Annotated in this window: 55 protein-coding genes (1 of these 55 cut by a window edge); 19 read left to right on the top strand and 36 right to left on the bottom strand. The window is 71.0% G+C overall.

Going from position 1 to position 56,572, the window contains the following annotated elements; genetic code table 11:
- Positions 1–291: the beginning of an EscU/YscU/HrcU family type III secretion system export apparatus switch protein gene (locus ACZ6TV_RS38485; RefSeq protein WP_465303425.1), read on the bottom strand. 789 nt of this gene lie to the left of the window's left edge; 291 of the gene's 1,080 nt are visible here — the first part of the coding sequence; it begins with the start codon at positions 289–291; its stop codon lies off the left edge, out of view.
- A gap of 9 nt (positions 292–300) precedes the next feature.
- Positions 301–1,545, bottom strand: a complete 1,245-nt coding sequence (locus ACZ6TV_RS38480; protein WP_465303423.1) for an EAL and HDOD domain-containing protein — start codon at positions 1,543–1,545, stop codon at positions 301–303.
- 104 nt (positions 1,546–1,649) lie between these two features.
- Between ACZ6TV_RS38480 and flhA the strand changes: the two genes are divergently transcribed.
- The 3 genes from flhA to ACZ6TV_RS38465 all read left to right on the top strand — a co-directional run bounded on the left by flhA (position 1,650) and on the right by ACZ6TV_RS38465 (position 5,734).
- Positions 1,650–3,695: a flagellar biosynthesis protein FlhA gene (flhA, locus tag ACZ6TV_RS38475; protein WP_465303421.1), complete on the top strand. Its 2,046-nt coding sequence runs from the start codon at positions 1,650–1,652 to the stop codon at positions 3,693–3,695.
- Between the two features lie 814 nt (positions 3,696–4,509).
- A complete protein-coding gene (locus tag ACZ6TV_RS38470) occupies positions 4,510–5,427 on the top strand; it encodes a hypothetical protein (protein WP_465303419.1) in 918 nt (305 codons plus the stop codon).
- Positions 5,428–5,437: 10 nt separating this feature from the next.
- Complete coding sequence (locus ACZ6TV_RS38465; RefSeq protein ID WP_465303417.1) at positions 5,438–5,734, top strand: hypothetical protein; 297 nt, start codon at positions 5,438–5,440, stop codon at positions 5,732–5,734.
- A 199-nt stretch (positions 5,735–5,933) separates the two neighbouring features.
- On the opposite strand, the gene ACZ6TV_RS38460 is transcribed toward ACZ6TV_RS38465, so the two are convergent.
- The 22 genes from ACZ6TV_RS38460 to ACZ6TV_RS38355 all read right to left on the bottom strand — a co-directional run bounded on the left by ACZ6TV_RS38460 (position 5,934) and on the right by ACZ6TV_RS38355 (position 24,250).
- Positions 5,934–6,707: a flagellar biosynthetic protein FliR gene (locus ACZ6TV_RS38460; RefSeq protein ID WP_465303415.1), complete on the bottom strand. Its 774-nt coding sequence runs from the start codon at positions 6,705–6,707 to the stop codon at positions 5,934–5,936.
- Positions 6,700–6,975 carry a flagellar biosynthesis protein FliQ gene (gene fliQ / locus ACZ6TV_RS38455; protein WP_354782175.1) on the bottom strand — a complete coding sequence of 92 codons (276 nt, stop codon included), beginning with the start codon at positions 6,973–6,975 and terminating at the stop codon, positions 6,700–6,702. The genes ACZ6TV_RS38460 and fliQ overlap by 8 nt, the downstream gene beginning before the upstream one ends.
- Positions 6,976–6,992: 17 nt before the next feature.
- A complete protein-coding gene (gene fliP, locus ACZ6TV_RS38450) occupies positions 6,993–7,757 on the bottom strand; it encodes a flagellar type III secretion system pore protein FliP (protein ID WP_465303413.1) in 765 nt (254 codons plus the stop codon).
- Positions 7,754–8,056 carry a flagellar biosynthetic protein FliO gene (gene fliO / locus ACZ6TV_RS38445; RefSeq protein WP_465303411.1) on the bottom strand — a complete coding sequence of 101 codons (303 nt, stop codon included), beginning with the start codon at positions 8,054–8,056 and terminating at the stop codon, positions 7,754–7,756. Before fliO ends, fliP begins: the two co-directional genes overlap by 4 nt.
- A 51-nt stretch (positions 8,057–8,107) precedes the next feature.
- Entirely contained in the window at positions 8,108–8,857 is a 750-nt protein-coding gene (fliN, locus tag ACZ6TV_RS38440) for a flagellar motor switch protein FliN (protein ID WP_465303409.1), read from the bottom strand.
- The gene (locus tag ACZ6TV_RS38435; RefSeq protein ID WP_465303659.1) at positions 8,854–9,831 is read right to left on the bottom strand and encodes a flagellar motor switch protein FliM; all 978 of its coding nucleotides are present in this window, start codon (positions 9,829–9,831) and stop codon (positions 8,854–8,856) included. The genes fliN and ACZ6TV_RS38435 overlap by 4 nt, the downstream gene beginning before the upstream one ends.
- A gap of 145 nt (positions 9,832–9,976) precedes the next feature.
- The gene (locus ACZ6TV_RS38430; RefSeq protein WP_465303407.1) at positions 9,977–10,432 is read right to left on the bottom strand and encodes a flagellar basal body-associated FliL family protein; all 456 of its coding nucleotides are present in this window, start codon (positions 10,430–10,432) and stop codon (positions 9,977–9,979) included.
- A gap of 12 nt (positions 10,433–10,444) precedes the next feature.
- Positions 10,445–11,359 carry an OmpA/MotB family protein gene (locus ACZ6TV_RS38425; protein ID WP_465303405.1) on the bottom strand — a complete coding sequence of 305 codons (915 nt, stop codon included), beginning with the start codon at positions 11,357–11,359 and terminating at the stop codon, positions 10,445–10,447.
- Complete coding sequence (locus ACZ6TV_RS38420; RefSeq protein WP_465303403.1) at positions 11,359–12,132, bottom strand: flagellar motor protein; 774 nt, start codon at positions 12,130–12,132, stop codon at positions 11,359–11,361. Before ACZ6TV_RS38420 ends, ACZ6TV_RS38425 begins: the two co-directional genes overlap by 1 nt.
- A 3-nt stretch (positions 12,133–12,135) precedes the next feature.
- Positions 12,136–12,420, bottom strand: a complete 285-nt coding sequence (locus ACZ6TV_RS38415; protein WP_327008686.1) for a flagellar FlbD family protein — start codon at positions 12,418–12,420, stop codon at positions 12,136–12,138.
- Between the two features lie 164 nt (positions 12,421–12,584).
- Entirely contained in the window at positions 12,585–13,808 is a 1,224-nt protein-coding gene (locus tag ACZ6TV_RS38410; protein WP_465303401.1) for a flagellar hook protein FlgE, read from the bottom strand.
- Between the two features lie 15 nt (positions 13,809–13,823).
- Positions 13,824–14,249: a flagellar hook capping FlgD N-terminal domain-containing protein gene (locus ACZ6TV_RS38405; protein WP_465303399.1), complete on the bottom strand. Its 426-nt coding sequence runs from the start codon at positions 14,247–14,249 to the stop codon at positions 13,824–13,826.
- Positions 14,250–14,344: 95 nt separating this feature from the next.
- Positions 14,345–16,792 (bottom strand): flagellar hook-length control protein FliK, encoded by a 2,448-nt coding sequence (locus tag ACZ6TV_RS38400; RefSeq protein ID WP_465303397.1) that lies wholly within the window; start codon positions 16,790–16,792, stop codon positions 14,345–14,347.
- Positions 16,789–17,997, bottom strand: a complete 1,209-nt coding sequence (locus ACZ6TV_RS38395; protein ID WP_465303395.1) for a transglycosylase SLT domain-containing protein — start codon at positions 17,995–17,997, stop codon at positions 16,789–16,791. Before ACZ6TV_RS38395 ends, ACZ6TV_RS38400 begins: the two co-directional genes overlap by 4 nt.
- Positions 17,994–18,428: a cell envelope biogenesis protein TolA gene (locus ACZ6TV_RS38390; RefSeq protein WP_465303393.1), complete on the bottom strand. Its 435-nt coding sequence runs from the start codon at positions 18,426–18,428 to the stop codon at positions 17,994–17,996. The genes ACZ6TV_RS38395 and ACZ6TV_RS38390 overlap by 4 nt, the downstream gene beginning before the upstream one ends.
- Positions 18,428–19,735 (bottom strand): FliI/YscN family ATPase, encoded by a 1,308-nt coding sequence (locus ACZ6TV_RS38385; RefSeq protein ID WP_465303391.1) that lies wholly within the window; start codon positions 19,733–19,735, stop codon positions 18,428–18,430. Before ACZ6TV_RS38385 ends, ACZ6TV_RS38390 begins: the two co-directional genes overlap by 1 nt.
- Positions 19,732–20,532, bottom strand: a complete 801-nt coding sequence (locus ACZ6TV_RS38380; RefSeq protein ID WP_465303389.1) for a FliH/SctL family protein — start codon at positions 20,530–20,532, stop codon at positions 19,732–19,734. The genes ACZ6TV_RS38385 and ACZ6TV_RS38380 overlap by 4 nt, the downstream gene beginning before the upstream one ends.
- Positions 20,516–21,526, bottom strand: a complete 1,011-nt coding sequence (gene fliG, locus ACZ6TV_RS38375; RefSeq protein WP_465303387.1) for a flagellar motor switch protein FliG — start codon at positions 21,524–21,526, stop codon at positions 20,516–20,518. The genes ACZ6TV_RS38380 and fliG overlap by 17 nt, the downstream gene beginning before the upstream one ends.
- A 36-nt stretch (positions 21,527–21,562) precedes the next feature.
- Positions 21,563–23,179 (bottom strand): flagellar basal-body MS-ring/collar protein FliF, encoded by a 1,617-nt coding sequence (fliF, locus tag ACZ6TV_RS38370; RefSeq protein WP_465303385.1) that lies wholly within the window; start codon positions 23,177–23,179, stop codon positions 21,563–21,565.
- Positions 23,179–23,496, bottom strand: coding sequence for a flagellar hook-basal body complex protein FliE (fliE, locus tag ACZ6TV_RS38365; RefSeq protein WP_465303383.1), 318 nt, complete (start codon positions 23,494–23,496; stop codon positions 23,179–23,181). The genes fliF and fliE overlap by 1 nt, the downstream gene beginning before the upstream one ends.
- 2 nt (positions 23,497–23,498) lie before the next feature.
- Positions 23,499–23,903: a flagellar basal body rod protein FlgC gene (locus tag ACZ6TV_RS38360; RefSeq protein WP_465303381.1), complete on the bottom strand. Its 405-nt coding sequence runs from the start codon at positions 23,901–23,903 to the stop codon at positions 23,499–23,501.
- 5 nt (positions 23,904–23,908) lie between these two features.
- Complete coding sequence (locus tag ACZ6TV_RS38355; RefSeq protein ID WP_354782135.1) at positions 23,909–24,250, bottom strand: flagellar basal body rod protein FlgB; 342 nt, start codon at positions 24,248–24,250, stop codon at positions 23,909–23,911.
- Between the two features lie 220 nt (positions 24,251–24,470).
- Between ACZ6TV_RS38355 and ACZ6TV_RS38350 the strand changes: the two genes are divergently transcribed.
- The 3 genes from ACZ6TV_RS38350 (at position 24,471) to ACZ6TV_RS38340 (ending at position 29,605) form a co-directional block, all read left to right on the top strand.
- Entirely contained in the window at positions 24,471–26,681 is a 2,211-nt protein-coding gene (locus tag ACZ6TV_RS38350; protein ID WP_465303378.1) for an MMPL family transporter, read from the top strand.
- Between the two features lie 93 nt (positions 26,682–26,774).
- Positions 26,775–28,619: a glycosyltransferase gene (locus tag ACZ6TV_RS38345; protein ID WP_465303376.1), complete on the top strand. Its 1,845-nt coding sequence runs from the start codon at positions 26,775–26,777 to the stop codon at positions 28,617–28,619.
- A 2-nt stretch (positions 28,620–28,621) separates the two neighbouring features.
- Entirely contained in the window at positions 28,622–29,605 is a 984-nt protein-coding gene (locus tag ACZ6TV_RS38340; RefSeq protein WP_465303374.1) for a glycosyltransferase, read from the top strand.
- A gap of 55 nt (positions 29,606–29,660) precedes the next feature.
- Here the strand turns inward: ACZ6TV_RS38340 and ACZ6TV_RS38335 are convergent, their stop codons facing one another.
- From ACZ6TV_RS38335 to ACZ6TV_RS38295, 9 genes are all read right to left on the bottom strand, one after another.
- A complete protein-coding gene (locus tag ACZ6TV_RS38335) occupies positions 29,661–31,844 on the bottom strand; it encodes a glycosyltransferase (RefSeq protein WP_465303372.1) in 2,184 nt (727 codons plus the stop codon).
- Positions 31,845–31,885: 41 nt separating this feature from the next.
- A complete protein-coding gene (locus ACZ6TV_RS38330) occupies positions 31,886–32,218 on the bottom strand; it encodes a hypothetical protein (RefSeq protein ID WP_465303370.1) in 333 nt (110 codons plus the stop codon).
- On the bottom strand, positions 32,215–32,601 hold the full coding sequence (fliS, locus tag ACZ6TV_RS38325) for a flagellar export chaperone FliS (RefSeq protein WP_465303368.1): 387 nt from the start codon (positions 32,599–32,601) through the stop codon (positions 32,215–32,217). The genes ACZ6TV_RS38330 and fliS overlap by 4 nt, the downstream gene beginning before the upstream one ends.
- A 59-nt stretch (positions 32,602–32,660) precedes the next feature.
- Positions 32,661–34,019: a flagellar filament capping protein FliD gene (gene fliD / locus ACZ6TV_RS38320; RefSeq protein WP_465303366.1), complete on the bottom strand. Its 1,359-nt coding sequence runs from the start codon at positions 34,017–34,019 to the stop codon at positions 32,661–32,663.
- Between the two features lie 69 nt (positions 34,020–34,088).
- Positions 34,089–34,943: a flagellin N-terminal helical domain-containing protein gene (locus ACZ6TV_RS38315; RefSeq protein ID WP_465303364.1), complete on the bottom strand. Its 855-nt coding sequence runs from the start codon at positions 34,941–34,943 to the stop codon at positions 34,089–34,091.
- 159 nt (positions 34,944–35,102) lie between these two features.
- On the bottom strand, positions 35,103–35,957 hold the full coding sequence (locus ACZ6TV_RS38310; RefSeq protein WP_465303362.1) for a flagellin N-terminal helical domain-containing protein: 855 nt from the start codon (positions 35,955–35,957) through the stop codon (positions 35,103–35,105).
- Positions 35,958–36,152: 195 nt separating this feature from the next.
- Positions 36,153–37,010, bottom strand: coding sequence for a flagellin N-terminal helical domain-containing protein (locus tag ACZ6TV_RS38305; RefSeq protein WP_465303360.1), 858 nt, complete (start codon positions 37,008–37,010; stop codon positions 36,153–36,155).
- A 167-nt stretch (positions 37,011–37,177) separates the two neighbouring features.
- Entirely contained in the window at positions 37,178–38,059 is an 882-nt protein-coding gene (locus tag ACZ6TV_RS38300) for a sigma-70 family RNA polymerase sigma factor (RefSeq protein ID WP_465303358.1), read from the bottom strand.
- A gap of 120 nt (positions 38,060–38,179) precedes the next feature.
- Entirely contained in the window at positions 38,180–39,058 is an 879-nt protein-coding gene (locus ACZ6TV_RS38295; protein WP_465303356.1) for a sigma-70 family RNA polymerase sigma factor, read from the bottom strand.
- Between the two features lie 121 nt (positions 39,059–39,179).
- On the opposite strand from ACZ6TV_RS38295, the gene flgN reads away from it, so the two are divergent.
- The 7 genes from flgN (at position 39,180) to ACZ6TV_RS38260 (ending at position 46,560) form a co-directional block, all read left to right on the top strand.
- Positions 39,180–39,704, top strand: coding sequence for a flagellar export chaperone FlgN (flgN, locus tag ACZ6TV_RS38290; protein ID WP_465303354.1), 525 nt, complete (start codon positions 39,180–39,182; stop codon positions 39,702–39,704).
- On the top strand, positions 39,705–41,108 hold the full coding sequence (gene flgK, locus ACZ6TV_RS38285; RefSeq protein WP_465303352.1) for a flagellar hook-associated protein FlgK: 1,404 nt from the start codon (positions 39,705–39,707) through the stop codon (positions 41,106–41,108).
- Positions 41,109–41,116: 8 nt separating this feature from the next.
- Positions 41,117–42,007, top strand: coding sequence for a flagellar hook-associated protein FlgL (flgL, locus tag ACZ6TV_RS38280; protein WP_465303350.1), 891 nt, complete (start codon positions 41,117–41,119; stop codon positions 42,005–42,007).
- 77 nt (positions 42,008–42,084) lie between these two features.
- Entirely contained in the window at positions 42,085–42,462 is a 378-nt protein-coding gene (gene fliW / locus ACZ6TV_RS38275) for a flagellar assembly protein FliW (protein WP_465303348.1), read from the top strand.
- A gap of 70 nt (positions 42,463–42,532) precedes the next feature.
- Positions 42,533–42,775: a carbon storage regulator CsrA gene (gene csrA, locus ACZ6TV_RS38270; protein WP_465303346.1), complete on the top strand. Its 243-nt coding sequence runs from the start codon at positions 42,533–42,535 to the stop codon at positions 42,773–42,775.
- An 80-nt stretch (positions 42,776–42,855) separates the two neighbouring features.
- A complete protein-coding gene (locus ACZ6TV_RS38265; RefSeq protein ID WP_465303344.1) occupies positions 42,856–44,457 on the top strand; it encodes a methyl-accepting chemotaxis protein in 1,602 nt (533 codons plus the stop codon).
- A 45-nt stretch (positions 44,458–44,502) separates the two neighbouring features.
- Positions 44,503–46,560: a PAS domain-containing sensor histidine kinase gene (locus ACZ6TV_RS38260; RefSeq protein WP_465303342.1), complete on the top strand. Its 2,058-nt coding sequence runs from the start codon at positions 44,503–44,505 to the stop codon at positions 46,558–46,560.
- A 71-nt stretch (positions 46,561–46,631) separates the two neighbouring features.
- Here the strand turns inward: ACZ6TV_RS38260 and ACZ6TV_RS38255 are convergent, their stop codons facing one another.
- A complete protein-coding gene (locus ACZ6TV_RS38255; RefSeq protein WP_465303340.1) occupies positions 46,632–46,811 on the bottom strand; it encodes a hypothetical protein in 180 nt (59 codons plus the stop codon).
- 354 nt (positions 46,812–47,165) lie between these two features.
- On the opposite strand from ACZ6TV_RS38255, the gene ACZ6TV_RS38250 reads away from it, so the two are divergent.
- From ACZ6TV_RS38250 to ACZ6TV_RS38240, 3 genes are read left to right on the top strand one after another with little or no spacing between them, the layout of a single operon-like run.
- Complete coding sequence (locus ACZ6TV_RS38250) at positions 47,166–49,328, top strand: tetratricopeptide repeat protein (protein WP_465303338.1); 2,163 nt, start codon at positions 47,166–47,168, stop codon at positions 49,326–49,328.
- 44 nt (positions 49,329–49,372) lie between these two features.
- A complete protein-coding gene (locus ACZ6TV_RS38245) occupies positions 49,373–49,954 on the top strand; it encodes a hypothetical protein (RefSeq protein WP_465303336.1) in 582 nt (193 codons plus the stop codon).
- Positions 49,951–53,118, top strand: coding sequence for a helicase HerA domain-containing protein (locus tag ACZ6TV_RS38240; RefSeq protein ID WP_465303334.1), 3,168 nt, complete (start codon positions 49,951–49,953; stop codon positions 53,116–53,118). The genes ACZ6TV_RS38245 and ACZ6TV_RS38240 overlap by 4 nt, the downstream gene beginning before the upstream one ends.
- 42 nt (positions 53,119–53,160) lie before the next feature.
- Here the strand turns inward: ACZ6TV_RS38240 and ACZ6TV_RS38235 are convergent, their stop codons facing one another.
- Positions 53,161–53,310: a hypothetical protein gene (locus ACZ6TV_RS38235; protein WP_465303332.1), complete on the bottom strand. Its 150-nt coding sequence runs from the start codon at positions 53,308–53,310 to the stop codon at positions 53,161–53,163.
- A gap of 431 nt (positions 53,311–53,741) precedes the next feature.
- On the opposite strand from ACZ6TV_RS38235, the gene ACZ6TV_RS38230 reads away from it, so the two are divergent.
- Both ACZ6TV_RS38230 and gsmA read left to right on the top strand, forming a co-directional pair.
- Positions 53,742–54,317, top strand: coding sequence for a zinc metalloprotease (locus tag ACZ6TV_RS38230; protein ID WP_465303330.1), 576 nt, complete (start codon positions 53,742–53,744; stop codon positions 54,315–54,317).
- A gap of 93 nt (positions 54,318–54,410) precedes the next feature.
- Positions 54,411–55,301: a sporangiospore maturation cell wall hydrolase GsmA gene (gsmA, locus tag ACZ6TV_RS38225; protein ID WP_465303328.1), complete on the top strand. Its 891-nt coding sequence runs from the start codon at positions 54,411–54,413 to the stop codon at positions 55,299–55,301.
- A 71-nt stretch (positions 55,302–55,372) separates the two neighbouring features.
- On the opposite strand, the gene ACZ6TV_RS38220 is transcribed toward gsmA, so the two are convergent.
- Positions 55,373–55,720: a tyrosine-type recombinase/integrase gene (locus tag ACZ6TV_RS38220; protein WP_465303326.1), complete on the bottom strand. Its 348-nt coding sequence runs from the start codon at positions 55,718–55,720 to the stop codon at positions 55,373–55,375.
- Positions 55,721–56,117: 397 nt separating this feature from the next.
- Between ACZ6TV_RS38220 and ACZ6TV_RS38215 the strand changes: the two genes are divergently transcribed.
- Positions 56,118–56,572 (top strand): IS701 family transposase (locus ACZ6TV_RS38215; RefSeq protein WP_465303657.1); only part of this gene is annotated, 455 nt, incomplete at its 3' end.

The following is a 56,572-nucleotide window of genomic DNA, read 5'->3' as shown; positions in this document are numbered from 1 at the left end:
GAACAGGAACAGGCTCACGGTGATCGGCCCGGCCAGCAGCGCGATGTCCAGCACGCCGTCCTTCAGCAGCCCGAGGGCCACCGCCGGCTCCGGGTCGACCATCGCCTGCGTGCTGCGGGTGAACAGCTCCTGGGTCCGGGACATGATGCTGCGGGCCGTCCACGGCAGCAGCATGCTGGCCAGCAGCACCCCGCCCCAGGCGCCGAGATCAGGCGTGCGGGCCCGGGTGCCGTCACGCCTCGCCTGCCGCTTCTTCTGTTCGGTAGGCTGCTCGGTCTTCTCACCGGCCATGGCAGGGGCCTAGCGGCCCAGCGCCCCCTCGATGGTCCGCATCGACCAGCCGACCGCCGCCAGGTACGCCTTCGCCAGGTCCGCCGAGGACACCGGCGCGGCCGCCAGGGCGTCGCTGTCGGCGACCTCGTACGCCCGCACGATCGACAGCACCTGGCCGAGCCGGCCGTGCCCGTCGACGAGGGCGTCGGCCACCTCCACCGTCAGCGGCAGCCGGGTGACCAGCTCCGCGACCGGCTCCGCGATGAGCTCCGCGACGCCGGCGAGCAGCCCGACGGTGAACGCCGCCTCGCCCGGCAGCCCGAGCCGCTCCGCCACCGTCTGGCACAGCCGCGCCCGGGCCATCGTCGTGGACAGCTGGTCCTCGCTCGCGGACTCCGCCACGTCGCTGACGAGCATCAACGCCGCCCACTGCCGGATCTTCGCCGAACCGAGCAGCACCACCGCGTCCCGGACCGACGCGACCTTGCGCGGCAGCCCCGACGCGGCCGAGTTCGTCGCCCGCAGCACCCGGTAGGACAGCGCCGGGTCGCTCTGCACGATCGCCGACACCTTCGCGATGTCGGCGTCCTCCGCGGTCACCGCGCCGAGCAGCTCGAGCCGGCGCAGCCGCGACGGCGACAGAGCGACGGCCGTCAGCACCTGAGGGCGGCCCACGGCGTACCCCTGCAGCAGGTCGAAACCGAGCCGCTGCGCCAGCAGGATGTGCTCCTCGATCTCCACCCGCTCCGCGACCAGCTTGATGCCGGGGAAGCGGCGGCACCGGGCGACGACCTCGGCGAGCTCGTCCGGCTCGCGGATCAGCAGGTCGAGCTTCACGTAGGAGGCCAGGCCCAGCAGCCGCTCGTGGCCGAGACCGAACACGAAGTCGTCGAGGGCGATCTCGTACCCCTGCTGGACCAGCCGCGCGGTCCCGGCGAGCACCGCGTCGTCGATCTCGACCGTCTCCAGGATCTCCAGGATCGCGTGGTCCGGGTCGAACGGCAGCGGCAGGTCGCCGACGAGGAAGTCGCGGGTCAGGTTGATGAAGCACTTGCGGCCGCCGACGAGCTGCTCCAGCCCGAACTCGGTGAACGCGTTGACGATGACCTGGCTCGTCGCGTACGCGCTGCGCCGGGACGCCTCGACCTCGTCCGCCGCGCCCCGGAACAGCAGCTCGTACCCGACGACGTGGCCGGCCCAGTCGTACAGCGGCTGCCGCCCGATGTGGACGAGCTGCGTCGAATCGGGGGTCGAGGTCGTTGCGGGCTGCACGTACCGACGATCGGCAACCGGCGCTGCAACCAAAGGAAAACCCTCAGAACTACCCGTTCGGCACCGATCAGGGGATCGCGTCACATCGGAAAGACGGGGAGAGCGTGCCCAAACGCCTGTCGCAGTACATCGTGCCCATCGGCATCGTGTTGATCATCCTCATGATGGTCGTGCCGCTGCCGGCCTTCCTGCTGGACACGCTCATCGCCGCGAACATCACCCTGGCACTGGTGATCGTGCTGGTCAGCATGTACGTGAAGCGCCCCCTGGAGTTCTCCTCGTTCCCGTCGCTGCTGCTGATCGCGACCCTGTTCCGCCTGGCGCTCAACATCAGCGCGACCAGGCTCGTGCTCACCGACGGCTTCGCCGGCAACGTCATCGAGGCGTTCGGCCACTTCGTCGTCGGCGGCTCGCTCATCGTCGGCCTCGTCATCTTCCTCATCCTGTTCATCGTCCAGTTCATGGTCGTGACCAAGGGCGCCGAACGCGTCGCCGAGGTCGGCGCGCGCTTCACCCTCGACGCCATGCCCGGCAAGCAGATGGCGATCGACGCCGACCTCAACGCCGGCCTCATCGACGAGGCGACGGCCCGTAAACGGCGCACCGAGATCACGTCGGAGGCCAGCTTCTACGGCGCCATGGACGGCGCGTCGAAGTTCGTCAAAGGCGACGCGATCGCCGCCATCATCATCACGCTGGTCAACCTCATCGGCGGCTTCGCGATCGGCATGCTGCAGCGCGGCATGTCGGCCACCGACGCGATCTCCACCTACTCGCTGCTGTCCGTCGGCGACGGACTCGTCTCGCAGATCCCGGCGCTGCTGCTGTCGGTGGCGACGGGCCTCATCGTGACCCGGTCCGCCAACGACGGCGACATGGGCGCCACCGTCAGCAAACAGCTCAGCCAGAACAAGCGCGCGCTGCAGATCGGCGGCGGCGCGGCCCTGGCCCTGTGCGCCATCCCGGGACTGCCGAAGCTGCCCTTCCTGCTCGTCGGCGCGGCGGTGCTGATCATCGCCCAGCGCCTGCCGAAACAGGTCACCGAGGAGGAGCAGCAGGCCGCCGCGGCCGCCGAGGCGGAGCCGCCACCGCCGGACCCGACCGAGACGCTGCTCGGCGAGATGCGCGTCGACCCGCTCGAGCTGGCGCTCGCCCCCGACCTCGTCGACCTCGTCGACGCGAGCGGCGGCGACCTCCTGGAACGCGTCCGGGCCCTGCGCCGCAAGGTCGCCCTGGAACTCGGCATCGTCATGCCTCCCGTGCGGACCCGCGACGACCTGGAGCTGCCGCTGTCGACGTACGCCGTGCGCATCAGCGGCGTCGAGGTCGGCCGCGGCCAGGCGCCGCCCGGCACCGTCCTGGCCATCGGCGACGGCCTGGACTTCCTGCCCGGCCGCGCCGGAGTCGAGCCGGTCTTCGGCCTCGCCGGCAAGTGGGTCCCCGCCGAACTGCGCCACCAGGCCGACCTCACCGGCGCCACGGTCGTGGACCGGGCGTCGGTCATCATCACGCACCTGGCCGAGATCGTCCGGGTGCACGCCAGCCGCCTGCTCGGCCGCGAGGACGTCCGCGCCCTCACCGAGATCGTCAAGCGCACCCACCCCGTCGTCGTGGAGGAGCTCACCCCGTCGGCGCTCAGCCTCGGGCAGGTCCAGCGCGTCCTGCAGACGATGCTCGACGAGGGCGTGCCGATCCGGGACCTGGTGCGCATCTTCGAGTCGCTGTCGCTGCAGGCGAAGCAGTCCAGTGACCCCGACTCGCTCGTCGAGGCGGCCCGGGCGTCGCTCGGCCCGGCGATCGCCTCCCGGCACGCCCAGGACGGCACCCTCACCGCGATCACCCTCGAACCGCGACTCGAACAGCAGCTGCTCGAATCGCTGCGGCCCACCGACAGCGGGCTGCAGCTGCTGATCGACACCGCGCGCGCCGAGTCGATGCTCGCCGACCTGACCAGAATCACCGAACTCGGCGAGGAACGCGGCGTCAGCCCGGTCCTCGTGTGCTCACCGCAACTGCGCAACGCACTGCGAAAACTGGTGCAGATGGCGCTACCGCGTTTGCCGGTTCTGTCTTACTCAGAGATCGCCGGGAGTACGCTGCGGATTGAGACTATTGGGGTGGTGAATGGTGCCTACCCGGTTGCTGCTTGAGGGTCGTGACCTCGAAGAACTGCTCGCGCAGGTCCGCGCCGAGCATGGGCCTGACGCTGTCATCGTCTCGGCCGAGAAAGTGCGCACCGGCGGTGTCGGTGGCCTTTTCGGCACTCAGAAATATGAGCTGACGGTCGAGGTCCCCGATGCCGTTGCGACAACTCAATCATCCGGTCAGGCGCCCCGCAAAGCCGACACGCCGAAACGCTCACTGAGTATCGAGGATCTGGCCGCGCTGGCGGACGCCGCGGAATCGCAGGGCCGGAATCCGACGTTCGCCGATGTCCTGGCCGGCGCCCGCGACGGTGTCCCGCTCGTCCCCAGCCCGCCTCCCGGTGGTGCGGCCGCCCGGCCCGGTCCGCCTCCCGGTGGTGCCGCCCGGCCTGGTCCGCCTCCCAGCGGTGCGGGTGGTCCCGCCGGTCCCGACCGGGGAGCGGGTAACGGGCCGCCGCGGCCACCGACCGCCGCGGACGCTCTCAACCGGCTCCTCGCCGACGCTCCGCCGCAGGCCGAGGCGCCCGCCGGGGCGCCGTCGGTGCGGCCGTTCCGGCCGGCGGCCAACCAGCCGATCGCCAAACTCGGCGTCCGGCAGGTCAACGCCGACCCGCGCTTCGAACAGCGCCCCGATCTGCCGCAACCACAGCGGTATCAGCCGCCGCCCGTCGACCCCCGGAGCATGCCACCCGCGGCCCCGGACGACGGGGGGATCTGGCCCGAACAGACGCGGATGGACCCGCGACGGCGCGCACCCGCGCGTCCGAACCCGCCCCGCCCACTGTCCGACCCTGAAACCGAATTCTGGCAGGAGTCCCCAATGCCTGTTGAAGCCACCGCCACCGTGGAGAAGCCGCGGACACCGGACGCGAGCGAACGGCTGGCCGGCGCCTACAACGCGCACCCCGCGGCCCAGGCCGCGGCGGCGCAGGCGACCGCCGCGCCCGCCCCGGCCGAACGCGCACCCGAACGGCCCGCGCCGGCGGACCGCACCGCCGACCGCGCCGCCGCCGCCGACCGCGCTGCCGCCGACCGCGCGGCCGACCGCGCGCCGGAGCGGGAGCGCACCGTCGCGGAGAAACCGGAACGGCAGACCGCGCTCGGCCGCCGGCTCCAGTCGCTGGGCGTGCCCACCGACATCGCGTTCCGGGCCAACGCCGCCGACACGTACACCGCGGTCGTCGACGCCTTCGCCGCGCTGCCCGTCGCGGAACCCGCGCCCGACGGCCCCGGCGAGACACTCATCGTCGTCGGCGAGTCGACGCACGCCGTCGAGGTCGCCCGGTGGGTCGCCGAGACCCAGCGCCTCGACACCGGCCACATCCTGTTCGCCGGCCGCAACGCCGCCGCCGCCGGCATCGACGGGAAACGCCGCATCACCGGCGCCCACGACGCCCGCCTCTGGGCGAAGAAGCTCCGCAAGTCCGACGCGCCCAGCGTCGTCGCCGTCGAAGCCGCCCTGGACGAGTCCGCGTGGGCCGCCGCGATCGTCGAAGCCGTCCGGCCCGTCGCCGTCTGGGTCGTCGTCGACGCCAGCCGCAAGACCTCCGACGTCGCCCACCACCTGCAGGGGCTGCGCCGCGTCGACGCGATCTGCCTGCGCGGCACCATGTCCAGCGGCGACCCGGCCAGCCCGCTGTCACTGCGGCTGCCCGTCGCGCTCCTCGACGGCCGGCCCTCCACACCGTTCCAGTGGGCCGCGATGCTCTGCGAACGGCTGAGCCTGGTGGGCGGCTGACATGCTCGGCATGGCGCGGTTCTCCACGCTGTTCCTCGCGTTGCTGATCTCGTCGCCCGCCCTGTACTCCACCTTCGTCACCCACGCGCTCGACGTGGAGACCGGGCTGCTGCGGCTGCTGATCGCCGTGCCGGTCGCCGCCGCGATGCTCGCCCTGTTCCGGCTCGTGACCCGCAACTACGGCAAGTCCGACGACCGCGGGAAACCGGGCACCGACACGGACGCCGACACCGGCGACGAACCACTGCGCGCCGAGGCCGTCGCAGGCGAACCCTTCCCCCAGCGCCGCGCCGAAGACGCCCCCTGAGGCCCCGCGGGCGGCAGACCTCGCACGCACGACGCCGAGCGCCCGCCCGATCGGCGGCGCACGCGGAAAGCGGCGGCGCACGCGGAACTGGTGACGCGGCGAGGAGCGGAAGGCGGCAACGCGACACCAAGCCGTGGCGCAGCGCAGATCGGTGGCGCGGCGCGGCGCGGGAAGCACGGCGCGGCCGGGGGGTTGTGGGTCAGGCGGCCAGCAGGCGCAGGACCAGGGTCACCGAGCGGTCGGTCAGGTTCGCCACCGCGTTGGGCAGGAGCATCATCGCGGTGCCCGCCACCGTCAACGTCAGCAGTACCTTCGCGGGGAAGCCGAACGAGAACGGGTTCAGCGCCGGCGCGGCGCGGGTCAGCAGGCCCAGCGCGACGTCGACGGCGAGCATGATCGCGATCAGTGGCGCCGCGATCTGCAGGCCCGCCAGGAACATCTCGCCCAGGCCGTTGGTGATGATCTCGGTGAACGTCTTCAGCGACAGCGCGTCGTTCAGCGGGATCGCCGTGTACGACCGGGCGAACCCCCGCAGGATCAGCTGGTGCGAGTCCGTGGCGAACATCAGCGCCATGCCGATCAGGTTGTAGAAGCGGCCGAAGACGGCGTTGCCCTGCAACGAGAACGGGTCCATCGAGAACGCCAGGCTGAAGCCGCCGACCAGGTCGACGAGGTTGCCGGCGACCTGGACCGCGGCGAAGAGCAGCGCCGTGATGAACGCCAGCGAGGCGCCGACGACGGCCTGCTCCGCGGCGTTTGCCAGCAGCAGCGGAGCGGACATGTCGGCCGGCACCTGCGGGGCGAGCTTCGGCGCGAGCGGCAGCGCGATCGCCAGCGACAGCAGCACCTTCACCGTCGACGGCGCGCCCCGGTTGTTGAACGGCGGGCACAGCATCAGCCACACCCCGGCCCGGATCGAGCCGAGCAGGATCGCCAGGACCGTGCTCAGCGGCACGGTGTAGGTGTCAGGCACCCTTGATCAGATCGGGGATCTGGGCGTACAGCTGCTCGGTGTAGGTGATCATCTCGTGCAGCATCCAGTTGCCGGCGAACAGCAGCGCGAGCCCGATCGCCGCGGCCTTCGGCACGAACGACAGCGTCGACTCCTGGATCTGCGTGACGGACTGGAAGAGCGAGATGGCGAAGCCGACGATGAGCGCCGTCAGCAGGATCGGCGCGCCGAGCTTCGCCGCGATCGTCATCGCCTGCATGCTGAGTTCGATGATCTTGGTGTCGGTCATGCGGGGGTACACCTCGTTCAGTGGTAGCTGGCCACGAGGGCGGTGAGGATCAGCCCCCACCCGTTGACCAGGACGAACAGCAGGAGCTTGAACGGCAGCGCGATGGTGACCGGCGGCAGCATCATCATGCCCAGCGACATCAGCGCGGCCGAGACGACCATGTCGATGACCAGGAAGGGGATGTAGATGACGAAGCCGATGATGAACGCGGCCCGCAGCTCGGACAGCACGAATGCCGGTACCAGCGTGGACAGCGGCACGTCGTCCTTGTTCTTCGGCAGCGGCCGGTCGGCGATCTTGGTGAAGAGCGCGATCTCGTCCTTGCGGGTCTGCTTGAGCATGAACGCCTCGAGCGGCTGTACGCCGTCCTTGAACGCCACCGCCTGGGTCTTCTCTCCCTTCAGGTAGGGCTGCAGCCCGACGTCGTTCACCTCGGAGATGACCGGCGACATGATGAAGAGGCTGACGAACAGCGCCATGCCGGCGATCACCTGGTTGGGCGGCACGTTGCTCAGGCCCAGCGCGTTGCGGGTGATCGAGAGGACGACGAACACCTTCGTGAAGCTGGTGGTCATCAGCAGCAGCGACGGCGCGATCGACAGCAGCGTCAGCAGGATGATGATGGTGATCGACTGGCTGGGCTGCACGCCGCCGACGTCGATGTTGACCGTGCCGTCCGGCGGGCTCGGCGACACCGGCGGCTTCGGCGTCGGCGCGGCGAAGGCGGTCGCGGGCAGGAGCAGCGTGGTGCAGAACGCGGCGGCCGGCAGCAGGAACCTCATCGCCGCCCCCGCAGGAAGCGCCAGGCGTCGGCCGAGAGCAGCGACCCGGCGAACGGTGACCGGACGGGCGGCCCGGCCTCCGGTGGCTCGTCGAACAGCTCCGCGTCGGCCTCGGCGAGCAGGGACACGCCGGTGTCGGTGACGCCGAGGACCAGGGCCCGGTCGGCGACCTTGACCACCGCCACCGACGAGCCCCGGCCGAGCTGCTGGCGGGCGACGACGGTGAGCAGCCCGGCGCCGCGGCCGGCGACCCCGCGGCGGGCCAGCCGCGCGAGCGCCCAGAGTAGTACGAAAACCACTGTGAGTGAGCACAGGACGCGCATTGCCAGCTCGAACATGGTCAGGGGTACCTAGGCCCGATCCGTCGGGCCGACGATCTCGGTGATCCGGATGCCGAAGTTCTCGTCGATCACGACCACCTCACCGCGGGCGATGAGCCGGCCGTTGACCAGCAGGTCGGCCGGGCCGCCGGCGGCCCGGTCCAGCTCGATCACCGCGCCCGGGGCGAGGGACAGCAGCTCCCGCACGCTCATGCGGGTGCGCCCGAGCTCGGCGGTGACCTCCATCTCGACGTCGTGGAGGAGGTCGAAGGCGGGCCGCCCGCCGCGGTCGCCGCGCTCGTCGTGCGCGTCCTCGCCGCGGCCGCCGCCCGGGCCGGTGACCTCGACCGCCACGGCGAGCGCGACGACGGCCTGCACGGTGCCGTCGTCGGTGCTGAGCGGCACCAGGACCCCGCCGGCGGCGACCAGCTGTCCCATGGCGTCGGCGGGCTGCAGCACCTCGCCCGGGTCGACCACGACCGGGCCGACGGTGGTCGCGGCCGCCTCCAGGGCGGGCCGGACGGCCTGGCTGAGGTCCAGGGCGCCCATGGGGGAGTTCGCGAGGGCCTCGACCAGGTCCTGGGTGACGACGATGGCGACCTCGCCCTGCGCGGTGCCGGCGAACCTGGCGCGGACCGCCTGGCCGTCGATCGCGAGCTCGTCGACGTTGGTAGTGGGCGCACCGACCGAGAGCGGGGAGCTGGCGGGCAGCAGCGCCACGGCGGCCTGAGCGGCAGCCTCGGCGCGGGCCAGCAGGGCCTCGTTGGTGGCGATGGTCATCGGTGGGTCTCCTCAGCGCGGTTCTGGCCGAGCTGTCCGGCCGGCTGTCCGGCGGGCCGGTGTGTCGGACGTTGACCTGGCTGCGGGCTCGGCACCACGAGACAGGCCAGACGGTTGCCCTGCGCGCCGGGGACGGCGTAGGCGAACGTGATGTCCGCCGTGGTCACCGCCAGGGGCGTCGAGGTGGTGTGGGCGAGCGGCACCACGTCGCCCGGGCGCAGCCCGATCAGGTCGGCGGGATGCATGCGGACCGGCTGGAAGCGCACCGCGACCTCGATCGGCGCGCCCTCCAGGCCGGCCACCACGTTGCGGTAGGCGACCTCCCGGGCCAGCCGCTGGGCCTCGGTGAGCACCGCGCTGCCCTGCTCGCCCTGCAGCTTCGGGAAGATCGACCCGAACGGCAGGCAGATGCTGGCCACGCACTCCTCGGTGCCGACCCGCATCTCGAACGACGCGACGATGACCGCGTCGGACGTCGCGCCCGCCTGGGCGAACTGCGGGTTGTACTCGATCGTGGTCATCTCCGGCCGCAGTGCCACGATGCCCTCGAAGGCGTAGCGCAGTTCGCCGAGCGTCCGGTCGATGAGGCCGTGCAGCAACGGCATCTCGATGTCGCTCAGTGGTCGTTGAGGCTGCGGACCGCCCGGGCCGCCGAGCATGTGGTCGATGCAGGCCATGGCGGTGCTCAGGGAGAACTCCAGAATGGCTGTGCCGGGTAAGGGATCGATGCTGAACATGGCGACGACGGTCGGGCTGGACAGGCCGCTGATGTACTCGTCGTAGGTCAGCTGTTCGATCGAGATGAGGCTGACCTGCGACACCGCCCGAAGGCTGGTGGTCAAGAGTGTGGCGTATTGGCGGGCGAAGGTCTCGTAGGAGATCTGGAGTGTCCGGATGTGTTCGCGGCTGAGCTTGGTCGGACGCCGGAAGTCATACGGCTCAGGACCGGAGCTTTTGCCGCCGCGCCGGCTCATCTTGCCGGGCGTGCGGCCGCTACCGGTCGCCGACGTTGACTGCGTCACTCTCTTACCATCGGTCCTTTTGGGGGCAGCTTGACGTAAAACGGCCGAAACGGACCTGGAGGTTTCCTTGAAAACCCCCAGATCCGCCGGTTCGGGCCTACTGGATCACGAACGACGTGAAGTACACGTCCATGATCTCTTTCTCCTTGTCGACCGTGTACGCCTTCTCGATCTTTTCCTTGAGCTCCTTCTTCAGGCGCTCCCGCTCCGCGTTGGACATCAGCGCCGCCATGTCCATGTTGCTGTACAGGTCGATCGCGATGTCCAGGGCCTTGCTGCCGTCCGGCGCCTCGGCGGCCGCCGCGGTGGCCTGCAGGGACAGCCTCAGCTTCAGGAAGTGCCCGTCGGCCAGGTTGATCGTGATCGCGTCCAGCGGGACCACCACGCCCGGCTCGGGCTCCGGCTCCGCCGTGGCGGTGGACGGCTTGAACATGAAGTACCCGCCGCCACCGCCGCCGAGCAGTACCGCCACGATCGCGATGATCATGATCAGCTTCTTCTTGCTCTTCTTGGGGGCCTCTCCGGTCTCCGCCGGCTTCTCTTCGCTCGCCATCCAGGGTGCTCCTCAGCTGTTCTCGGAAGCCGAGGGCAGCAGCGCCCGGGTGTCGGCCGGAAGTGACGACAGGACGATGATCTCCACCCGCCGGTTGAGCGACGCCGCTCGCGGGTCGTCCGCCGGGTACAGCGGCTTGGTGTCGGCGTAGCCCGCCGCCAGCAGGCGGTTCTCGGCGATGCCGGCGTTGCTGTGCAGGTAGCGGACCACGGTCGAGGCGCGGGCGCTGGACAGCTCCCAGCCGCTCGGGTAGGTGCCGGTCGTCGCGGCCAGCTGGTTGGTGTGGCCGTCGACCTCGATCTTGTTCGGCAGGCCGGCGACCGCCGGGCCGATGCCCTTCATGATCTCCTGGCCGGCGGACAGCAGCTGCGCCTCGCCGCCGTCGAACACGACCGCGCTGGTGACGACCGTGACGACCAGGCCGCGCTCGTCGACGGTGAACTTCACCGCGTCGCTGAGGCCGTCCTTCTTCAGGCTCTCCTCGATCTGCGACTTGATCTTCTCGAAGTTCGCGACCTCCTGCTGCGCGGCCTTCTGCCGCGCCGACGCCGACGCCCGCTCCTTGGCCGCCACGGCCTCCTGGACCGCCGTCGCGTCGCTGGTGGTGCCGCCGATGCCCGAGGACATGTCCATCGGGGAGTCGCTGTCGGAGGACTCCATGAGCGAGGCCTCGCCGCCGTCGAACGCCACCGACGGCGACCCGAAGCCGACCGCCAGGCCGTTCTTGAGCTCCGCGAACTTCTTCTGGTCGACCTGGCTGATGGCGAACAGCACGATGAAGAGCACCATCAGCAGCGTCATCATGTCGGCGTAGCTGACCAGCCAGCGCTCGTGGTTCTCGTGCTCCTCGTCGTGCGCCGCGTGCTTCTTGCCCTTGGCGTGCGTCCCCTGCTTGCCGCCCTTGGCAGCGTGTGCACCTCCGCTCATCAGGCGGCCTCCTTCTTGTCAGTGACGCTGCCGGGCGGCAGCAGGCTCCGAAGTTTCTGTGCGACCAGGCGGGGGTTGGCCCCTGCCTGGATGTTGATGATGCCGGCGATCACGAGCTCCATCTGAGCGCATTCGAGCTCGCTCAGCCGTTTCAACTTGGCTCCCATCGGCAGCCACATGACGTTTGCTGAGAGAACTCCCCAAAGCGTCGCCACGAAGGCGCCGGCGATGAGGTGACCGAGCTTGTCGGGCTCGCTCAGGTTCTCCAGTACGTGGATCAGGCCGATGACCGTGCCGATGATGCCGATCGTCGGTGCGTAGCCGCCCATGCCGGTGAAGATCGTGGCGGCCTGTTTGTCCGCTTTCTTTTTCGCGTCGACCTCGGCCTCGAGGATCGCCGCGAGCTCCTCGGAGTCCGTGCCGTCGATGGCGAGCTGCAGGCCCTTCTTGAGGAACGGATCCTGCACCTCCTTCATCGCGTCCTCCAGGGCCAGCAGCCCTTCGCGGCGGGCCTTCTCGGCGAGCTTCACGATGTCGTCGACGAGCGAGTCCGCCGGCTGCACGCTGCCCAGCAGCACCCGCTTGAACGAGTCCGCCAGCGCGATCGTGTCCTTCAGCATGCCGCCGGCCATCGCCGCGCCGAGCGTGCCGAAGAAGACCAGGATCAGCGGGGGCAACAGGAAGATGGAGCCGGGGCTGCCGCCTTCGAGGATCATCGAGACGAAGATCGCGATGAAGGCGAGCACGATCCCGATGAGGGTTGCCGGATCCATGTGTCAGCGCTCCCGACGGTGGAGATGGACGACGTTGGTCTCCTTGACGCGCTCCCGGGCGTCGTCGGCGCGTTCCGCCGAGGTCTGCCCGACGAGCTGTTGCGCGTCGACGACCACCTGCGCGCGGTACTGGCGGATCAGCGCCACCAGCTCCGGCAACGACTCGGCGATCAGGTACTTCGTGCCGTCGACCAAGGTCACGACGGTGTCAGGGGTGCAGTCGGCCCGTTCGACCAGGTCGGGGTTGAGGGCGAACACCGGGCCGTTGAGTCTGGTCAGCAGGATCATCGACGCGCTCCCGTCCTTGGTGGTAATGGGCCAGGCCCCCTCCGTGGTGCCTTCGGATCTCACATCGGACCGTTCGGCCGACAGGTGAGGAGTTGACGGTTGCCGTGGAGGTGCTACGCAAAAGGCCCGCCACGAATGGCGGGCCTTTCATGCCGTGATGTCCGTTATCGCTTGAGGTTCACGAGCTCCTGGAGCACCTCGTCCGACGTGCTGATCACCTTGGAGTTCGCCTGGAAGCCGCGCTGGGCCACGATCAGGTTGGTGAACTCCTGCGCCAGGTCGACGTTGGACATCTCCACCGCACCGCTCTGCAACGTGCCGAGACCCACCGTGCCGGCGACGCCGACCTGCGCCAGGCCGGAGTTCACCGTGAAGCGGTACAGCGAGTCGCCGACCTTCTCCAGGCCGGGCGGGTTGTTGAAGTTCGCGAGCGCCAGCTGCGCGACCGTCTGCTTGTTGCCGTTGGAGAACACGCCGACCAGCTGACCGTCGGGGTTGATGCTGAAGGACTGCAGCGTCGCCGCGGGCGAGCCGTTCTGGCTCAGCGGGCTCACCGTCGTGTTGCCCGTGTACTCCGTCAGGCCCGCCAGGTCCACCTCGACGCCGATGCCGTCACTGTCCGGGTCGTACAGCAGACCGATCTTCGTGTCGCCGTTGGAGTCCGTGTACGTCGGGCCGTTGATCTGCCCGTTCGGCAGGAACGTCAGGCTGGCCGGGGCCGAGGGCGTGGTGCCGTCGCTGACGACCACCTCCCAGCCGCCGGCGGTCAGCGTGAACGTCGACGTCAGCATGACCACGTTGCCCTGCACGTCGTACGTCTTGATCGCGCGCGGGATCGAGGTGTTCAGCGGCGCGTCGGCCGGCAGGTTACCGGCGATGACCATCTGGCGGGTCGCGTTCGGCGCGATCAGCGTGCCCATCGGCAGCCGGATGTCACCGATCGGGGCGTTCGTGTTGACCGAGCCGTTGACCGCCGGCCAGCCCTGCACCGCGGCGCCGGTCGGGGTGACCAGCTTGCCCTCGGCGTCGAAGTTGAACGACCCGGCGCGGGTGTAGAGCATCTCGTCGACGGAGTTGACGATGAAGAACCCGTCACCGGAGATCATCACGTCGGTCGCCCGGCCGGTCGTCTGCGCGGAGCCCTGCACGAAGCTGGTGTTGATCGCGCCGAGCCGGACACCGAGACCGACCTGCGCCGGGTTGGTGCCGCCCTGCCCCTGCTGCGGCGCGCCCGCGGACCGCATCATCTGGCTCAGCGTGTCCTCGAACAGCACCTGCGACGACTTGAACCCCACGGTGTTGACGTTGGCGATGTTGTTGCTGGTGACATCCATCATCTGCTGGTGGGCCCGCAGACCGCTGATGCCGGAGAAGAGTGAGCGGAGCATGAGGGAGGGGTCCTTTCAGGATGCCGGGTTGCGGACTTCCTTGACCGCACCGAGTGCGACATCCGTGTCGCCGACCCGCAGGGTGGGGCTGGTGCCCGAGAACGCCGCCGCGGTCACCACACCGGACTGCGTCTTGCCGTCCTTGTCGGTGAACGAGACGGTCTTGCCGATCAGGTTGCTCGCGCCGAGCTGGAGCTGGGCGGTGAGCAGGGTCTGCTCCATCGTCGCCAGGTCGGACAGCTTCTCGACCGTGGTGAACTGCGCCGTCTGCGCCAGGAACTCCGAGTTGTCCATCGGCTTCATCGGGTCCTGATACTTCAGCTGCGCCACGAGCAGCTTCAGGAACGCGTCCTTGCCCAGGTCACCGCCGGGCTTCGCGGGCTCGTCCTTCTTCGTGCCGTCGGTCTTGGCCACATCGGCCGGCGCGCTCGTCTTCGGCACGTAGTCACTGACGTTGCCAGGGACCGGCTTCGGGACGTAGTCGCCGACGGTGCCGCTGACAGGCGTCGTCGGGCTGGTGATGGCGGAACCCCCTCCTAGATGCGCACGTCGACCAGGACATCGGGCGCGTCCGGATCGATGACCGGCTCCGTCGCCCGTGGTTCGGGTGCCTGCTGTTGAGATCGACCCTGCGGCTGCCAACCTGAGAACTGTTGCGACTGGTTGCCCGGCCGGTTCGCGTCCTGGTGCAGATCCAGCGAGCACTGCGAGAACCCGGCGTCGCGCAGGTCCTGCCGCAGGTCCGGCAGCGCCGCCTGCAACGCCGCCCGCGCCGCGTCGCTGCCCGCCGCCAGCTGCACGGCGATCGTGCCGTCGCGCACCTCCGCGACGATGCTGACCGGCCCCAGGTCGCCCGGGCTGAGCTGGATCGTCATCCGGTGGACCCCGTCGGGCCCCTTCCGCAGCGGCGTCAGCACCATCGCCACCTGCGCCGCCACGGGCGCCTGCGCCGGGGCCTGGGCCTGCGCCGGAGCCGACGGAGCCAGGACGGCCTGAGCCGTTTGCGGCAGCGGCGTCGGTACCGCCGGCGCCGTCCCGCCCGTAACGTCCTCGACCGGTGCCGGCTGCCGGGTGTGGCCGCCCCTGCCGTCCGTGCCGCTCTGTCCACGCCCCTGCCCGTCGCCCGCGAGGCCGCTCTGGGCGCTCTGGGCACTCTGGGCGGCGGCCTGCTGCACCACTGCCTGCGGCACGCCGGCCGTCCCGGCCGGTGCCTGCCCGGCGGCACCGGCGGCGTCCGCGGTCACCGCCGCGGTGGACTGCGCGGCGTCGACCGGCACCTCGGCGGACCGGGGGAGCGGCTGCCGCGGGTCCATTTGCGCCTCGGCCGGGTGCCGGACGCCCGTCCGGGCCTCGCCACCGGCCACGACCCGCCCCGCGTCCGCGGCGACCGGCACCGCGGCGCCGCCCGGCACGGCGGCCGGGCTGCCCAGGCCGTCCACCTGACCGCCCACCGGACCGGTGTCCGGCCCGCCCTGCCCCGTGCTCCCGGTGTGCCGGCCGGCCTGCGGCCCCTGACCGGCGGCCTGGACGAGCCGCGGAACCTGGTCGCCCGGCGGCTGCGCGGCCGACGCCGCCGTGGCGACCGCCGGCACAGCAACCGCGGCGGGCCCGCCCGCATCGCCCGGTTGCGCGCCGGCCGCGACCTGCGGCGCGGCGTCCGGTCGAGCGGCGGCAGGCCCGGTGCCCGGCGCCGGCGCGGCCCGCGCGACCTCGGCCGGCTCCGGCCCGGTCCCCGGTGTCGCGGCCCGGACCGCGTCGGCCGGCAGCGTCGGCGACTGGGCCGCAGCGGTCCGGCCCGCGACACCGGCCGCCATGGCAATCCGTGCCGCTCCGCCGGCCTCGGTGGCGGACCGTGCCGCGTCGCCGGCCGCCGTGGGGGTCTGTGCCGCGACTCCGGGTGCCGTGGCGGTCTGTGCCGCGTCGCCATGCGCCGTGGTCCGGCCTGCGGCGGTCTGCGCTGTCGTGGTCAGGACCGCCGTGGCGGGAGCGGTCACCGGCTCCGGGGTGGCGAGTCCCGCACCCGGGACAGGGTTGCTGGTCCACGCACCCAGCTCCGGCCGGCCCTCCGCGAGCACCGGCGCCGCGGTCCGGGCACCGGCCGGCACCCGGTCCGCCGCACCGGTCGGCACCACGGGCACCGTGCCCACCGAGGGCGCGCCCGGCTGGTCCGGTCCCTGCGGCGCCGCCTGAGACGCGACCAAAGTCTGTGAAACGGCCTGGGAAACGAGCTGCGACTGCGGTCGGGACAGCGTCGCGGACCGCGGCACGAGCTGGGGGACCACCGGCGGAGGCGACTCGGCCGCGACGAGCGGCACGGTCACCTCGGTCGTGGTGGCCCGGGCGGCGGCGGCCCGGAGCATCGCTTCCAGGGAGCGCTGGACGGAAGCCCCGGCGGCGGGCGCATCGGTCGACCGTCCGCCTGCCGGTCGCCGCGCCGGAGCGGGTTCGCCGTCCATGGCCTGAGCCGCTGCCCGGACCGGCGCGGCGCCGGCGTCGTGGGACTCCCTCGGGCGGTCCTGTTCCGGGCGCCGCGCCACGGCGTCGCGGCGCTGCTGGGCCGCGGCGGTGGAAGCGAAGGTGTCCGACTCCGGGGTGCGGTCCCGGTCGTCCTCGACGCGCCGGTCCCGGCCCGCGGGCCGCCGGTCCTGCACCCGGTCCCGCCCTCGATCCTGGACCCGATCCTGGACCCGGTCCTGGACCCGGTCCTGGACCCGGTCCTGGACCCGGTCGTGCGCTCGATCCTGGACCCGGTCGTGCGCTCGATCCTGGACCCGGTCCCGCGGCCGATCCCAGCCGCGGTCCCTGTCGGCGGGCCTGTCGTAGGTGGTGTCTGGGCGGCGGTCGCGGGCGTCCCTGGCCGAGCGGCTGCGGGCGACGGCGGCGGCCAGGGCGTCGGTGAACGCGTCCGACGGCCCGGTCGCGGCCGCCGGATCGGCGGACCTGGCGGTGCCCGGCGGGCGGGTCGCGTCGAGCGGGGCGGTCACGCGAAGCCCCTTCCCGCGAGCTGCTCCATGGCGGCCTTCACCTTCGGGACGTAGGCCTGGGTCTGCGCGAAGGGCGGGATGCCGCCGTACCGGCTCACCGCGCCGCCGCCCGCGTTGTAGGCGGCGAGGGCCAGGTCGATCGAGCCGAAGCGTTCGAGGTTGGCCGACAGCATCCGGGCCGCGCCGTCGACCGCCTGCGCCGGGTCGAGCGCGTTGACGCCGAGGCCGCGCGCCGTGGCCGGCATGAGCTGCATGAGACCCTGCGCGCCGGCGCTGCTGACGGCGGCCGGGTTGTAGCCGGACTCGACCTTGGCGACCGCGGCGAGGAGGGCCGGTGACAGGCCGTACTTCGCGCCCGCCTGCTGGAACAGGTCCGCGTACGGCACGCCGGTCAGCGTCGCGGGCCGCATCGTCGCGGCCGCCGCCATCGTCGCGGCGGGCGCCGACCCGGCCCGGGTCCCAGCCGCCGACAGCGCCAGCGCCGCGGACGACGCCGTCCCGCCGCCGAGCATCCCGGCCAGACCGCCCGTCCCGCCGCCCAGGACCCCGGCCAGACCTGCCGATCCGCCGCCCAGGGCCCCTGCCACGGAGCCCGAGCCGCCCAGCACACCGCCCGGACCGGACGCCCCGCCGGCCAGGCCGCCGGCGAGCGCGCCGGACAGGGCGGCCGCGGACAGGGCCCGGGGCAGGCCGCCCGCCGCGGACGGGTCGAGGGACGTCGTGGGCACGATCCTGCGGATGGCGGACGGGGGCTCGTACACCTGCTGGACCTTCACCACGTCGCCGGTGTGCGGGGCGACGATCATCTTGTCGCCGCCGGCGTAGATGCCGATGTGGTCGACCGGGTTGCCAAAGGCGAGCAGGTCACCGGGGCGGGCGTGGGCCATGTCCGGCACGGCGGTGCCCTCGCGGGCCTGGTCCTTCGCGACGCGGGGCAGCTTGACCCCCAGGTCGGCGTAGACCCGCTGGACGAGGCCCGAGCAGTCCAGGCCGCTCTCCGGGTTCGTGCCGCCGAAGACGTACGGCGTGCCCAGGTACCGCTTCGCCGCGTCCACGACCGAGGTCCCCGTGACGGACCGGGAGCTGTCCAATGTGGACTGCAGGGTGGCCGCGAACGCGTCCCCGCCGCCGGTCGTCATGGGCGCGCCGAGCCCGATCCGGCTGCGGATCTCCGCGACCCGCGCCTGGGCCTCGTACACCGTCATGCGTCCTCCCGGCGGTTGAAGGCGGCGGCGGTGGTCAGGTCGTCGACCGCCTTCGCCTCGTTCGCGGCGGCCGTCTGCTTGCGCGTCAGGTCGTGCCGCTCCTGGAGCTTCTCGATCGTGCGGCGCTGCACGGCCGCGTCGGTGAGGTCGTCGAGGCGTTCCTGGACGGTCTCGTCCGCGAGGGACGCGGCGCCGATCGCGGCCGACAGCGCGGTCGCTGTCGCCTGCCGGGCCATGAGGGTGGCGGCGAACGCCGCGGACGACGCGCCGTCGGGGACCCGCCGGCCGTCGAGGTCGCGTTCGCGGGCGTGGACGCTGGCGTGCGCCGCCGCCGCCTCGCCGCGGGCCCGGACGACGGCCGCCTTCGCCGCGTCCTCCTGCGCCTTGCGGGCCCGCAGGACCGCACCCAGCCGGAAACCGTTCTTCGCCATCAGGATTTCACCAGCGCATCCAGCATCGACCAGGCCAGCGGGGCCGGCGTGGTGTCGTCCATGTCCTGCCGCAGGAAGTCGTTGATCTGCGGCCACAGTGCCCGGGCCCGGTCGGCGTCGGGGTTGGTGCCGCTGACGTACGCGCCGATCTCGACGAGCTCGCGCACGTCGCGGTGGGCGGCCAGCATCCGGCGCAGGGCGGTGGCGTCGGTGCGCTGCTCCCGGGTGGTGACCGCGCTCGCCACCCGGGAGATCGACTCCAGCACGTCGATGCTGGGGAAGTGCCCGGCCGTGGCGAGCCGCCGGTCGAGGGTGATGTGCCCGTCGAGGATCGAGCGGGCGGTGTCGGCGATCGGCTCGTTGTGGTCGTCGCCCTCGACCAGGACCGTGTACAGGCCGGTGATCGAGCCGACGGGCGCCGGCCCGGCCCGCTCCAGCAGGCGTGGCAGCAGCGCGAACACGCTCGGCGGGTAGCCGCGGGTCGCGGGCGGCTCGCCGGCGGACAGGCCGGCCTCGCGCTGCGCCATGGCGGTGCGGGTGAGGCTGTCCATGAGCAGCAGGACGTCCTGGGCGCCGTCGCGGAAGTACTCGGCGATCCGGGTGGCGACGAACCCGGCGCGCAGCCGCACCAGCGGCGGCTGGTCGGAGGTCGCGATCACCACGACGGACCGGGCCAGGCCCTCGGGTCCGAGGTCGTTCTCGATGAACTCGCGGACCTCGCGGCCACGTTCGCCGACGAGACCGATGACGGAGATCTCCGCGTCGGTACCGCGGGTGATCATGGACATCAGGCTGCTCTTCCCGACACCGGATCCGGCGAAGATGCCGATGCGCTGCCCGCGGCCGCACGGCACGAGCGTGTCGAGGGCGCGCACGCCGAGCGACAGCGGCTCCTGGACCCGGCCGCGGGCGAGGGCGTCCGGGGCGTCGTTCTCGACGGTGACGCGCTCCAGGCCGGTGAGCGGCGGCCCGCCGTCCATGGGCCGGCCGAGCCCGTCGAGGATGCGCCCGCGCAGCTGCGGTCCGACGGCGATCCGCAGCGGCGACCCGGTGCCGCGCACGGGGCTGCCGGTGCCGATGCCGGTGAGCGCGCCGAGGGGCAGGCAGGCGAGCCGGTCACCGTCGATGGAGACGACCTCGGCCGGCACGGTCGCGCCGGCCTCGCCGATCTCCACCAGGTCACCGACGCGGCCGTCGACGCCCGCGACGGTGACCGACAGGCCGACGATCGAGGCGACCCGGCCGGTGACCCGCGGCCCGGCGGCCTGGCGGGCGGCGGCGAGGCGCTGCTGGAGCGACGACGTCACTGTTGGAGCACCTCCCGCACCCGGTCGAGGGCCGGCCCGAGCCGGGCGTCGACCTTCGTGGCGTCGCACAGTGCGAGAGCGTCGCCCGGTCCGAGGCCCGGGTCGTCCACGAGGGACACCGTGCGGCCGTCCATGACCAGTTCCGTCTGTCCTATCGTCAGCCGGTCCGCCGGGTTGAGCCGGACCGTCACGGGACTTGTCCCAGGCACCAGCGCGAGGGCCCTGGCCAGGGCCTCCCGGCCGGGTTCGGTGGCGGTGCGCAGCTCCCGGCCGAGGACCGCCTCGGCGAGCGCGAACGCGGTCGCGACGATCTGGTCCTCGACGTCCTGCGCGGCCGGCACCACCCGGCGGTCCAGGCCGTCGGCGGCGGCGCCGATCGCGCGCAGCGCCGACTCCACCCGGCGGCGGTGCGTTTCCGCGACCTCGGCGGCCTCCTCGGCGACGAGCGCGGCCTGCGCCTGCGCGCCGGTGCGCGCCTCCCGCATGCCCTGCGCCCAGCCGGCGGCGTAGCCGGCCGCCTCCGCATCGGCGCGGACCTTCGCCACCAGCTCCGGCGGGTACGTCTCCCGCTCCCGCAGGTCGACGTCGAAGCGGGCCTGCGGTGCGGCACCGGCCCGGTGGTCGGTGAGGACCTGCTCGCCGTAGCCGAGCGTCGACGGGACCTCCGGCGGTGGGAACGCCCTGGTCGCCGGCGTCGGCGGCGGTGGGGGAGGGGGCGGGAACGCCGGTCGCGGCTTCCCCGCCTTCTTCTGCGGCGGCGGCGGGAACGCGAGGGGGTAGTCAGCCGACGAACTCATCGTCGTCTCCTCGGCGGATGGTGATCTGGCCGGACTCCTCCAGGGTGCGGATCGCCTGGACGATCTTCGCCTGCGACTCCTCGACGGTGCGCAGGCGGACCGGGCCGAGCATCTCGATCTCGTCGGCGAGGTTCTCCGCGGCGCGCTCCGACAGGTTCCGCATCACCTTCTGGCGGACCTCCTCGCGCACGCCCTTGAGCGCGGTGGCGAGGTCGTTGGTCTCGACCTGGCGCAGGACGAGCTGGATGGAGCGGTCGTCGAGGGACACGATGTCCTCGAACATGAACATCTTCGAGCGGATCTCCTCGGCCAGCTCCGGGTTGCGGCCCGCGAGCCCTTCGAGGATCAGCCGCTCCGTCGCGCGGTCGGTCCGGTTGATGATCTCGACGAGCGGTTCGAGGCCGCCGACGGCCGACAGGTCGCTCGGCTGCAGCACCGAGGACATCTTGCGTTCCAGGGTCGCCTCGACCTTGCGGATGATGTCGGGCGAGGTGCGGTCCATGACGGCGATCCGGTGCGCGACGTCGGCCTGCAGCTCCGGGGCGAGCCCGCCGAGGATCTGCGACGCCTGGGTGGCCGTCATGTGCGCCAGGACCAGGGCGATCGTCTGCGGGTGCTCGTCCTGCAGGAAGGACAGCAGCTGCCGCGGGTCGGCCTGCCCGAGGAAGCCGAACGGCACGTCCATGAAGACGGTGTTGAGCCGGCCGACGATCTCACCGGCCCGCTCCCGGCCCAGCGACGCCTCCAGCAGGTCCCGGGCGAAGTCGAGGCCGCCCTGTCCCACGTACCGGTGACCGGTCGCCATGTCGTGGAACTCCTCGAGCACCACGTCGGCGACGTCGCCCTCGACCTGCCCGAGCCGCATGATCTCGGCGGTGAGCTCCTCGACCTCCGACTCGCGGAGGTGCGACATGATCTTCGCCGCGTCCTCCTTGCCCATCTGCACGAGCAGGATGGCGGCCTTGCGCAGGCCCGTCAGCTCACCCGTGGTCATCGATACGCGCTCCTGCCCGCGTGGCCGGCCGCACGGTCAGCCGCGCCGGTCGGCGAGCCAGCCGCGCAGCAGCTGGGCGACCTCGTCGGGCTGCTTCTCGACCATCTGGGTGATGTCGCGGAAGCGGCCGTCGCGGTCGAACTCCGCGCCGGGGCCGCCGGCGCCTTCGAGCTCGGGGGTGCCGCCGATCCCGCCCTGGCCCTCCAGGGCGAGCTTGGCCCGCGCCGCCTCGATGGCCGCCTGCATCTCCTCCAGGGCCGCGTTCTGCTGGTCGGTGAGCTTGACCTTGTCGGCCTTGCGCCGCCGGCGGCCGGACAGCGCGGCGACGATCAGCAGGATCAGCAGGGCCAGGATGATCAGGCCCATCTGGATGTACTTCTGCTGCAGCTCACCCTGCTCGGCCTTCGCGGCGTCCGCCTCGGCGCTCGCCTCCGCGTCGGCCTTGGTGGTGTCGAAGGCCATCGAGCTGACCGCGATCTGGTCGCCGCGGGTCGCGTCGAGGCCGACGGCGGAGGAGACCAGCTGCTGCAGCTGCGCCTCGTCGATCTTCGCCTTCGAGCTGTCGACGATGACGGCGACGGCGAGCTTGCGCACCGCGCCCGGCGCCGACTTCTTCGTCTCGGTGACCATGCCGACGGCGTTGTTGCGGGTCTCGGTGGACTGCTGGTAGGTGCCGTCGCCGCCGGCGCCCGTGCCGTTGGGGACCTGGATGTTGTCCGGGCCGAGGACGCCGCCGACCGGGGTGCCGTTGCCGCCGGTGTACTGCTCCGACGTCTTCGACTCCGACAGCGGCGGGACCGCCGGGTCGGCGACGTACTTCTGCGTCTTGGTCTCGGTGGCGTCGAAGTCGAGGTCGGCGGTCACCTGCACGACGGAGTGCCCCGGCCCGACGACGGTGTCGAGCATGTTCTGCAGCGCGTTGTTGAGCCGCGTCTCGTAGGCGGACGTCTGCCCGGACTGCCCGTCCGGTGAGGACCCGGCGCCGTCGCCGGATCCGGACAGGACCTTGCCGTTGGCGCCGACGACGGTGACCGCCTCCGGCTCCAGGCCCTCGACGCTGGAGGACACCAGGTGCACGATCGAGGTGACGGCGCCGCCCGGGATCGGTTTGGTGCCGGTGTCCACCAGCACCGACGCGGTCGGCGCGAGCTGGTCGTCGGTGAACACGTCCTTCTGCGGGATCGCCAGGTGCACGGTCGCCTTGTTGACGCCGTTGATCGCCTCGATCGTCTTGCCGAGCTCGCCCTCCAGGGCCCGCCGGTACGTGACCTGCTGCATGAACTCGCTGGTCATGACGCCCTGCTTGTCCAGCAGCGCATAGCCGGCGTCGCCGGACGCGGGCAGCCCGGCACCGCTCATCGAGATCCGCAGGCTGTACACCTGGTCGCTCGGGACGTTGATGGTGCTGCCGCCGTCGGACAGCGTGTAGGTGACGCCGTCGGCGTTGAGCTTGTCGACGATCGCGCTCGCGTCGGCGGCGGCGAGGTTGGAGAACAGCGGCGCCATGGTCGGCTTGCCGGCCCACGTCGCGAAGAAGTAGCCGCCGATCGCGAGGGCGAGCACGGCGACGATGGTGACCGCGCGCTGCCCGGGGGTGAACGCGGCCCAGCCGTCCTTGCCCCGCCGCAGCAGAGCGGTGAGCCGGTCGCGCATCAGGCCTGCATCCTCATGATCTCGTTGAAGGACTCGAGGGCCTTGTTGCGCACGGCGACGGTGAGGCTGGTCGCGAGGTTGGCCTCGGTCGCGGCGATCATGTAGTCGTGCACGTCGGTGAGGCGGCCAGTGGCGGCCTGCACGGCGAGGTCGTCGGCGTGGTCCTGGACCTGCTGCAGCTGCTGCAGGCCCTGCGCGACCATGGCGCCGAAGTCGGCGCCGGACGTCGACGGGCCGGCCGGGTCGGACGCGGTGAGCGGGGCGATCGGGGAGATGGCGGGGATCGCGCCCGTGGCCTCGATGGCGTTGACGGTCATGATCAGCCCTTCCCGATCTGGATCGCGGCCTGGTACGCGTCCTTCGCCCGGTCGACGACGGTGAGGTTCGCCTGGTATCCGCGCTGCGCCATGATCATCTGCGTCATCTGCGAGCCGAGATCCACGTCGGGGTACTTGACGTAGCCCTCCCGGTCGGCGAGCGGGTTCTCCGGCTCGTACACGAGCCGGCCCTTGGGGTCGCCGAGCGCGGTGCCGGCGACGACCACGCCGCCCTCCCCGGTGCCGTAGTCCACGGCGCGGGCCTGCACGTAGCGGGCCCGGAACACCTGCCCCGACGTCGACTGGGCGTCGTTCATGTTGGCGACGTTGTCGGCGACCGCGTCGAGCCACTTGCGGTAGACGGTCACACCCGTGCCGGCGATGCCGATCGCGCTGAAGATGGTCATCGCCGTCAGCCCCTGATCGCGGTACGCAGGAGGATGAACTTGTCGTCGACGCCGCGCAGCATCGTCTGGTACCGCAGCCCGGTGTCGACGTTGGAGAGCACCTCGTGGTCGAGGTTGACGTTGTTGCCGTCCTCGCGGGTCGGCTCCATCGAGCGGGCCACGGCGATCGACGCGTCCTGGGGCCGGCCGGCCTCGACCGCGCCGAGCAGCGAGTCCTCGAACGACACCTTCCCGGCGAGGAAGCCGGGTGTCTCGATGTTGGCGATGTTGTCGGCGATCACCCGCTGCCGTTTCGCCAGGCCCGTCAGGGCGCTGTGCAGGGTGACCGACGTGACGTCCTCGAACACGGCAGGGATGCTCCCGTCCAGGTGAAAAACGGTTCCGCTCGCGGTGTGTCGCCGGTCCCTGGCTGCCTCGATGAGCGATCCTTGCTCGTTTGAGCTATCGGCGTCATCGACCCGGGGTTGAGGAATACCGCTCGGGGAAAACCCCCACGGCGCGAATCCGGGTGCGAGTCGGGTGCAGCCCGGATGTCCGCGGCGCCGCCGGTCCATAGCGTCTCTGTACGTGGAGAAGAGACCAGTTACCGTACGGGTGGCGCGCTGGAGCGCGGAACACCCTTGGCGCGCAATCGCACTGTGGGTCGTGTTCGTCGCTGTCTGCTTCATCGGCGGCAACATGGCGGGGACCGTCGAGGCCAGCAACTCCGACCAGGCGATCGGCGAGTCCGGCCGGGCCGGCGTCATCGTCGACGACGGCAAGTTCGACAACCCGGCGACCGAGAGCGTCCTCATCACCGCCCTGTCGGGCGGGTTGGACCGGACGGCCGCGGACAAGGCCGCCGCCGACGTCGCGACCGCGATGAAGGCGCTGCCCGAGGTCGCGTCGGTGAGCGACCCGCTGCCCTCCCACGACGGCAGCGCGCTGCTGGTCCGGGTCACCATGAGCGGCGACCCCGACACCGCCCAGGACCGGGTCGGCAGGCTGCGCGACGCCACCGCGGACGTCCAGCGCGCCCACCCCGGGCTGCGGGTCGAGGAGACCGGCGGCGAGTCCATCGGCCAGGCCATGGACGAGACGCTCGGCAAGGACTTCCAGCGGGCCGAGTTCCTCAGCCTGCCGGTGACGTTCGCGATCCTCATCGTCGCGTTCGGCGCGCTCATCGCCGCCGGCGTGCCGGTGCTCCTCGCGCTCTCGTCGGTCGCGGCCGCGCTCGGCCTCTCGACGCTCGCCTCGCACCTGGTCCCGTCGACCGACACCACCGCCAGCGTCATCCTGCTCATCGGCATGGCCGTCGGTGTCGACTACTCGCTGTTCTACCTGCGCCGCGAGCGGGAGGAACGGGCCAAGGGCCGCCGGCACCTCGACGCCGTCGAGATCGCCGCCGAGACCTCCGGGCACGCCGTCGTCGTCTCCGGTGTCGCCGTCACCATCGCGATGGCCGGGCTGTTCCTCGCCGGCGACGTGGTCTTCTCGTCCCTCGCCGCCGGCTCGATCCTGGTCGTGCTCGTGTCCGTGATCGGCTCGCTGACCGTCCTGCCGGCGCTGCTGTCGAAGCTCGGCCGCTGGATCGACCGGCCCCGCGTGCCGGTCCTGTGGCGGCTCACCCGGCCCCGCGCCGAGAGCGAGGGCCAGTCGAAGGTCTGGAGCTTCATCCTGCGGCCCGCCCTGCGCCGGCCGGCGATCACCCTGGCCGTCTCGGTCCTGGCCCTGCTGGCGCTCGCCGCGCCGGCCCTGACGATGCGGCTGAGCTTCCCCGGCATGGAGGACCTGCCGCGCACCACGCCGGCCATGCAGGCCTACGACCGCCTCGTCAAGGCGTACCCGAGCAACGGCACCGTGCACACCGTCGCCGTCCGCGTCCCGGCCGGCCAGCTCGACGCCACGAAGGCGGCACTGGCCGAGCTCGCGAAGGCCGCGGCCGCGGACCCGCTCTTCGCGCCGCTGGACGAGGCACCGGACATCCAGGTCTCCGCCGACGGCAGCGTCGCGGTGCTCGACGTCGCCACCCCGTACGCCGGCCGCTCCGCGCAGGCGAAGGAGTCCCTCGACCGGTTGCGGCAGGTCATGGTGCCGCAGACCGTCGGCAAGGTGGCCGGCACCGACACCGCGGTGGGCGGCTTCGTCGGCGCGGACGTCGACTACGCCGAGCACGTCAAGCAGAAGCTGCCGCTCGTCGTCGGGTTCGTGCTGATCCTGACGTTCCTGGTGATGGCGTTCACGTTCCGCTCGGTGGTCGTCGCGGTCACCTCGATCGGGCTCAACCTGCTCTCCGCCGGCGCCTCCTACGGCCTCGTCGTCCTGATCTTCCAGGGCACCTGGGCCGAGGGCATCCTGGGCTTCACGTCCATGGACGCGGTCGTGTCGTGGCTGCCGCTGTTCCTCTTCGTGGTGCTCTTCGGCCTGTCGATGGACTACCACGTCTTCGTCGTCAGCCGCATCCGCGAGGCGGTCAGGCAGGGCATGCCGACCCGCGACGCGGTGGCGCACGGCATCACCGGCTCCGCCGGCGTGGTCACCAGCGCGGCGATCGTGATGGTGGCGGTGTTCTCCATCTTCGCGACGCTGAGCACCATCGACATGAAGCAGCTCGGCGTCGGTCTCGCCGCCGCGATCCTGCTCGACGCGACCGTCATCCGCGCGGTCGTCCTGCCCTCGCTGATGACGATGCTCGGCAACGCCAACTGGTGGGCGCCGCGCTTCATGCGCCGCCGCGAGGTGCCGCCGCCGCCCGCCCCGGTGCTCGAGGGCGAGCTGGTCGGCGCCGGCCGGCACTGACCGCACCGCTCGACCGGCCGGCTCCGTTTCCTAAGACGGTGCCGGCCGGTTGCCGATCAGGTCACCGTGGCCCGGAATTCGCGGCGGCCCTGCGTGGCCGTCATCCTCCCGTCCCGTGACGCCGTCGCCTTCGAGCGCTGCACCGGCCTGGCCCGCCAGGTCGCCGCCCGCGGCTGGGACGTGCTGACCGTCGAACCCCGCCCGGCGACCGGCGCGGTCGCCCTGCACGACCTCGGCGTCGCGCAGGAGGTGCACCGATTCGCCCTCGACGTCGGCGCCGCGCCGTACCTGGGCGACACGCCGTCGGAGGCGCTGCTGTGCGAGCTGATCGCCGGTCGGCCCGTCGACGCCGTCCACCTGCACCTCGCCGGTGACCTCGCCGACCCCGCGATCATGGAACGCGCCTGGCTGCTCGGCGTCCCGGTGGTCGCCAGCGTCCACGCCGGCTGGCACCCGCCGCCGGGCGAGCCCGCGCAGGTCTACCTCACCGACCAGTTCACCCGCGCCGACCTCGTCTGCGTCGCCGACCAGCGGGGCCTGCACGCCGACTGGCTCGACCCCGGCAGCCCGGTGCTCGACCACTCCAGCGGCCTGGCCGGCCACGGCTGGGCGGACGTCTACCAGGAGCTCGCCGGCGACCTCGCGCCGCCGCGGACCGCGCTCACGATGAGCGTCGTCGTCACCGCGGACGACCGGCCCGCCGCACTGCCGGCCTGCCTCGCGGCGCTGTGCGAGCAGACGCTGCCCGCCTTCGAGGTGGTCGTCGCCGGGGACGACGCCGCCGGGGCGGTCGCGGCGCGCTTCCGGGACCGGCTCGACCTGGTCTTCGTCGGGCACGACGGGCCGCCGTCCGAGGCGCGCAACGCGGGCGTCGAGGCGTCCCGCGGCGACGTCCTGTGCTTCGTCGACGCCGGGGACGAGCCCGCGCCGCGCTGCCTCGCCGAGCACCTGCGCACCCACGCCGAGCACGGCGCCGAGGTCGACGCGGTCCTCGGCCGGACCGGACCGGCCGCCGGCACCGCCACGACCGTCGAGGCGTGGCTCGCGTTCCGCGGCCAGGCGCACCTGAGCCATGAGGGAATCCGGCACCTCGGCGTGGGGGAGTGGCACCAGTTCTGGGACCGCCGCTGGTCGATCCGCCGCGGCGCGCTCGGCGACGCCCGCTTCGAGCTGCCGGCCGCCGGCGACGCCGACCTCGCCTACCGGCTCTGCGAACGGCCCGGCGGGCTGCGGGCCGTGCACAACCGGCACGCCGTGCAGCGGGTCCGGGCCGGCTTCGACGTGGCGTCGCTGATCGACCGGGCCGGGCGGACCGGCGCGGCCCGCGCCCGGCTCGCCGAGCGGCACCCGGCGCTGCGCACGCATCCCGCGTTCCGCGCCACCACCTACGAGGCGACCGCCCGGAAGCTGACCCGGCGCACCGACGCCCGGCTGCGCCTGCTCACCGCGACCTGGCCCGGCACGCTCGAGGAGCTGCGCGCGCTGCCCGACCCGCACGGCAAGGGCACCCTGCTCGACCGGCTGCACTCCGACCTCGTCACCGTCACCTCCATCGAGGTGAGCGTCGGCTGGCTGCTCAGCGGCCGCCGGGCCGCCGCCCGGGAGGAGGGCCGCCCGGTCCGGATCGGGGTCAGCGCCCTGTCGCCGCTGCTCGGCGACGTGACCCGGGAGGTGGCCGCGCTCCCGCCGGGCGCCGCGGTCCTCGTCGTGGGCGTCCCGCCGGGCGCCCGGTCCGACGGCCCGGTCGACGCCGGCGCGGAGGTGCTCGCCTGCGCCGACGCCGACGACCTGTGGCGCGCCTGCGACATCGTCTGCGCGTTCACCCCGCCCGGCGGGCACGATCCCTACCGGCACGCGATGCCGTTGCCCCGCGGCCCGCTCGACGTCTCGTTGCGCGAGCTGCTGCACACCCGCGACCTCGCCGGGAGCCTCCGATGACCATGACCAGCACAGACCGCCAGCTCATTCCCCGCGTGTTCCACCGGATCAGCTTCGGCGGGCCGCTGACGGACCGGGCGCGGGCGTTCGGCGAGACGTGGCGGCGCCACCACCCGGGCTGGGAGCTGCGGCTGTGGCAGGAGGACGACGTGCCGCCGCTGATCAACCAGGCCGCGTTCGACGCCGCCGCCTCCCCGGCGCGCAGGGCCGACATCTTCCGCTACGAGCTGCTGCTCACCCACGGCGGCGTGCACCTCGGCACCGACTTCGAGTGCTTCCGCAACATCGAGGACCTCCTCACCGGCGTACGGGCGTTCACCGCCCGCGAGGACGGCTTCCACGCGGGCATCGGCCTGTTCGGCTGCGTCCCCGGCCATCCGTTCCTCGCCGCGGTCGTCGCCGCGCTGCCCGACGCGCTGGCCTGGCAGACCGCCGGCGAGCCGGCGCAGACCGGTCCGGAGCTGCTCACCCGGGTCCTCGCCGAGCAGGACGCGCTCGGCCGGGAGATCCCCGCCGTCCTCGGGTCGGAGCTGTTCTACCCGTACCACTGGACGGAGCCGCACCGGGCGGGCGAGACCTTCCCGGACGCCTACGCCGCCAACCACTGGGCGCGGCCCGGGCAGCGGCCGGCGGCCGCGCCGGCGCGTGAGGACAGCAGCCGCATCACGGTCGTCGTCGACCCCGACCTGATCGAGACGGCGGCGGTCGTCCTGTCCGGTGCGCTGGAGGTGGCGACCACGGTCCCCGGTGTCGAGCTGGCCCTGGTGGTCCAGGGACTGCCGGAGGTCACGGACGCGGTCGGCGACTCGATCGCCGGGGTGATGCGGGAGCTCGCCGACGGCCGGACCCTGCCGGAGATCGTGGTCTACGGCGAGCCGGAGGGCGAGTCCCTGCCGTCCGCCGTGCGGGTCACGCTCAGCGACGACCCGGCGGTCAACGCCCGCTCCGTGCTGACCCTCGCCCTGGCGTACGGCCCGCGCACCTGACCTGACCGACTTCGCCGCCGGCGCTCGTCGAGCACCGGCGGCGAAGCGTGCGTGCTCAGGCGTCGGCGAGCTCGATCGAGTCCGACACCTTCGGGGCGAGGATCCGCATCTCCTCCAGCACCGGGGCGCTCTGGTCGTCCGGCACCTCCGACAGCGCGTCGTTGAGCAGCGGCAGCGCCGCCTCGTCGTGGAACATCTCCAGCGCGATCGCCGCGGCCAGGGTCCGCTCCCGCGGTGTACGCCTTGGATCCTCGGACAGCGCGAGCAGCGTGCAGCGCTCGGCGAAGCCGTGCTGGCGCAGCCGGGCCGACCACTCCATCGCCCGGATCAGCGGGACCAGCCGGCCGACCCGCGCGGCCACGGTCAGCACCGTCGGCTCACCGGGGTACCGGCGCCACAACGCCTCCAGGAGCTCGTCGGCGGCCTCCGGCGGCGCCTCCGCGATGCCGAACAGCAGCCCGCGCAGCCCTTCGCGGGGCAGCACCTCGGCGACCTCGGCCAGGCTGCCGTCGGCGGCGCCGAGCACCTGCGCCATCCGCGACACGGGCACCGGCACCCGGCCCTCCCGCAGCGACTCGCGCAGCCGCTGCGCCGCCTCCTGGTGCCGGTCCAGCCGGCTGAGCGTGTCGATCTCCAGCCCGGCGAAGCGGCCCCTGCCGACGCCGTACAGCAGGTCGTTCATGCCCGACTCCGGCAGGCTGGTGACGATCTCCAGGGCGCGCTCGTAGTCGCCCTCGGCGAAGCGCAGCTTGACCTCGTGCTCGTCGACGGTGAAGCCCTTGCTGGCGATGCGGCGCAGCTCCTCGATCGTCTCGTTGGCCTCGGTGAGCCGGTTCAGCGCCAGGTAGGCGTCGGCGAGGATCTTCAGGAACAGCACGTGGTGGCTGTTCTCCTTCGCCTGGGCCAGGCCGCGGCGGGAGGTGACGATCGCCTCCTCGACGTGCCCGGAGCCGATCTGGGCGCGGGCGAGGTTGCCGATGGCGGTGATCCCGCTGACGTCCTCGGCGGCGAGCTCGGCGAGGCGCAGGTTGCGTTCCGCCTTGCCCTTCACCGTCTTGCGCAGCTCGGTGTACCCGGTGTGGTTGAGCACCAGCGCCGGCAGCTGGCCGCCGACCTGGGCGTACCCGGTGATCCGGTCGACGACCTGTTCGTGCAGCCGCCCGTACAGGCGCGACGGTGCCCTGCGGAAGAGCCGCGGGAAGTAGATGGTGCTGATGCCGGAGCCGCCCTCGTGCCCCTCCTGGTTGTCGATGGTCACGAAGAAGGCGTTGGCGTCGCTGGCCGCGACGGCCTCCCGGACGGCCCGGATGTTGCCGGTGAAGATCTCGTCCGCGTCGACCCACAGCGCCCACCGCCCGCGGCAGTGCTCCAGGCAGCGGTTGCGGGCGTCGCCGAAGTGGTCGTTCCAGAAGCCCTCGATGACCCTGGCGCCGTGGGCGCGCGCGACGGCGACCGTGTCGTCGGTCGAGCCGGTGTCGTAGACGACGATCTCGTCGACCAGGTCGCGGATCGCGTCCAGGGACCGGCCCAGCACGTCGGCCTCGTCCTTGACGATGAACGACGCGCTGATCAGCGGCGCGTCGGCCGGGTCCACGAACTCGGCCCGCAGCCCGCACGACGGCGACGCGACGTGCGCGACCAGCGCCGCGTGCGCGATGGTGATGCGGCCCTGCGCGGCGAGCCCGTCCCAGGGCAGGTCCGCGGTCGGCCCGCCGGCGATGGCGAGCGCGTCGCGGCGGATCGCCACGCACACCGGTCCGAGCCGGTCCACGTCGCTGAACTCGCCGCGATGGTCCTGCCGCCACTGCCGGGCGTAGGACTTGAACGCCGCGGCGCTGCCCATCGCCTCCGGGGGCAGGCCGGCGTCCTGGGGGCCGAAGCTGAGGTGGCAGCGCGGGCCGGTGGCGACCACGGACGGGTCGTGGAAGGGCTCCAGGACCGGGTCGAGCCAGTGCGCGGACAGCACGACGTCGCCGTCGACCATCACGATGATCGGGTGGCGGGTGGCGTCGACGCCGGCCGCCCAGCGCTCGGCGGTGCTGGATCCGGGGGCCGGCTCGATCACCTTCAGCCAGGTCTCGCCGCGCAGCTCGGCGCGCAGGTCGGGACGCTCCGGTGGCAGGACGCAGACCACCTCGTCGCGCAGGCCGAGGGTGGACCGCAGCGACAGCAAGCAGGCGTGGAAGTCGTCGGGGCTGCCGCCCGCGGCGACGATCACGGACACCGGGATATGGGTCATGCCGACCACATCGGCCGTTTCGGGCGCAATCGAAGTGCTTTTCAGGTGCGGTTGTCGACGTACACCGGGACCGTGTCGATCGCCTCGCGGTGCAGCCGGTTGACCAGCCGCGCCTGCTGGCGGTTGCCGGCCATCGCGATCGTCAGCTCCCGCGCGAGGTCCAGCTGCCGCTGCACGAGCCGGCGGGCCCGGTCCGCCAGGGCGATCGGCAGCGGCCCGAGCCCTTCCGGCGGCGTGAACGTCACCGGCGTCACCGGCGCGGACTCCAGCACGTCACGGTGGCGCAGCATCTGCTCGACCTCGTCGGCCTCGAGCTCCATCGCGTCGAGCGCCGCGCCCCACGCGGTGTCCCATTCGCCGGCCGGCGAGGTCACGGGCCGGACCCGATCACCTGCGCGGCGGCCTCCCGCCACGCGTCGCGCAACTGTTCGGCGAAGCTCTGCACGTGCTCGACCTTGCTCCGGTCGCCGCTCACGTTGGCCTGCATCAGCTCGGTGATCAGGTAGCTGTACAGCGACGCGAGGCCGGGCCCGCCGCTCCACGCGGAGGTGTCCAGCGTCGCCCGGAGCTCCATGATGATCTCCTGGGCGTGCTGGATGCGCCCCGACGCCGTCTGCCGGTCACCCTGCTCCAGGGACTGGCCCGCGATCATCAGGTCCAGCACGAGCCGGTCGTAGAGCATGACGAGCAGCCGGGACGGGGGAGCGGTCGCGACGCTGTCACTGACGTAGCGGTTGCGCAGTGCTTGTGTGGTCATACGTTCTCCAGGGCCAAAGGGGAATCGGCGGCGGCAGCGGCAGTGGTACCGGCACCGGCCTAGCCGAGCGAGGCGAGCTGGCCCGACAGCCAGTTGCCCTGGTTCTTCAGCTTGCCCAGCGCGGTCTCCATGGCGCCGAACTGCTTCTGCAGCGTCGCCTGCCGGGCCTGCAGCCGCACGTCCCAGTCGTCGACGCGCTTGTTGAGGTCGGTGATCGCGTCGTTGCCGCTGGTGATCAGCCGGGACAGCGTGCCGGTGTTGGTCTGGGTCGCCTTGTCCGCGGCGGCGGACAGCTTGTCGGCGAGACCGGTCTTGAGGGTGACGTCGGTCTGCGCGGTGTTGATGAACAGGCCCTCGACCTTCGCCGGGTCGGCCTCCAGCGCCGCCTTGAACTTCGCCTTGTCGAAGGTGAGCTGGCCGTCGCGGGTCAGCTCGATGCCGATGTCCTTGTAGCTGCCGCCGGTGGAGGTGCCGCCGGAGACCGTGTTGAGCACGGAGCTGGCGACCGACGACATCATGCTGTTGCCGGCGAGCGGGCCGCCGGGGACCGCGCCGCTCTTGTTCTTGGTCTGGCCGGCGATCTCCGACAGCGCCGAGTTCGCCGCGTCGACCATCGCCTGGACCTTCGTGGCGACGCCCTCGGTGTCGCTGGCGACGGTGACCGTGACCGGCGGGTCGGTGGGGGCCTGCACCTTCGTGGCGGTGACGGTGAGGCCGCTCATCAGGTCCTTGAACGTGTTCGTCGACGACGTCACCTTCAGCGGGGTGAGCGGGTCGCCGACGAGCAGCTCGGCGTCCGCGCCCGTGGACACGGTCTGCTCGGCGCCGAGGGAGAAGGGGTTGGCGCCGTTGAGGTCGAACACCGACTGCGCGCCGGTCGTGGTCGACGTCAGCTGCATCGTGTACTGGCCGGGGGACACCTGGAACGCGGTGGCCTTCACGCCGAGGTCGGCGGTGCCGTTGATCGCGTCGACGACGCCCTTGAGCGAGCCGTCGGCGACCGTGACGCTCTTCGGCGTGCCGTTGACGTTGATGTTGAACGACCCCGGCGCCATGATCTGGTCGGTGGTCGCCGAGACCGTGCTGGAGAAGACCATGGCGTGCGCGGAGGCCAGCTTGCTGACCCGGAAGGACAGCGAGCCGCTCTGGGCGCTGCTGGTCGCGGTCGTCGAGGCGGTCGCCGCGTCGGAGCTGGACGTGGCGACGCCACCGCGCCAGGCGGTCGGGTCGACCAGCGCCTTGGACGCGGTCATCAGGGCCTTCATCTTCGTGTTGATGCCCTGGTACGCGGTGACGACCTTCTGCTGCGTGGCGACCTTGGTCTTGAGGGCGGTCTGTGGGGCGGCCTCGACCTGCATCAGCCCGCTGATGACCGACGAGGTGCTCATGCCCGAGATGAGGCCGTCGACGCTACCCATGCTGGTACCTCCGTGAGACAAAGCGTGCGGGGAGGAAACCTCGGTCCCCTCCCCGCGCTACGAGCGCTGTCAGCGCAACAGCGACAGCACGTTCTGCGGTGCCTGGTTGGCCTGGGCCAGCATGCTCGTGCCGGCCTGGGTCAGGATCTGCGACCTGGTGAACGAGACCATCTCCTGGGCCATGTCCGTGTCCCTGATGCGGGACTCGGACGCGGACAGGTTCTCCACGGCGACGTTCAGGTTGTTGATCGTGTGTTCGAAGCGGTTCTGGTACGCACCGAGCGTCGCCCGGGCGGTGGAGACACCCTTGATCGCCGTGTCGATCGCGGTGATCGCGGTGCTCGCGTCGGTCACCAGGTCGAGCGCGCTGGTGCCGAGGCCGGTGGAGTCGAAGCCGGTCACGGCCACGCTGCCGAAGGCGGCGGTGCCGAGACTGACGGTGATCTGGTCCGCGGTCGCCGTGTTCGCGCCGACCTGGAAGGTGCCGACGTACGTGGTCGACGGGTCGAGCAGCTTCTGCCCGCCGAACGACGTGGTCGTCGCGATCCGGTCCAGCTCCTGGTTGAGCTGGCTGAACTCGGTCTGCGCGGCGGCCCGCGCGTCGGCGTCCTGCGAACCCGTCGAGGCCGCCTGCACGGAGAGGTCACGCATGCGCTGGAGGATGGAGTGCGTCTCGGTGAGCGCACCCTCAGCGGTCTGCACGACCGAGATGCCGTCCTGGGCGTTGCGTACTGCGACCTTCAGGCCGCCGATCTGCGAGCGCAGGCCCTCACTGATGGAGAGGCCGGCGGCGTCGTCGGCGGCCCGGTTGATCCGGAAGCCCGAGGACAGTTTCTCCAGCGACTTGCTCATCTGGTTGTCGGTCACCGACAGGTTCCGGTAGGAGTTCTGAGCGGCGATGTTGTTGTTGATCCTGAGACCCATGTCAGTTCCTCCTTGAGCTCGGTCCGGCCGTCCGTGGCCTGTTCAAGCAGCCGATCGGCCGGGTCCGGGGCGAGTTGAGAAGAAACTGGCAGGGCACGGCGCCCTGGTTGGGTGCCGTGCCCTGTCATGCCCTCGTCAGGTCATCAGACTCCAGCTCCGTTAGCGCAGCAGGGAGAGGACGTTCTGCGGCGCCTGGTTGGCCTGGGCCAGCATGCTGGTGCCGGCCTGGGTCAGGATCTGGGAGCGGGTGAACGACACCATCTCGGAGGCCATGTCCGTGTCACGGATGCGCGACTCCGAGGCGGACAGGTTCTCCACGGCCGTGTTCAGGTTGTTGATGGTGTGCTCGAACCGGTTCTGGTATGCACCGAGCGTGGCCCGAGCGGTCGAAACACCCTTGATCGCGGTGTCGATCGCGTCAATGGCCGCGGACGCGCCGCCAACGAGATCGAGTGCGTCGGTCCCGAGGCCGGTCGAGTCGAAGCCGGTCACAGCAACGCTGCCGAAGGCCGCGGTGCCGAGGTTGACGGCGATCTGGTCTGCGGACGCCGTGTTGGCGCCGACCTGGAATGTGCCCGTGTAGGCAGCCGAACGGTCGAGCAGCTTCTGCCCGCCGAACGACGTGGTGGTCGCGATCCGGTCCAGCTCGGCGTTCAGCTGAGTGAACTCGGTCTGCGCGGCCGTGCGCGCATCGGTGTCCTGCGAACCCGTGCTCGACGCCTGAACGGACAGGTCACGCATACGCTGCAGGATGGAGTGCGTCTCGGTGAGCGCACCCTCAGCCGTCTGCACGACCGAGATGCCGTCCTGAGCGTTGCGCACCGCGACCTTCAGGCCGCCGATCTGGGACCGAAGACCCTCGCTGATCGAGAGGCCTGCCGCGTCATCGGCGGCCCGGTTGATCCGGAAACCCGACGACAGCTTCTCCAGCGACTTGCTCATCTGGCTGTCCGTGACCGAGAGGTTACGGTAGGCGTTCTGAGCAGCGATGTTGTTGTTGATGCGAAGACCCATGAAGTTCCTCCTTGAATCGGGTCACAGACCGGGCCATCCGTGGCCCGCTCGTACTCAACATCGGCGCTTCGCCTTGCCGCATAAGGGATTTCCGAAGAAAAAACAGCGGCGGCGCCCCCGTGGGTGGAGGCGCCGCCGATGTGTCATCACTGAGGAGGTTGGTGCGTGTGGTGCGGTGCGGGTGGTGCGCCGGTACTACCGCAGCAGGGACAGCACGTTCTGCGGCGCCTGGTTGGCCTGGGCCAACATGCTGGTGCCGGCCTGGGTCAGGATCTGCGAGCGGGTGAAGGAGACCATCTCCTGGGCCATGTCCGTGTCCCTGATGCGGGACTCGGACGCGGACAGGTTCTCCACCGTGGTGTTGAGGTTGTTGATGGTGTGCTCGAAGCGGTTCTGGTAGGCACCGAGCGTCGCCCGGGCGGTCGAGATGCCCTTGATGGCCGTGTCGATCGCGGTGATGGCCGCCGACGCGCCGGTCACGAGGCTGAGCGCGTCGGTGCCGAGGCCGGTCGAGTCGAAGCCGGTCACGCCGGTGACGCTGCCGAACGCGGCGGTGCCGAGGTTGACCGCGATCTGGTCGGCGCTGGAGGTGTTGGCGCCGACCTGGAAGGTGCCGGTGTAGGCGCCACCCCGGTCGAGCAGCTTCTGCCCGCCGAACGACGTGGTGGACGCGATCCGGTCCAGCTCCGAGTTCAGCTGGGTGAACTCGGTCTGCGCGGCGGTGCGGGCGTCGGTGTCCTGCGAACCGGTCGAAGACGCCTGCACGGACAGGTCACGCATGCGCTGGAGGATCGAGTGGGTCTCGGTGAGCGCGCCTTCAGCCGTCTGCACGACCGAGATGCCGTCCTGCGCGTTGCGCACCGCGACCTTGATGCCGCCGATCTGGGACCGCAGGCCCTCGCTGATGGACAGGCCGGCGGCGTCGTCGGCGGCCCGGTTGATCCGGTAGCCCGAGGAGAGCTTCTCCAGCGACTTGCTCATCTGGCTGTCCGTCACCGACAGGTTCCGGTAGGCGTTCTGAGCGGCGATGTTGTTGTTGATACGAAGACCCATGGTGATTCCTCCTTGATGCGGGCCGGTGCTGCGCGGGCCGTCCTTGGCCCGCTCGCTCAACACATCGGCGGCATCGCCGGGGGCATGAGGAATCTGCTTGAGAAATCTTCCGCAACGCAACTACAACGCGACGAGACCCGGCTCCGTGGGGAACCGGGTCTCGGTGGCTAGAACGTTCTCGGGATGCCGAGCGGCGTGGTGTGCGCCAGCCGGGCGTTGAGGTTGCCCTGGTCCGCGATCTGGCTGTAGTACGCCTCCCGGCGGCGGGCGATGCAGCCGCCGGCGCGTTCCTTCGCGGCCAGCAGGTGCGGGTCGAGGTGGTTGTTGAGCCCGTCGCGCAGCAGGACCAGGGCCTCGGCCCGCAGCTGGCTGACCCGGCTCTCCGTCACGCCCAGCTCCCGGGCGATGTCGTTCATCGGCCGCTCGTCGAAGAAGTACGACGTGATGACCGTGCGCAGCCGCTCGGGCAGGGCGTTGACGGCGTGGTGCAGGTAGCCGATCTTCTCCCGGTGCAGGATCAGGTCCTCGGGGCCCGGGGTGCGCTCGGGGACGAGGTCCTCGGCGGTGCCGGCGGTGAAGCCCTGCAGGGACAGCACCACGGCGCGCTGCACGTCGTCGTCGATCGTCTTGAGCTCGTCCGGGGCGATGCCCAGCGCCTCGGCCAGTTCCGTCTGGGTCGGGGTGCGGCCGAGTGCGGCGGTGAGTTCCTGCTGGGTGGTTTCGACCTTGCGGGCGCGGGTGCGCACGGATCGGCTGGCCCAGTCGAGGCCGCGGAGTTCGTCGAGGAGTGCGCCGCGGATGCGGGTGGTGGCGAAGCTGCCGAAGGGGATGCCCCGGCTGGGGTCGAAGCCTTTGGCGGCGTGGGCGAGGGCGGCCATGCCGGCGGAGACGAGGTCCTCGCGGGACACGTGCGCGGGCAGCCGGCCGAGCATCTCGCGGACGAGATGCCCGACGAGCGGCAGGTGGGCGCGGACGAGGTCATCCCGCTCGCGCGCGCTGGTGGTGGTGGCGGTGCTGCTGGGTCGTGCGTGGGTGGCGGTGCTGGTCACGGCAACCTCTTCGTGGCAGGAGTGGGTCTTCGTGGGCCGGGAGAACCTCCCGGCAAGATCCAGCCTCTGTCACTTTGGGTACACAAATGGTCGCACTCGGTTGCGAACAGGTTGTTGTCCTCAGGCGGCGTCCTTCAGCTCCGAGGTGGGCATGCCGAGGGCGGTCGTGTGCGCGAGCCGTGCGCTCAGGTCGCCCTGGCTCGCGATCTGGCTGTAGTACGCCTCCCGCCGGCGCGCGACGCAGCCGTTGCCCCGCTCCGGCGCGGCGAGCAGCTGCGGGTCGAGGTGGTTGTTGAGCCCGTCGCGCAGCAGCATGAGCGCCTCGGCCCGCAGCTGGCTGATCCGCGACTCGGTGACGCCGAGCTCGGCGGCGATGTCCGTCATCGGCCGCTCCTGGAAGAAGTACGCGGTGACGACGTGCCGCAGCCGCTCGGGCAGGGCGTTGACGGCGTGGTGCAGGTAGCCGATCTTCTCCCGGTGCAGGATCAGGTCCTCGGGGCCCGGGGTGCGCTCCGGCACCAGGTCCTCGGCGGTTCCCGCGGTGAAACCCTGCAGCGACAGCACGACCGCGCGCTGCACGTCGTCGCCGATCGCCTTCAGCTCCTCGGGCGCCACCCCGAGCGCCTCGGCCAGCTCGGCCTGGGTCGGGGTGCGGCCGAGTGCGGCGGTGAGTTCCTGCTGGGTGGTTTCGACCTTGCGGGCGCGGGTGCGCACGGATCGGCTGGCCCAGTCGAGGCCGCGCAGTTCGTCGAGGAGTGCGCCGCGGATGCGGGTGGTGGCGAAGCTGCCGAAGGGGATGCCCCGGCTGGGGTCGAAGCCTTTGGCGGCGTGGGCGAGGGCGGCCATGCCGGCGGAGACGAGGTCCTCGCGGGACACGTGCGCGGGCAGCCGGCCGAGCATCTCGCGGACCAGGTGCCCCACCAGGGGCAGGTGGCTGCGCACGGCGGCGTCGAGCTCGGCGGCGCTGAGCGAGGTCTGGGCTTCGATGCTGACGGTCACGGCAACCTCTTCGTGGCAGGAGTTGGTCGAGCTCCAGCCTCGGTAGCCCTGGGTGCAGATCCGAGTGACGCAAAGTTGCGGGGAGGTAGTACTCAACCCTCGTATCGACCTGCCGAACTGTGTGGTTGAAGCGACCGACGACGCGGTGAAGGGCGGCACACACATGGGGCTGGCGGATCTCGCGAGCATCCTGTGGCGCGAACGCGAGATGCTGGAGCTGCTGCTGTTCAAGCTCGAGGAGGAGCAGCTGGTCCTCGCGGGCGGCCGCACCCGCTGGCTCGCGCACGCCACCCGCGAGGTCGAGGTGGTGCTGGAGGAGATCCGGCGCACCGAGGTCGTCCGCGCCGCCGAGGTCGAGGCGATCGGTGCCTCCCTCGGGCTCGGCCCCAACCCGAGCCTCACCCAGCTCGCCGACGCGTCCCCGGCACCGTGGTCGGACCTGCTCAACCAGCACCGTATGGCGTTCCTGACGCTGACGGCCGAGGTCAGCGCGCTCGCCGAGGCCAACCGCGACATCCTCACCACCGGTGCGCGGGCCGCCCGCGAGACGATGCTGGCCGTCGCGGGATCGGTGGAGACCTACGGGCGGCGGGGGCAGACCGTCGGGTCCGCGCCCCGTACCCGGCTAGTTGACGAGGCGATGTAGATGAGCACCTTCTCCGGCCTGAACACCGCACTGTCCGCGCTCTACGCGCAGCGCCGGGCGCTGGACATCACCGGCCAGAACATCGCCAACGTCAACACCGAGGGCTATTCGCGGCAGCGGGTCGAGCTGTCCCCGGTCGAGAACGTGACCGAGCCGGCGCGGTACTCGCTGAGCACCGGCGTCGGCGACGGCGTCAGAATCACCGGCGTCACCCGGCTGCACAACGAGTTCATGACCAACCGCACCCGCTCCGAGCACGGGCTCAACGAATACCTGCAGGCGCAGAAGACCGTGTACGCCAACGTCGAGCAGGCACTCGGCGAGCCCAGCGACAGCGGCCTGCAGGCGCAGCTGTCGGACTACTGGAACGCCTGGTCGGACGTGGCGAACCGGCCCGGCGACGCCTCGGCCCGCACCCAGCTGCTCTCCCGGGCCAGCACGGTCGCCGGGACGATGCGCACCACCAGGGCCAACCTCGGCGACCTGTACACCGCCACCCGCGAACAGCTGACCGCCGACGTCGACGTGGTCAACCAGACCACCGCGAGCGTCGCCGACCTCAACGCCCGCATCGCCCTGGCGAAGGTCGCCGACATGCCGACGAACGAGCTGTCCGACAAGCGCGACACGCTGATCCTGCGGCTGTCGGAGCTGACCGGCGCGACCGCCCGGCCCAAGGCGGACGGCACCACCGACGTGCTGCTCGCCGGTGCCGTGCTGGTGCAGGGCGACACGGCACGCCAGTTGCAGGCGGTCGGCTCGACCACCGTCGACGGGCGCACGATCTCGCCGCCGCAGGTGCAGTTCGCCGACGCCGGCGGCGGGGTCGCCGCCATCGCCTCGGGCCGGATCGCGTCGCGGCTGGAGGCGCTCAACCAGACCGTCCCGGACGCCGTGCAGGGCCTCGACGACGTGGCGGGCAAGCTCATCACGAGCGTGAACGCGCAGCACGCCCAGGGCTGGGACATCACCGTCGTCCCGCCGGCCACGACGCCGACACCGGTGCAGGGCGGGGACTTCTTCTCGGGCACGGACGCCAGCGACATCGGCGTGGCGATCACCGACCCGACGAAGGTCGCGGCGTCCAGCACGGCCACCAACCCGTTCCAGGGCGACAACGCGACCCAGCTGGCGAACCTGGTGAAGGACCCGGCGGGTGCCGACGTCCAGTACCGCAACTTCGTGGTGGACATCGGCATCTCCGCGCAGACGGTCAACCGGCGCGCCGACGCGCAGCAGGTCATCGCCGACGACGTGACGGCGGCCGAACAGGCCGAGTCCGGGGTCAGCCTGGATGAGGAGATGACCAACATGCTGCAGTTCCAGCGGGCGTACGAGGCGGCGGCGAAGGTCATCTCGGTGGTCGACAGCACGCTCGACTCGCTGATCAACATGAAACGGTAGGGGAACGGATGCCCGGCTTCCGCGTCACAGAACGGTCCATGGCCAGCAACACGCTGGCCAACCTGCAGGTCAACCTCAACCGCAACCAGCAACTGCAGGAGCAGCTGTCCAGCGGCAAGCTCATCACCAAGGCGTCGGACTCGCCCGGCGGCGCGGTCATCGCGATGCAGCTCCGCGCGGACACGGCCACGCTCAACCAGTACTCCCGCAACGCCGACGACGGCATCGGCTGGCTGAACATGGCCGACACGTCGCTGACGAGCGCCTCGACGCAGATGAACCGGGCCCGTGAGCTGGTGCTCTCCGGCCTGTCCAGCGGCACGGCCGGCAGCCCGGAGGCCCGCGAGGCGATCGCCCTGGAGGTCGAGAACATCCGCGACTCGATGATCAACCTGTCGAACACCACCTACCTCGACCGGCCGATCTTCGGCGGCAGTACACCCGGCACCATCGCCTATGACAAGAACGGCGTCTACCAGGGCGACGACGGGAAGATCAACCGCACGATCAGCGGCAACGCCACCGTCCGTGTCGACACCGGCGCCGAGGACGTCTTCGGCTCCGGCAACACCAACGTCTTCCACCTCCTGGGGAAGATCGCCGACGACCTGCGCAACGACCCGGCGGGTCTGCAGGCCGACCTCTCGGAAGTCGACACGGCACAGAAACGTATCCAGGCGGGCCTCTCCGGGGTCGGTTCCAGATACAATCAAGTGTCCGAAATGCAGCAAACTGCCCAGAACAGGGTGCTCGATCTCCGGGCGCAGCTCTCCGATGTCGAGGACATCGACCTGCCGAAGACGATCACCGAGCTCGCCCTGCAGCAGACCGCCTACCAGGCCGCGCTCGCCGCCACCGCGAAGGTGATCCAGCCGTCGCTGGTCGACTTCCTGCGGTAGGCCGCGCAGCAAGCACACACCGTGAGGAATCCATGAGCGTCGCGACTGTGGGACACCCAGAGACCACCACCTTGCCGGTGATCGACTTCGTAGCGCCGATGCCGGGCTTCCCGGACGACCGCCGGTTCGTGCTCGTCCGCCTCGAGGACACCGGCGCGCTGTACGCGCTGACCTCGGTCGACTCGGCCGGCCTGCGGTTCCTCGTGGTGCCGCCGGCGCAGTTCTTCCCCGACTACGCGCCGGAGGTCGACGACGACGCCCTCGCCGCGCTCGGCGTCAGCGACGGGGCGGGCCTGCTGGTCCTGCTCGTCGTCACCGCCGGCGACGGGGTCGAGGACGCCACCGTCAACCTGATGGCGCCGATCGTGCTCGACCAGCAGAGCCGCCGCGCGGTGCAGCTGGTCCTGACCCGCAGCGGCCTGTCGGTCCGGCAGAAGCTCGTGGCCGTCGCCTGATCGGGTCTTCCAGCCCGCGGAACCGGCATATCGGGTACTGTTCGCGTATCGCCCAGCGAAGGAGCGGCTTGTGCTCGTCCTGACCCGACGTCCCGGGGAAAGCGTGATGGTCGGTGACGACGTCGTCGTCACCGTGCTCGACGTGCGCGGCGACGTGGTGCGACTGGGCATCAAGGCGCCGCGCAGCATCCAGGTGCACCGCGAAGAGGTCTACCGCGAGCTCCAGAAGGTCAACCGCGAGGCCGCGTCGCCCAGCGACGTCGCCGTGCGTGCCCTGAGCCGCATGCTCCGCGCCGACGTCGACCAGCAGTAGCCGGAGTAAACCCGACTTCTCAGGACGTCACCGCCGATGCCGATAGGCCAGGTGGGTAACGCCTCGAGAAGGGCACGTCCATGGCCGCTCTGCGCGGATGGGTACGAAACCGGCCGATCGTCGTCAAGCTCGGCGCGATCTTCTTCGTGTCCCTGCTCACCGTCATCGCGCTGGTCTTCGTCGGCGTCCGGGCCCTCGCCGACGGCGAGGACCGGGCCCGGCAGCTGGAGCAGATCGGCCAGCTGACCAGGCAGACCCTCGAAGCGGACATGGCCCACGACGCCATCCGCGGCGATGTCCTGCGCATGCTCCTGGCGGTCTCCCGCGGCGGCGACGTCAGCGCCGAGGCCGCCGAGGTCAAGGCCGACCTCGCCGACCACAGCGCGATCCTCGGCGGTGCCGTGACGACCTTCACCGCCGCCGGCATGGAAGCCTCCGTCCGTGCCGCCGCCGAGACGGTCGCCCCGGCGATCACGAACTACATCGACCTCGCCGGGCAGACCGTCACCGCCGCGATCGGCGGCGAGCGCTCCCCGGCCGCCTACACCGGCTTTCAGACCGCCTTCTCCGAGGTCGAGGAGAAACTCCCGGCGGTCGGCGACGCCCTCGAACGGGTCGCCGCCGCCGCGTCGAAGTCCGTCGGCGACGAGCGCGACAAGGCCGTGTACGTGCTGTCCACCGCCGGTGCCATCGGGCTGCTGGTCATCGTCGCGATCAGCTGGCTCGTCATGCGCGGCATCATCGTGCCGCTGCGCGACGTGTCCGTCGTGCTCAACGGCATGGCCGAGGGCGACCTCTCACACACCTCGAAGGTCGACTCCACCGACGAGGTCGGCCGGATGGCCCTCGACCTCAACCGGGCCATCGGCAGTGTCCGCGGCACCGTCCAGTCGCTGTCCACCTCGGCGCGCACCGTCGCCGAGTCCGCCGACGAGCTGTCCGGCTCGTCGCAGCGGATCTACTCCGCGGCCGAGGTCGCCAGCGCGCGATCCGGTGCCGCCACCCTCGCCGCCGGCGCGGTCTCGCTGAACGTCGACACCCTCGCCTCCGCCAGCGAGGAGATGGGCGCCTCGATCGCCGAGATCTCCCGCAACGCCAACGACGCCCTGCGCGTCGCCGGCGACGCGGTCAGCATGGCCGGCCAGACCAACACGATGATGGCCCGCCTCGGCGCGTCCTCGGCGGAGATCGGCAACGTGGTCAAGGTGATCACGTCGATCGCCGAGCAGACCAACCTCCTGGCCCTCAACGCCACCATCGAGGCCGCCCGCGCCGGCGACGCGGGCAAAGGCTTCGCCGTCGTCGCCGGGGAGGTCAAGGAGCTCGCCCAGGAGACCGCCCGCGCCACCGACGACATCAGCCGCCGCGTCGAGCAGATCCAGGACGACGCCGACCGGGCCATCGCGGCGATCAGCGAGATCGGGTCGATCATCGCCCGCATCAACGACTTCCAGGTCACCATCGCCAGCGCCGTGGAGGAGCAGACGGCGACCACGCAGGAGAGCAGCCGCACCGTCACCGACGTCGCCGCCCGCGCCGGCGAGATCGCGGCGACGATCGCGGACATCGCCGACGTGGCCGGCCGCAACACCGCCGAGGCCGACACGTCGCTCACCGCGGCCCGCCAGCTCGCCCGCATGGCCGACGACATGAACGCTCTCGTCGCCCGCTTCCGTTTCTGACCGAATCAGCAGACGTTACCGGTTCGCGCGACCGAAACTTGATCCATGCTCTACAGCGACGCCGACCTGCGGACGCTGAGCGCCCCGGACCGCTGGCGGCGTATCGCGCCGTTCCTCACCGTGACGGTCCTCGCCTTCGGCACGGCCCTGCTCCCGCCGCTGGTCGACCAGGTCGCGCTCCTCTCGGCCCTCGTCGTGCACGTCCTGCTGCTCACGCTGATCGTCACCGTGCCCTGGAACCGTCTGCCGGTCATCTACGAGGCCGTGCCGCCGCTGGGCTTCTTCGGCGTCGTCGCGCTGCTCAACATCCCGGAGACCGGCGACGCGCCGGCCGGCTACGGCGCCCTCGCCCTGCTGCCCGTCATCTGGCTCGCCCTGTACCACGGCCGCCTCGCCACCACCGTCGGCGTCGCCGCCCTGGCCCTCGTCCACATCGCGCCCATGCTGCGCAGCGAGGAGGTCCTCCGCCAGGAATGGCGCCGCAGCCTGCTCGTCTTCGCGCTCGGCGCGCTCATGGCCGCCGTGGCGCAGACCTGGGTCCGCCGCAACCGCGCCGGCGCCGCCGAGCTCGCCGCGCGTACCCGCGAGGTCAGCCGGGAACGGGACTTCAACCGCGCCATCCTGGACAGCGCCGGCTTCCTCGTCATGGTGCTGGACACCGACGGCAGGATCACCGCCTTCAACCGCCGCTGCGAGGAGGTCACCGGTTTCACCGCCGAGGACGTCGTCGGCCACCCCTTCTGGAGCGCCGGACTGTCCATCGACGACACCGGCCGCGGCGACGACGCCTTCGCCCACCTCACCGCCGACGCGTTCCCCAACACCTTCGAAAACGACTGGCTCGCCGCCGACGGCACCCGCCACCGCATCGTCTGGAGCAACACCGCCCTCACCGACGAGCACGGCACGCTGACCCACGTCATCGGCACCGGCCTCGACGTCACCGAGCAGCGCCACACCGAACGCCTCAACGCCCACGTCCTGGCCGCCGCCACCGAGCAGGCCATCATCGGCACCGACCGGCTCGGGGTCGTCACCGTCTTCAACGCCGGCGCCGAACGCCTCCTCGGCCACCGCGCCGCCGACGTCGTCGGCACCGTCACCCTGAACCGCTTCCACCTGCCCGCCGAACTGCCCGGCCTGGCCACCCTCTTCGAACCTGCCCAGGCCGGCGACTCGGAGCCCCGCGACTTCACGTACGTGCGCAGCGACGGCCAGACTCTGCCGGTGGCGCTGACCGTCAGCGTCATCCGCGACGAGTCCGGCGACGTCACCGGCTACCTGTCGGTGGCCCGCGACGTCACCAGCGAGCGCCGCACCGTCGAGGCGATGCGCTACGCCCTGGACCGCGAACGCGCCGCCGCCGCCCGCCTCCGCGAGCTCGACAAGGTCCGTGCCGACCTGGTCGCCACCGTCTCCCACGAGCTGCGGACCCCGCTCACCAGCATCCTCGGCAACGTCGAGGTCATCGTCGACGGCGTCGCCGGCCCGCTGCAGCGCCCGCAGGCCAGGCTCCTGTCCGCCGTCGAACGCAACGCCCGCCGCCTCCTCGCCCTCATCGAGGACCTCCTCATGCTGTCGCGCATCGAGGCCGGCCAGGTGAAGATCAACGCCGCCCCGGTCCAGCTGCGCACCGTCGTCTCCGGCGCCCTGGAGGCCCTGCAGGCGGTCCGCCTCCAGCGCGACGTCCACCTCACCGTCGACCTGCCCGAAGCCCCGGTCGTCGTGCACGGCGACCGCGACCAGCTCGAACGCGTCGTCATCAACCTCCTCGACAACGCCCTGAAGTTCACCCCACCCGGCGGCAACGCCCACCTCACCGCCGCCTTCGACGGCGCGCAGATCCGCCTCACCGTCGCCGACACCGGAATGGGCATCCCGCCCGACGAGATCGACCACATCTTCGAGCAGTTCTTCCGCTCCAGCCGCTCCCAGGAACGCCAGAGCCAGGGCACCGGCCTCGGCCTCGCCATCACCAAGACCATCGTCGAACGCCACGGCGGCCGCATCTGGGCCCACCCCGCCCCCGACCAGGGCACCGTCGTCACCTGCCTCCTCCCGCTCCACCACGACGCCCCGGTCCCCGCCCGTACCGCCTCCTGACCCATCGGCGGCGTCGAACACGCGGACCGGCAGCTGCTCACCGGCCCGCATGCCCTTCTTCCCACCGCTTCTCAGACGGCCGGCCCCTGGCCGTCTGCTGCCGCGCCTCGGCGCTCGTGCACCGGATCGGATCTCCGGCCGGAGCGGCGAGCCGCACGGTACGCGAGGACGGCGGTGGCCAGCACGACGACCTCGGTGGCGAGGCCGACGAGGCTGCAGGCGCCCTGAATGATCGGCAACCAGTACTGCATCGGAATCTCCTGTGTGCTGATGGGCGAAAGGGGCCGGCCGGGTCCCGCTGTGGACGAGAACGACTGCACCAGCGCAGCGAGGTTTCCGGCAAGGACGGCGGACAAAGCCGGAATCGGATCTTGCGATATTCCTGGTGGGGCCATCAGCCGTCCGCAATCGGCGATCGTGTGCCGGATGACTCCGGAAGTCCGGTAGGGCGTACCTATTCGTCCACCACTTCTGGTGATCTAGTCAGCTTCTACGGTAACCTTCGATGCATTGTCGCTCATTGATCAACTGTCGCGCAGTGATCAATGCTCTGCTCAATTAGTACAGATGGCCGAAGTGGCAAGATCCGGGGGGAGAGTTGTTCATTGGATCTCGGCCCCGGTGACGAATTGGTGCGAATACGCACCACTGAGCAGCTTGCCCAGTCGCTGCACAAGCTCACTCAGCAGCGTGGTCTGTCCCTGGCGATGCTCGAGTCGAGATCCCGCGACTGGGGCAAGCGGGACGGTCTTCAGCAGCTGAAGAGGTCAACAGTAAACGATGCTCTTCTGGGCAAGTCGCGCATGACCAAGCCGTTGCTGCTGAGCATCTTGACTGCCTGCGAGCAGTCGCCCGCTGTCCAACAGGAGTGGACGGCCGCTTGGGAGCGGGCCATGCGGGCGGAGCCGCGGGACCGTCTGCGGGTCGACGAGGCGACGCCGCGCGAACTCGGCATTCACAATGCCATTACCGCCCCCGGCGCCACCGAGGAACTGCCGCAGTACGTACCGCGGGATTTTGACTTCACATTGCGTAATGCATTGTTTGCCAACGGTCCGGACCGTGGATCGTTCGTCATCATGGTCGGTGGTTCGGCGGCGGGCAAGACGAGGTCGCTGTACGAGGCGGTCAACGACGTGATCCCCGACTGGTTGCTGGTGCAGCCGGCTGATGCGTCGGAGCTGCTCGAACTGAAGAGCGCGCCGCCACGCAGAACCATCTTCTGGCTCGACGAGTTCCAGCACTATATCGGTAGCGACCCCCCGTTGACCTCCGAATGTGTGCGGGCGCTGATCAGGAATGGAAATATCGTCGTCGGCACATTGTGGCCGGACAGGTATGCCGCCTCGTCGTCCGCGTCGGAGGATATTCGGCGGCTTCTCAAGAGTGCGATCCCCATCAGCGTCCCGGACTCGCTGACATCGTCGGAGCTGAGCGAGGCCAGTGGAATTGCCGAGCAAGACAGCCGGATCCGGCTCGCCCTGAACACCCGCGACACGGGCCTCACGCAGGCACTGGCAGGCGGGCCGGCCCTGGTGATGTGCTGGGAGCAGCCCGCCACTCCCTACGCGAAGGCCATCATCACCGCGGCCGCTGACGGGCAACGTCTCGGCGTGCATGCGCCCATGAGCCAGCAACTCCTTGTCGATGCGATGTTCGGATACCTCAAGCCCTTCCAGCGGGTGGCGCCGACCGATGTGTGGCTCGCCCAGGCGATACCGCACGCCACCAGACCGCTGCACGGCGACGTTGCCGCGCTGTCGCCCGTCGACGATGGTGCGGCAGGTAGCCTCGCCGGCTATACCGTCGCCGACTATCTGGCGCAGCATCTGCGACGCCACCGCCGAACGGCGTGCGTGCCGCACGAGGCCTGGCTCGCCTTCACCACCCATCTGCCTCGCGCGTCCGACCTCCGTCGCATCGCCGATGCCGCGAAGGCCCGCCTGAGATATCGCTACGCCGAGCAGGCGCTCGAACGGCTCGTGAACGAGTTCGACGATCGAAACGCCGCGCTCGAACTCGCCGACCTGCTGATCCGTCAGGGCCGGTTCGATCGTGCGATAGACATCCTGAACCGCAGGGTTGCCGCCGACCGGCGCGACGCGGAGCTCGGCCGCCGGCTGTCGCGCGCGCAGGAGGTGTGGGCGCGGGTCGAGGAGATCCGTCCGGCGGCTGACGCCGGCGATCCGGAAGCCCGTGAGCGGCTGACGGAGATCCTCGTCGACTGTGGCGTCACTGACGACCTGCGCATGGCGGAGCACCGCGGCGACCTCGCCTCGGCGGAAACGCTCGTCGGCATCCTCGCGGAACGCGGCTGCCTCACGGAGATCCGCGAGCGTGCCGACCGAGGTCAGCAGTTCGCCACCGAGGCGCTCGCCGACGTGTACGCGGCCTGGGGCGAGGTCGATCTCCTCCGGGCTCGTGCGGAGGCCGGGGACCGGCCGGCGGGCTTGCGCCTGTCGAAACTGCAGGACCAGGACGTGCGTGCCGAGAGCGCAGCGGCGGAGCTGGCCGACCTCCGGGTCGCAGTCGACGACGGCAAGCCGGAGGCGGCTCAGCAGCTCTGCGAGCTGCTGTTCGAACTGCGCGACGAGGAAGGGCTGGCCGCCGAGCTGGAAGCAGGCACCGACGGAGCCGCCGATCGGTTCCTCGCGCTGTTCGCCGCGACGGGACGTCACCTTCCGCAGCAGAGCGCGCGTATCCGGGCCTTCGGCCTGGACGCCGACGGATCGGAACTCCACACCCCCCAACTCCACCTGATGCGGTGAAAGGACCACCGATGTCGGACGACCTGACCCCTGCGGACTACGCGATGCTGCTCCTGCTCAAGATCGAGGACCGGGAGATCTCCAACACCGAACTCGACAAGCTGCACGGGGTCAGGCTGGTGAGCCCGGCGTACGAGAAGCTCAACGGCGGGGGATACGTCGACTCGAACACCGACCGGCGCCCGTACCGGCACCAGCTCTCCGCCGCGGGAAAGGCAGTCCTCGAACGTCCGCTGGTGATCGCGGAGGAGGCCGAGGCGGCGGAAAAGCGCTCGACGAGGGAGAAGCACCTCTGGGCGGCGCTCGCGGCGACGCATGGACAGAACCTGGAGCTGCACGAGGGCAGCGCCCCGGTGGTCGGCGGGAGTCTCGACGAGAAGATCCGGACCGCGTACGCATGCGTGGCCGACGAGCCGGGTGACTGGGTGAGCCTCACGAGAATCCGGCCGCTGTTCGCGGACGTTCCCAAAGCCGACCTCGACAAGGCCCTGACGCAGATGCTCGACGCGCCGGATGTGCGGCTGGAGCCGGAAGTCAACCGGCACCGGATCGACGCGCGGGAGAAGGGGGCGTCCGTCCGGATCGGTGGCGAGGACCGGCACAAGTTGGCGATCGGAATGCGATGACCGAGGAACAGCGTGCCGCGCTCGCCGCCCTGCGGTTCAGCTGGGCACAGGTGCCCGACGACGTGTGGCGGCCGTCGCCGTTCCACGTCGACGGCCTGCACACGTCGGTGACCAGGGATGTGATCGCCGGAATCGCCGATGCGGAGTCGAGCGCCGATGCCAACCCGATCGGCCTGGTGCTCGAGGGGCGGAACGGGTCCGGCAAGACTCACCTGCTGGGCTGGGTGCGCGAGCAGGTGCAGCAGCGCGGCGGCTACTTCTTTCTCATCAGCCTGCTCGACGGCCGGAACTTCTGGGACGGCGTGCTCGTGTTCATGCTGGACGGCATGGCCCGACGCACCCCCGGCGGTGAGACGCAGCTACGGCTGTTGCTGCGGCGGTTGTCCGCCCGCATCGGTGCGCCCAGGACGGCCCGCCGCGCGGTGATGGGCGAGACGGAGCTGACCCGTAACGCGTTGGACGCCTTCGTCGAAGGCCTGAAGGAGTACGACCCGCACGTCGCGCTGCAGTGCCGCGACACCGCCCGCGCACTGGCGTTGCTGGCCTCGGACGTCGAGGAGCACCAGGACATCGCCGACAACTACTTCGCCTGCGGGGAGGAGACGGTCGCAGGTGAGCGTCACGCCTGGGGCATCCGGACGAGGACCCGGACGGCGCCGGACATCATCCGCGACATCTCCTGGCTGCTCGCACTCACCGGCCCTGCCGTCATCGCATTCGACCAGCTCGACGCGATGATCGCCCGGTCCGCATTCGAAGAGGACCTGGCCAAGATCTCCAGCGATGCGGCGGATCTGCGTGCGGCGGCGATGGCCGCCGGTGTGGCCAACGGGCTGACCGAGTTGAGGGATACGACTCGCCGGACTCTGACGGTCGTTGCGACGTTGGCCGCGACTTGGAAACTGATCGAGCATCGCGGCACCGCGTCTTTCGGGGACCGGTTCCGGCGTCGCCTGGCGCTCGATGACATCCGGAGTCCGGCAATCGCCAGGGAGATCGTCAGGAAGCGGTTCGCGGCACGGTACGCGGCCGTCGGTTTCGCGCCGAGCTATCCGACGTGGCCGGTCCATCCCCGGGTCTTCGACCAGGCCGTCAGCTACACGCCGCGCCGGTTGCTCGTAGAGATCGACAACCACATCCGCGACTGCCTCATCAAGGGTGAGATGCGGGAGCTGACCAGCCTCGATGACGTTCCGCTGGAGGACACCACGCCTCTTCCGGCCGTCAGAACGGCGCCGGTGGTCTCAGAGGAGGCACTGGCCCGGATCGAGGCACGGTTCGATGCGCTGAAGCGGCAGGCGGACGTCACCTCGCCGCTCGAACATGACACCGAGGACGCGGTCTTCCCGGCGCTTCTCGCGGCCGGCCTGAACGCGTGGATCGTGGAGCGTGGCGACGCCGGTGCGTCGTTCAGTGTCGACCCTCCGCCGAGCGCGAAAGCGGACCTGCATGCGCGGCTCCGCCGGTCGCTGGACGACCGGAGCGAGGAGGAAAAGGAGCGCTCGCCGGACTCGGCGCTGGCCGAGGACCAGGTGCACTGGTCCTTCCGGGCGGTCAGTGGCACCCATCACGGCGTGGCCGCGCTGCACCGGGTTCGCCGTGCCAGCCTGACGGCCGGCCTGAGCGCGGACATCGCCAAGCGGAAGCTCTTCCTCATCCGCAACGAACCGTGGTCCGGATCTGCCAAGACGCAGGAGGTCATCGAGCAACTGGGGACTGACGGTGGTGTGACGCTCGGCATCGACGATGCCGATCTGCGGGTGCTGGCCGCGCTGAACGGCCTGCGCGACGAGAACCCCGCTGAGCTGCACGCGTGGCTTGTCCGCTACCGGCCGACCGAGCAGATCGTCCTGTTCAAAGAGGCGCTGGCAGACGTCGACGCCTGGGCGACGACGGCGCCCGCAGTGCCCGACGGCTCCCGCCGTGCTGCGCCGGAACCGGCGGACCGGTTCACTGTCGGCTACGGATACCACGACAACGCCCCGGTCCCCATAACGCTCCAGGCGCTGCGCAGCCACGGGGCGATCTTCGCCGCCTCGGGCTCTGGCAAGACCGTGCTGATCCGGCACATCGTGGAGGAGTGCGCGCTGCATGGTGTGTCCGCGATCGTCCTCGACCCGAACAACGACCTGGCGCGGCTCGGCGATCCGTGGCCCGAGCCGCCGCCCGCCTGGCGGACCGGCGATGCCGAGCGTGCCGCAGAGTACATGGCCGGCACCGAGACCCTCGTCTGGACTCCGCGCCGGGAGTCAGGGCGTCCGCTGAGTTTTCAGCCGCTGCCCGACTTCGGTGGCGTGCTCGACGATCCGGACGAGTTCGGCGCGGCGGTCGAGGCCGCCACGTCCGCTCTGGCACCGAGGGCCAACGTCGTTGGTCGCTCCGGCAAGGCGCATCTGGGCCTCGCCGTGCTGCGCAAGTCCATCGAGTACTACGGCCGGCGGCACGGCAGCAGCCTTCCGGGTCTGATCGCCCTGCTCTCCGACCTGCCCGCCGGGGTCAGCGGACTCGACGACGCCGCGAAGATCGCCGCCGACCTCGCCCAGACCCTGACCGCCTCCATGGACAACGACCCGCTGTTCGGCGGCAGCGGAACGCCGGCAGACCCCGGCATTCTCCTGACGCCGTCTGCCGGCAAACGGGCACGGATCTCGGTGATCAGCATGATCGGGTTGAGTGACGAGGCAAGGCAGAGCTTCGTGAACCAGTTGCAGATGGGTCTCTTCGCCTGGATCAAGCGGCATCCCGCGAAGGACCGGCCGCTGCTCGGCCTGCTCGTGATGGACGAGGCGCAGACCTTCGCCCCGTCGGGGGCGATCACCGCCTGCACCCAGAGCACACTGGCCCTGGCCTCGCAGGCACGCAAGTACGGCCTGGGTCTGATCTTCGCAACGCAGGCGCCCAAGAATCTGCACAACCGGATCCCGGGCAACGCCGCGACGCACGTCTTCGGTCGCCTGACGGTGCCGGTCCAGATCGCCGCCGCTCAGGAAATGGTCCGGGTCAAGGGCGGTGACGTGCCGGACATCGGCAATCTGACCTCGGGCGAGTTCTACGTCGCGCTCGAGGGTGAGCCGCCGCAGAAGATCCGGACCCCGCTGTGCCTCAGCCACCATCCCAGCAGTCCTCTGACTGACGAGGAGGTCATGGTACGCGCCCGGAGATGAAGGCGTCGGTTCCGCGCCGGTCTCGGCGCGGGGAACGTCCCGTCACCAGGTGGAGGTGTCGCCGCCGATGAGGGTGGTGGCGGCGACCGTGGTGATGCCGATGAGGACGGCGACGAGGCCGACGTCGAGGGTGGCGGCGCCGCGGTCGTCGCGCACGAGACGGGCGTGCAGCCTGGCGATCAGGTTCGTCATCCTCAGCTCCTTCTTGGCGGCCCTTTGCGGTGCTCCAAGCATGACGGGGCGGCATGGTGCGGGGGATGTTCCGCACGGGTGCGATGCGGGTGGGATGAACGCCCACAAGGGACGCCCGGGTAGGTGTCGGCGGGCGGCTGGAGGGAATCCAGCGGGCCATGTCGGCACCCTGTTTGCGGAAAGTCACCCCTTCGGGGTGGCGCTCGGATCAGAATGAGTTTGTGCCAAAGATCGACATTGGTCTGGCAAAGCTGCTCGTGCTGGTTCTCGTGGCCGGTTCACTGACCGTTCCGACGGTGACGGTGAACGTGTCACGCTCCGCGGTCGCGCGTGGCTGGTTGCCGGTCATCCCGGGTCCACCTGTCGGAGAGCCCGCCGGGGCGGCCGACAGCGGCGGCAGGTGTGCGGACCCGGCCGGGACGTGGCTCGGCATGCACTGGCGCAACGAGTTGCGCTGGCGCGTCAACGAGCAGACGATTCCGGCGTACCTCGGCGACCGCGCGACCGTCGTCGCGGCGTTGCGCAGCGCGGCCACCACCGTCGACACGGGACGCAACGACTGCGGACTGCCGGCCAATCTCGGCATTCAGGAGTCGTACGCCGGCCGCACCGACCACAAGGCGGGCGTCACCGCCGCCGGTGGCTGCGGCGAGCGCGACGGTCACAACGCCGTCTCCTTCGGCCAGCTGGACCAGGGGCTGCTCGCGGTCACCTGCATCTGGTGGTTCGGCGGCAAGGAGAACGGGCGCAGCGTCGAGACGGACATCCTCATCGACGACACCGAGGGGCTGTTCTTCACCACCACGCCGGCGGACTGTTCCTCGCGGTGGGACCTGGAGGGCACGGTCACGCACGAGTTCGGGCACGCGTTCGGGCTCGGGCACGTGGCGTTCGCGGAGCACGGCTCGCTGACGATGACCGACGGCCTGCCCGACTGTTCCACGGCGTACCGGGGGCTCGGCCTCGGCGACTACCTGACGCTCAAGCAGCAGTACGGCACGAACTGAGGCAACGATCCGGCAACCCGGCGCGTACCCGAACGCGCTACCTGAACTGGCGATCTTTGAGGGGACCACCCACCCCTCATGGGAGATCAGTTCATGTTGCGAAAGCTCAAGCAGTTCGTCCTCGTCCCTGCCATCGCGCTCGCCAGCACGGCGACGACGCTCGTCGTGGCCACCGCCCCGGCCGACGCAGCCGTCATCTCCGTCCGTGTCAACGGCAGCCTTGCCGCCCGCAACGGCGCCGCCAACTGGTTCACACAGACCCGGAAGATCAAGAACAAGCAGAAGGTCACGGTCACCTGCAAGGTCACCGGCCAGTACCTGCGCGGCAACGTCCGGCGCACCGCCCAGTGGGACCGCACCGCGATCGGTGACTTCATCTCCCACGCGTACGTCTCCGGCAACCCGAAGCTGCCGACCTGCGTCATCACCCCGCCCGCCCCGGCGCCGACCCAGGCCGTGGTCGCGACGCCCGTCGCGGCTGTCCCCATGGGCCCGACCGGCACGATGACGAACGCGGAGTTCCTGGCCGCGTCCATCCCGGCGGCCCAGCAGAGCCAGCGCGACACCCGCGTGCCGACCTCCGTCACCCTCGCCCAGGCGATCCTCGAGTCCGGCTGGGGCCGCAGCTCGCTGTCCGCGAACGACCGCAACTTCTTCGGCATGAAGTGCTTCAACAACGCGCCCGGCTCCTACGCCGCCGGCTGCCACGCCTACAGCACCCAGGAGTGCACCGCCGCCGGCGTCTGCAGCACGACGGTCGCCACCTTCCGCACGTACGCCACCGCCGCGGCCTCCTTCACCGACCACGGCATGGCGCTCAAGAACCTGACCCGCTACGCGGCCGCCTTCAACTACACGAACGACCCGAACCAGTTCATCGCCGAGGTCCACAAGGGCGGCTACGCCACCGACCCCGCGTACACGACGAAGCTGGTCGCCCTGATGGCGAAGTACAACCTGTACCAGTACGACCTGGCTCTGTAAGGCCTCTGAACAGGAGCGACATAACCCGGCAGTTCCGCCGGTACAGAATGGGTACGGCATCCATGCGGCGGTCATGCTCGGGTAACCCCGGGCGTGGCCGCCGCTTGCTGCGTTCCGAGTGCCCGGTCCACCAGGGACCGTGTGCGGTCTACCGCCTCGGGCCACTCGTGAACGTACTCGTTGAGTGTGATCGTGGGCGTGGAGTGCCCGAGCGCAAGCTGGACGGTCTTCACGCTCGCCCCGGCATGGATCAGCAGGGTGGCGAAGTAGTGACGCAGGCCGTGGAAGCCCAAGCGTGGCGGGAAGTTGAGCTGCCTCGCGGCCGGTGTCCAGTAGCGGTACCAGGTCGGCTCCACGGGCTTGACGCCGTCGAGAAGGTGCCGTTCCAGGGCGCTGGCTACGACGTCCGGAAGTTCCACCTTGCGCCAGCTGGTCTCGGTCCTCAGAGGTCCAAAGAACGGCTTCCGGCCGGTCGCGACCCTGAGCTGCTGGCCTACGGTAATGGCCTCAGGAAATCGGTCGGCAGGTAACGAGACAGCAAGTGCAGGTGGTTGGCAGCAGGGAACAGTCTCTGAGCTTGCCAGCTGGGCTCATCAGGTGTCGAGTTCCAGTTGATCCGTTACGGATCAGTGTCACTTGATGGGTGACAGCTCCGGCTAGTACGGCAGCCGCCGTTCGGGATGTTGCTGGTTGACGGGGCTGGACAGAGCACGGCCACCGCGTGATCGTCTGTGCGTTGTGGACACAACTTCAGATCTTGCGGTGGCCGCTGGTCACAGCGTAGACCCGGACGCTTGGCGGCGGGTTCTTGGCGGGGTGCTCGACTCGTTCGCGGGCCGGTTCGGGCGGGTCGAGCCGCGCAGGACGGCTGCGGCGTTCGTGACCGGGTTGCTGTCCGATGTGGAGGTCAAGACGTGCTGGCAGTTGGCTGAGCAGGCCGGGCATGCGAGACCGGATGCGATGCAGCGGCTGTTGTACCGGGCGGTGTGGGACGCCGACGCGGTCCGCGACGACTTGCGGGCGCTGATCGTGGCGCGGCTCGGCGACCCGGATGCGGTCCTGGTCGTGGATGAGACCGGAGACTTGAAGAAGGGCACCTGCACGGTCGGGGTGCAGCGGCAGTACACGGGCACCGCGGGCCGGATCGAGAACGCGCAGGTCGGGGTGTTTTTGGCCTACGCGTCCCGGCATGGGCACACCCTGGCTGACCGGCGGGTCTACCTGCCCGCGTCGTGGACCGACGATGCGGACCGCTGCCGTGACGCCGGCAT

The sequence above is a fragment of the Dactylosporangium sp. NPDC051087 genome (assembly GCF_055586325.1).
This window is presented reverse-complemented; position numbering and strand designations above follow the sequence as displayed.

Coding starts and splice junctions, on each gene's coding strand:
- ACZ6TV_RS38470 (WP_465303419.1), top strand. CDS start 4,510: ATGCCTGTTGAAGCCACCGCCACCGTGGAGAAGCCGCGGACACCGGAC.
- ACZ6TV_RS38465 (WP_465303417.1), top strand. CDS start 5,438: ATGGCGCGGTTCTCCACGCTGTTCCTCGCGTTGCTGATCTCGTCGCCC.
- fliQ (WP_354782175.1), bottom strand. CDS start 6,975: ATGACCGACACCAAGATCATCGAACTCAGCATGCAGGCGATGACGATC.
- fliP (WP_465303413.1), bottom strand. CDS start 7,757: ATGAGGTTCCTGCTGCCGGCCGCCGCGTTCTGCACCACGCTGCTCCTG.
- fliN (WP_465303409.1), bottom strand. CDS start 8,857: ATGACCATCGCCACCAACGAGGCCCTGCTGGCCCGCGCCGAGGCTGCC.
- ACZ6TV_RS38435 (WP_465303659.1), bottom strand. CDS start 9,831: ATGAGCCGGCGCGGCGGCAAAAGCTCCGGTCCTGAGCCGTATGACTTC.
- ACZ6TV_RS38430 (WP_465303407.1), bottom strand. CDS start 10,432: ATGGCGAGCGAAGAGAAGCCGGCGGAGACCGGAGAGGCCCCCAAGAAG.
- ACZ6TV_RS38425 (WP_465303405.1), bottom strand. CDS start 11,359: ATGAGCGGAGGTGCACACGCTGCCAAGGGCGGCAAGCAGGGGACGCAC.
- ACZ6TV_RS38420 (WP_465303403.1), bottom strand. CDS start 12,132: ATGGATCCGGCAACCCTCATCGGGATCGTGCTCGCCTTCATCGCGATC.
- ACZ6TV_RS38415 (WP_327008686.1), bottom strand. CDS start 12,420: ATGATCCTGCTGACCAGACTCAACGGCCCGGTGTTCGCCCTCAACCCC.
- ACZ6TV_RS38410 (WP_465303401.1), bottom strand. CDS start 13,808: ATGCTCCGCTCACTCTTCTCCGGCATCAGCGGTCTGCGGGCCCACCAG.
- ACZ6TV_RS38395 (WP_465303395.1), bottom strand. CDS start 17,997: ATGACGGTGTACGAGGCCCAGGCGCGGGTCGCGGAGATCCGCAGCCGG.
- ACZ6TV_RS38390 (WP_465303393.1), bottom strand. CDS start 18,428: ATGGCGAAGAACGGTTTCCGGCTGGGTGCGGTCCTGCGGGCCCGCAAG.
- ACZ6TV_RS38380 (WP_465303389.1), bottom strand. CDS start 20,532: ATGAGTTCGTCGGCTGACTACCCCCTCGCGTTCCCGCCGCCGCCGCAG.
- fliG (WP_465303387.1), bottom strand. CDS start 21,526: ATGACCACGGGTGAGCTGACGGGCCTGCGCAAGGCCGCCATCCTGCTC.
- fliF (WP_465303385.1), bottom strand. CDS start 23,179: ATGCGCGACCGGCTCACCGCTCTGCTGCGGCGGGGCAAGGACGGCTGG.
- fliE (WP_465303383.1), bottom strand. CDS start 23,496: ATGACCGTCAACGCCATCGAGGCCACGGGCGCGATCCCCGCCATCTCC.
- ACZ6TV_RS38360 (WP_465303381.1), bottom strand. CDS start 23,903: ATGACCATCTTCAGCGCGATCGGCATCGCCGGCACGGGTGTGACCGTC.
- ACZ6TV_RS38340 (WP_465303374.1), top strand. CDS start 28,622: ATGACCAGCACAGACCGCCAGCTCATTCCCCGCGTGTTCCACCGGATC.
- ACZ6TV_RS38335 (WP_465303372.1), bottom strand. CDS start 31,844: ATGACCCATATCCCGGTGTCCGTGATCGTCGCCGCGGGCGGCAGCCCC.
- fliS (WP_465303368.1), bottom strand. CDS start 32,601: ATGACCACACAAGCACTGCGCAACCGCTACGTCAGTGACAGCGTCGCG.
- fliD (WP_465303366.1), bottom strand. CDS start 34,019: ATGGGTAGCGTCGACGGCCTCATCTCGGGCATGAGCACCTCGTCGGTC.
- ACZ6TV_RS38315 (WP_465303364.1), bottom strand. CDS start 34,943: ATGGGTCTCAGGATCAACAACAACATCGCCGCTCAGAACTCCTACCGG.
- ACZ6TV_RS38310 (WP_465303362.1), bottom strand. CDS start 35,957: ATGGGTCTTCGCATCAACAACAACATCGCTGCTCAGAACGCCTACCGT.
- ACZ6TV_RS38305 (WP_465303360.1), bottom strand. CDS start 37,010: ATGGGTCTTCGTATCAACAACAACATCGCCGCTCAGAACGCCTACCGG.
- flgK (WP_465303352.1), top strand. CDS start 39,705: ATGAGCACCTTCTCCGGCCTGAACACCGCACTGTCCGCGCTCTACGCG.
- flgL (WP_465303350.1), top strand. CDS start 41,117: ATGCCCGGCTTCCGCGTCACAGAACGGTCCATGGCCAGCAACACGCTG.
- ACZ6TV_RS38265 (WP_465303344.1), top strand. CDS start 42,856: ATGGCCGCTCTGCGCGGATGGGTACGAAACCGGCCGATCGTCGTCAAG.
- ACZ6TV_RS38260 (WP_465303342.1), top strand. CDS start 44,503: ATGCTCTACAGCGACGCCGACCTGCGGACGCTGAGCGCCCCGGACCGC.
- ACZ6TV_RS38255 (WP_465303340.1), bottom strand. CDS start 46,811: ATGCAGTACTGGTTGCCGATCATTCAGGGCGCCTGCAGCCTCGTCGGC.
- ACZ6TV_RS38245 (WP_465303336.1), top strand. CDS start 49,373: ATGCTGCTCCTGCTCAAGATCGAGGACCGGGAGATCTCCAACACCGAA.
- ACZ6TV_RS38240 (WP_465303334.1), top strand. CDS start 49,951: ATGACCGAGGAACAGCGTGCCGCGCTCGCCGCCCTGCGGTTCAGCTGG.
- ACZ6TV_RS38235 (WP_465303332.1), bottom strand. CDS start 53,310: ATGACGAACCTGATCGCCAGGCTGCACGCCCGTCTCGTGCGCGACGAC.
- ACZ6TV_RS38230 (WP_465303330.1), top strand. CDS start 53,742: ATGCACTGGCGCAACGAGTTGCGCTGGCGCGTCAACGAGCAGACGATT.
- gsmA (WP_465303328.1), top strand. CDS start 54,411: ATGTTGCGAAAGCTCAAGCAGTTCGTCCTCGTCCCTGCCATCGCGCTC.